Genomic DNA, 56,409 nt, shown 5'->3' with positions numbered 1-56,409 from the left:
CTGACCGGCTCGCCGAGCTTATCTGGGTTTTCGGAATAGAAGGTCCGGATTGTCCCGCCGACTTTACCCAAAAGACGCTCGATCGCGGCCTCATCAAAATCAACGCTGATTCCGCGTTCAGCAAGTTCACTGTTCAACTGAGCGATGAACAGGTTGGAATAGGCCTTTGTCTTGAACAAGGTCTCTTCGACCTCGTCCCTCTGCGGCTCAGTCAGCGTGAAATCCACACTGACGACCGTGCGTTGGAAGGCCGGGATCCCCTGCGACAGGATTGAAGCAAACAAGACAACCAGAAAGAACAGGCCAGTTGCAATTGCAGCGATGCCATATGCGCGAAAACGTTTTTCGGCTCTGGCCCGTTTCTTCGTGTGCGCGTCAGTAGCCGTGAGCGAGATCGTATGTCGACCGGATTGCGGGCTTTGCATGCTGGTGTCGGTCATTCGTACTGCTCCCGGTACTTACGCACGATATACAGGGCAAAAACGTTAAGCCCCAAAGTAAGAATGAATAGTGTCATGCCAAGCGCGAAGGCGACCAGCGCCTCGGGGGAGGCAAAGTCAGCGTCGCCGGTCAACTGACTGACGATCTTGGCTGTCACGGTTGTCATGGCTTCGAACGGGTTCAGGCTGAGGCGGGCCGCGGCCCCTGCCCCGAGAACCACGATCATGGTCTCGCCGATGGCGCGCGATGCAGCCAGAAGGATCGCGCCGACGATACCCGGCAACGCGGCGGGCAGAACGACCTGACGGATGGTTTCCGATTGCGTGGCACCAAGACCGTATGAGCCGTCGCGCATCGCCTGCGGGACCGCATTGATAATGTCGTCAGACAGCGAAGAGACAAACGGGATCAACATGATCCCCATCACCAGACCGGCTGTCATCACGGCGGTGCCGGCTTTCATCCACCCCAGGCCATTGTCACCGAAAACGTCCAGCAGAAGTGGACCGACGGTCAACAGCGCGAAGAGACCGTAAACAATGGTCGGAATACCGGCCAAAACCTCAAGCAATGGTTTGGCAAAAGACCGCAAACGGGACGAGGCGTATTCGCTGAGGTAGATCGCGGCGAACAATCCTATCGGCACCGCAACCAGCAGCGCCACGACAGAGATGTAAAGCGTCCCCCAAAGCAACGGTATTATGCCGAGTTCGGACAACCCTCCGCGGCCCGAAAAGCTGGGTGCCCAGGTCATGCCGAAAAAGAAATCTGATGCGGGGTAGAGCTTGAAGAATTCCCAGGTGTTGAAAACCAGGGACAGGACAATGCCCACTGTTGTCAGAATGGCTACCGACGCGGCGGCCAGAAGAAGGGCTTTAACGCCCTGTTCAACAACGTTGCGCGCACGATAGTCAGCGTTGGTTTGCAACCAGCCCATTACGGCGCCGATCAAAGCAACCGTGAGAACAGCGACGGACATGATTACATAGCCGGTCGAGCTCATGGCCCGATAGCCCTGAGCTGCGCGCAATACCGGCTGGGTGATGTCCGACGTCACCACCTGGCCTGCTTCCTTCAGTTTCCGGGTAATCTCCGTGACATCTGCATGGGCATCGCTGGCGACAGTCTCGGTCAGGTTGCCTTGTGCGACCGCGCTGTCCAGCCCGGCGGCTGTGCGGCGTACTTCCGCCATGACCAGACTGCGGGAAGAGCCTTCCTTGATCACTGTTTCCGGTATCATGCCTGACACCTGCGAGTTAACAAAGAAAGGCTGTGCCAACAGCCAGACAATCATGAGACCGACAGCAGGGACAAGAGTCTTCAGCGCAACGTTCGCGCCATAAAAGGTGGGCAGGGAATGCAGGTTCCGACTGTCACCACCTGCGTTTTGCAACGCGCGTATGCGTCCAAGTATATAGCCGACAGCGGCGATCGCAGACACGATCAGAATAAGCCAAAGTATCGGCATGACACCCCCAGTTACTCTCGATTGCGATGAGAAAAGACAATGAAGGGGCGACTGATCCGTCGCCCCAAGATGCGTTAAACCAGTGTCAGACTTAGCTGCCCGAACCCATGGTGATTTCGTTGGCGATGGCGTCCTGAGTTTTTGCCAGCTCAGGATCAGCAACCAGTCCGTAGTTGGCAAGCGGGCCTGACGGACCGGCAATTTCGTCAGCAGTGAAGAACTGAGCGTATTCCTTCAGGCCCGGGACCACGCCGATATGAGCTTTCTTTACATAGAAGAACAGCGGGCGCGAAACCGGATATTCACCGGTGGAAATGGTCTCGGTCGACGGGGCAACGCCCGACATGGTCGCAACCTTCAGCTTGTCGGCGTTGTTTTCGTAAAACGCCAGACCAAACACGCCGATGCCGTTGGGGTTGGTGTCGATACGCGCCAGAGTTTCGGTGTAATCACCGTCGATATCGACCGATTTGCCATCGGTGCGAACCGCCAGACAAGCATCTTCAGCGTCGTCTTCGCTCATGCCGCCAGCAATCATGGCTTCCATTGCGCCGGTTTCTTCACATCCGATCAGCAGAACTTTTTCTTCAAACACTTCACGTGTGCCGTGCTTGGTGCCCGGGATGAAGCCAGCGATTTCAACATCGGGCAGTTCCGAATTGAACTCAGCCCAGCTGTTGTAAGGGTTATCAGCGATCTCGCCGTCTTTCAGCACTTTTGCGCCCAGGGCATTGAAGATATCCGCAGGTTCGAAAGTAGTGAAGTCAGGCCCGGTTTGCTGGCTTGCAAATACGATGCCGTCATAGCCGATACGGACTTCCATGATGTCTGTCACACCGTTTTCGGCACAGGCTTTGATCTCTTTTTCGCGGATCGCGCGCGATGCGTTCGCAACGTCGATGGTGTTTTCGCCAACGCCTTCGCAGAAACGCTTCAGACCAGCCGACGAACCGCCGGATTCAACGACCGGGGTTGGAAAATCTGTGTTTTCACCGAACAGTTCGGCTACGATCGAGGCATAAGGCAGAACGGTCGACGAGCCGGCAACCTGAACGTTGTCACGCGCCGCAGCAGTGGTTGCCGAGACGGCAGCGATAGCCAGCGCAGATGCCGACAGTTTTACAAAGGACATTTCAGTCTCCCTGAAAAGGTATGCTTGATCACCCCCATGATGATCCTGCGGGCACCCCTATGGGGCGTGCGTAAGTCTTTTGTGACAGGTGTGTAACACTTTCATGACAACCAGGACTTTTTTGCGAGTTAACCGCTAAAACGCTGACGACCAAGAAAGCCGGAACAAGGCCGACTTAGGTCTCTATCTGGGCAAAATGACCGTAAAAACAGAACCTTTTCCCAACTCGCTTTCCGCACGAAGCCTTCCTCGATGACGATTTACGATGTGCTTCACGATCGCAAGGCCCAGTCCCGTTCCGCCCAGTTGGCGCGACCTGTGACTGTCCGCGCGATAGAATCGCTCAGTCAGGCGCGGCAAGTGAACGGCATCTATGCCGGACCCTTTGTCTATGACCTGAACTCTGACAGCCGGGCCGCGCATCGCCGGATCCCTGTCCGCGGGCAAGACACGTACGGTGACGCTGCCGCCACTGGCGCCATACTTGATCCCGTTCTCGATGAGATTGGTGAAAACCTGCCGTAATTGGTCGCCGTCACCAGTGATCGAAAGCGGACCGTTTGTCACGTCCAGCGACAGTACCACGCCAGCGTCTTCCGCAAGGGGCCGCAGCGAATTTATCGTGGATTGCAGAAGGCCGGTAAGCTCCAGCTGTTGCTTGGGTCGAACACGTTCTTCGCTTTCGACCCGGTTCAACGACAAAAGATCTCCGACCAGACGGTTCATCCGGTTGGCTTCATCGGCCATGATCTTGAGAAACCGATCCCGTGCCGCAGGGTCTTCACGTGCCGGACCACGCAAGGTTTCAATAAAACCCATCAAAGCGGTCAGCGGGGTGCGCAACTCATGGCTGACATTGGCTACGAAATCCCGTCGCATCTGGCTGGCATGTTCCAGATGAGTGGTATCCTGAAACGTCACCATGACGGCCCCTTCGGACGCGGCACCTACCCCGTTCAAATATCTGCATTCAACTTCGTACGCTGTGTCCTGCGCGCCATCATTGGACAGATGACGAGTTTTTTTTGCGCTTTTGCTTGTCAGGGCTTGCTCGATGGCATCCAGAACCTGCGGCTGCCTCAAAATGGTCGCGAAATGGCGCCCGACAATTTTCTGTCCCAGAAGAGACGTTGCATCCGTGTTCGCCGCAATGATCCGTTCGGTCTGATCGACCACCAGCGCCGGCAACGGGATCGCAAGGACAATTTCCTGAAGAACGTCTTCGGTCATGCTTCAAAACCCAATCAACCCAATCGCCTTACTGCGCAGGTTTTAAGGTTTCACGAAACTTGCGCATATTTTCTTGGTAGTGCAGCGCACTGAACGTGATCCTTTGTGCCGCAGCCTCGTCCAGCTGGCGCACAACCTTGCCCGGCGATCCCATGACAAGCGAATTGTCGAGGATTTCCTTGCCCTCGGTGATCAGGGCTCCTGCTCCGATCAGGCAGTTCCTACCGATCTTTGCCCCGTTCAGAACGATCGCGCCCATTCCAACCAACGTGTTTTCACCTATGGTGCAGCCATGCAGCATCACCTTGTGCCCGATGGTGCAGTTCCGACCAATCGACAAAGGAAACCCGGCATCTATATGCATCACGCAGTTTTCCTGAACGTTGCTGCCCTCACCGATCCGGATTTCTTCGTGATCCGCGCGAATCGTACAGCCGAACCAGACCGAGGCCCCCTGCTCCAATACAACCTTTCCAATAAGATTGGCATCAGGCGCGACCCATGTGTCCTCATGAATTTGCGGCGCGTGCTCGCCCAAGGCGTAAATGGTCATGACAATCCCTCGAACTCATTCTGCAACTTGCGTACGTGTTGTTGCAACGTGGGTTGCTGAATGCGGCGCATCCGTTCAGCGCTTACGATAGTCTTCAGCTTGTCCTCGGTTGACTCGAGATCGTCGTTGATCAGGACATAGTCGTAATAGCCCCAGTGACTGATCTCGTCCCAACTTTTGAGCATCCGTCGGCCGATAACGTCATCACTGTCCTGCCCACGGGCTTCCAGACGGCGACGCAGCTCGGAGATAGACGGCGGCAGAATGAAGATAGACAGGGCGTGCTTGCCCAGATCCGAATTTCTGATCTGCACTTCACCCTGCCAGTCGACGTCGAACAATACGTCCCTGCCAGCATTGATCGAGTTTCGAACCGGCTCAGCAGGAGAGCCATAGAAATTACCAAATACATGGGCATGTTCCAGCATCTGCCCATCAGCGACCTGCTGTTTGAATTCGTCCTCGGACAAGAAGAAATACTCGCGCCCATGCTCTTCCCCGGGACGCGGAGCACGAGTTGTCGCCGAGATCGAGAATTCCAGATCCGTATCCCAGGCCATCAGCCGTTTGGCCAGGGTCGATTTGCCCGCGCCGGAAGGAGAAGACAGGATGATTAATAGGCCTCGGCGGTCCGCCATGTCAGTTGTTCCCATTCTTATTCTACGTTCTGCACTTGCTCTCGCATCTGATCGATCAACGCTTTCAATTCCAGCCCGACGGACGTCAGATCCGAGCTTTGCGCCTTGGAACAAAGCGTGTTGGCCTCGCGGTTGAACTCCTGCATCAGGAAGTCCAGCTTGCGGCCCACGGCCCCGTCCTGCGCCAACAACTCACGTGCGGCACCTACATGCGCGGTCAGGCGGTCGATTTCCTCGGTGATGTCGGCCTTGACCGCGATCATCGCCAGCTCTTGCGCGATACGATCAGGATCTGCGCCTTGCGTATTCTCCAGCACCCGCGCGAGGTTTTCACGCAGCGCCTCGGCCATTTTGCCCTTGCGTTGCTCTGCAATCGTCGCTGCTTGCGCCGTCAGTTCCGCGACTTGATCCAGTTGCGTGTTCAAGACCGCCGCCAAAGCTTCCCCTTCGGTCTTGCGCATGTCTATGAACGCGGCCAGAAGATCTTTGAATTCGGACGTCAGATGCGCAACAAGCGGAGTCGGATCGTCGGCCTCGGTTTCTGCATCCATCATCCCCTTGAGTGCGAGGAGATCTGACGCACGTGCCGGCGCGAGCGTGATGCCGCGCGCAGCTGCCAGCGCCTCTGTTTGCTCAAGAGCGGTCAGGGCCGCAACCATCGCGGCTTCGTTCAAGGCCAGCTCCAGTGCGGAATCCTCTCGGTTCACGCGCATCGACAGGGTCACGTTTCCACGGCTCAGAGATTTGGACAGGGTCGCCCGCAATGAAACTTCGAGGCCGGTCAACCAGTCGGGCACGCGCAGACGCATGTCCAGTCCCTTACCGTTTACGCTGCGAAGCTCCCACGACCAGCTGTGCGGGCCGTAAGTTCCCTTCCCCGAGGCAAACCCGGTCATGGATCTGATCATGATGGCCCTTTCCTGTTCCCCTGCTGTTTCGAGCATGTGCCGCACCTAATGCTATTGACTGGTGCAGAGCAAGAGTTTGCTGAAGATGCATTTGTTTGGCGCAAGTTAACCATTCGTTAAAGAATTGCTCCAAAATTGAATTAACCCGAGTCAAACTGCCCCTAGCAATGGCTTACGGGCCGCAGGTGCTTCCATTGTGTTGCATTTTATGAAAATAGCGGCCAATTGACGTTAGGGTAATGAAAATGAAAACTTTTTTCGGGACAGGTTCCGGGTCAGAATTTGGAAAGATCGTCGCAATGGATCGCTTTGACAGTGGGCGCAGCCTATCGCCGATCCGCCAGGCCGAGGCGTATTGGACCGCATTGTTGAGCGGCGACAGCGTACCGATGCGGTCTCAAATCGACCCGCGCGGGCTAGAGAATGTTCTTGAGTATACTTTTATCCTTGAACGTATAGCACCCGGGCTGGCCCGATTTCGCCTGGCAGGCAGCCATCTGAACACACTTGCGGGCATGGAAGTCCGGGGGATGCCTTTGACCGCATTCTTTCAACCCGATGCCCGAGCGCAAACCAAGGATATACTGGAACAGGTTTTTGCGTCCCCAGCTGTTGCCGAACTGGGTCTGATCTCGGGTGGCGTGTTGGGGCGTACGCGGATGCAGGCCCGGATGATCCTTCTGCCGCTAAAAAGTGACCTGGGGGATGTCAGTCGTGTTTTGGGGGTCATGATCGCCGATGGCGCAATCGGCAAGACACCGCGCCGGTTTTTACTATCTGATACACGGATCAAACCGGTTTCTGAAATTCAGGTACCCGCGCCCACTCCGCGCCGTCCTGTGGAAGGTTTTGCCGAGGAACAACGCGAATTCAAACGCTCTGCCGGCCACCTTCACCTGGTGGTATCACGCGACGATTGAAACCCGTAAGATTGCGGTGAACAAAAAAACAGCGGACCGATGGCCCGCTGTTGTCAGTGTTAAAGTTGCGCTTAGCTTACCGCGCGTTTGGAGCCGTTGCGGCGTAGGTTGGTCAGTTCTTCCGCCACCAGGAATGCAAGTTCCAGCGACTGCGATGCGTTCAAACGCGGATCGCAGGCGGTGTGGTAGCGATCAGACAGGTCTTCTTCGGTCACAGCGCGTACACCACCGGTGCATTCGGTCACATCAAGACCGGTCATCTCGAAATGCACACCGCCGGGGATGGTGCCCTCGGCCTGATGCACACCAAAGAAGTCACGCACCTCACGCAGAACTGAATCAAACGGGCGGGTTTTGTAACCCGTGGCCGATTTGATCGTGTTGCCGTGCATCGGATCGCAGACCCAGGTGACCTTTGCCCCTTCTTCCTTCACGGCCTTGACCAGACGTGGCAGATGCTCACCAGCTTTGCCCGCTCCGAACCGAGCAATCAGGGTCAGACGCCCCTCTTCGTTGTCGGGGTTCAGCTTGGACATCAGAACCTTGAGGTCCTCGGCCGTGGTGGTCGGGCCGCATTTCAGACCGATCGGGTTCAGAACTCCGCGGCAGAATTCGACATGCGCGCCATCAGGCTGGCGCGTACGGTCGCCGATCCAGATCATGTGACCTGAACCCGCCAACCAGTTGCCCGAGGTCGAATCCAGGCGCGTCAGTGCCTCTTCATACTCCAGCAACAGACCTTCGTGGCTGGTGTAGAATTCAACAGTCGAGAATTCATGCGTTGTTTCCGCAGTAATACCAGCCGCTTCCATGAAATCGATGGTGTCTTGAATACGGTCCGCCACCTCGGAATACTTTTGAACGTCCTGTTCATCCGCAAAACCCAGCGTCCAGGCGTGCACGCGGCTCATATCCGCGAATCCACCGGTTGAGAAAGCGCGCAGCAAGTTCAGCGTCGCCGCCGCTTGCGTGTAGGCCTGCAACATCCTGTTGGGATTCGGAATCCTGGCTTCCGGCGTGAAGGCCAATTCGTTGATGATGTCCCCGCGGTAGCTGGGCAGTTCAACGCCATCCACAACCTCGGTCGGGGCGCTGCGCGGCTTGGCAAATTGTCCGGCCATACGACCAACTTTGACCACTGGCACCTTGGCACCATAGGTCAGAACCATTGCCATCTGCAGCATCACCTTGAAGGTATCGCGAATTGCATCTGCGCTGAATTGTTCAAAGCTTTCAGCGCAATCCCCGCCTTGCAAAAGGAAGGCTTCGCCGCGTCCGGCGGCACCCAGATGTTGCTTGAGACGCCGCGCCTCACCGGCAAAGACCAGCGGGGGATACTGTGAAAGCTGAGCCTCGACCTTGGCCAGCGCGGCCGCGTCGGTATACTCTGGCATCTGAACCCGGGGCTTGCTGCGCCAGTTCGATTTTTGCCATTCGGTCATAGCTTTGATCTCCGCTGAAGTTTTCAGGTGGTCTCTATACAAAATGCAAGGAAGAGTGACCATATCCCATTTGCGCCTCTTGACGACGTAAACAAGCTTTGATCATGGTGGCTGTCAAATCAGCAGCTGGATGATCGTCCGTCCGGCCGCGAAGTAAGGACATCTCGCCATGCAAGAGCAACGCCAAGTTGTCACGGTGGAAGACACTGCGGCTCCACCTCGGAATTTCGTTTTTGTCCTCTTGGACAAATTCTCTCTTCTGTCCTTTGCTTCGGCGCTTGACAGTCTGCGCATCGCCAACCGCATGGCGAACAGGCAGCTATATACCTGGAGGTTGCTGGGAGAAGGCGGTGAAACGGTAACCTGCTCGGCCGGGACCGAGTTCAGTCTGGACAGTGATCTGGTAGAGCTGCAGCGCGACGACGTTGTTCTGATCTGCGGTGGCGTAGACGTTCAGGCGGCCACCAGCAGACGCGTGCTGAACTGGCTGCGGCGCGAAGCCCGAAGGGGCTTGCGGATCGGTGGCCTCTGCACTGCGGCCTATACTCTGGCAAAGGCCGGGCTGCTGGATAGCAAGAAGGCGACGATCCATTGGGAGAATTCTGACAGTTTCATAGAGGAATTTGATGAAGTAGAACTGACCAAAGCCGTCTTTCAGATCGATGGCAATCGTATGACGACTGCGGGCGGCACCTCTTCGATTGACCTTATGCTCAAGCTGATTGCGGATGACTATGGCGAGGATCTGGCCAACGCGGTGGCGGATCAGATGATCTATTCCTCGATCCGAACCGATCAGGACACGCAGCGCCTGTCAACTCCGACCCGAATCGGTGTCCGGCATCCGAAGTTGAGCCAGGTTATCCTGATGATGGAAAAGAACATCGAAGAGCCGATCTCGCCCTCGATTCTGGCCAAGGACGTAGGTATGTCGACCCGCCAGCTAGAGCGTCTGTTCCGCCGGTATCTCAGCCGTTCCCCCAAGCGCTATTACATGGAATTGCGGCTGCACAAGGCGCGAAACCTGCTGATGCAGACCGACATGAGTGTCATCAACGTGGCGCTGGCCTGTGGGTTCGCCTCACCTAGCCATTTTTCGAAATGCTACCGGGCGCATTACAACACGACGCCCTATCGCGAGCGTGGTGCGCAAAGTGGAAGATTGTCAGTCTAAAGTTCAGCGTCAAAGCTCTTTGACGAAATAGTGCAAGTACGGTCGGAGCATGGGCTGATCTTTGTAGGTTGTTGTCTTGATCGGAGAGTCCAGTTCAACAAACCCGAGCTTGGGATACAAAGACCGCATTTCCACATTTGGGGTGAGTGTATCTGCGATTAACCGCTTCAGCCCCATAGCTCTGGCGGCTTGTTCTCGTGCTTGAATCAATGCGCGCCCCACTCCAGTGCCCCGAGCATCTTCGGTTACAAATACACGTTTCAACTCGCCGGTATACTGATCAAACCGTTTCATCATTCCACACCCCACGATTTTGCCACCGCGGTTTCTTGCGACGATCAGGCATCCGTTCGGAGGCATATAGTCATCCGTGTTCGCCCAGAATTCCTCAAGTGCGCTTTGCGGTGCGGAAGGATCCAATTCGAACCCCATACCCTGCATTCTTTGAGCAATAAGAGCATAATATTGCTCCAAAATCATATTCAGCTCGGTTCTTGGCGGGATACTTGTGCACAATTCAATGTCGAAATCACTCATTGATATCCTCTTAACCGTGTAACCTGTTGGACAGACTGACTGCGGCGATGGAAACGCGCAAACGGAATTGTAAAGTCTGCTGGCATGCTTCGTATGTCACTGTTTGACAGACATCCTGTAAACCGCGCCCTGCCCGACTGAGATGAACCAGATCGCCCCATCCGGGGCCTGCACGATGTCGCGGACCCGTTCAGTCTCGGGGCCCTTGATCTGCTCGACCTCGCGCAGCGGGTCTCCGGACAGCCGAGCGATATAGTCGAATTTCAGCGAACCCACGAAAATGTCGCCCCGCCATTCAGGAAACATTTCGCCCGAATAGACCATCAAGCCCGACGGCGCGATCGACGGGTCCCAGTACAGGCGCGGCTGTTCCATACCGGGCTTGCTGGTGCCCTCGCCGATCTTTTTTCCGGAATAATGTGTGCCGTACGAGATGACCGGCCAGCCGTAATTGGCGCCGGGTTTGACAAGGTTCACCTCGTCGCCGCCGCGCGCACCGTGTTCCGACACCCACAACCTACCGCGCGCGTCCAGATCGGCCCCCTGTGGGTTGCGATGCCCATAGGTCCAGATTTCAGGTCGGATATCTGCCTGTCCGACGAAAGGATTGTCTGATGGCACCGAGCCGTCACGGTTGATACGAATCACGGACCCGATGGGGTTCGAACGATCCTGCGCCTGTGGCCCATCCCCTCGATCTCCAATGGTTACAAAAAGCGTGCCGTCCTTCGCTTCTACTACGCGTGAGCCGAAATGCCGCCCGCCTGATCCGCCGGGGGAAGCCTCGAAAATGACACGTAGATTTGTCAGGCGCGTGCCGTTCTCGGACAGGCGCGCAACGGCGACAGCTGTGCCCGCGCCACCATTTTGCGGTTTTGAAAAGGTCAGAAAAATCTCGCGGCTTTGATTGAAATCGCGCGGGATCGTGACGTCCAGCAATCCGCCCTGCCCCGAAGCTGCGACCTTGGGAGCGCCAGATACGGCATTCGCCTCTCCGTCCTGAACATAAAGCAGGTTTCCGTCCCGTTCGGTGACAAGAAAACTACCGTCAGGCAGGATACCGACGGCCCAGGGTGTATCCAGCCCGCCTGCCATTTCGGTGAGTTCAAGATTCCCGGCCGAGGTCGACAATGCCTGTGCCAAGGCACTTTCGGTGCAAAAAGTGACGAACAGAATCGCAGCGGCTCTGAGCATGTTGAACCTTCCCCGGACAATCTAAGGCAAACCCTAACAAAACAGATAGATTTCCAATCGATAAAAACACGATTGCGTTAGGACTTTTCTTTTCCCGGTAGCTTGCCTAGGTTCGTGGCCAGAACGAACACGTTCACAATAGGGAGTAACCATATGAAAAAGCTGCTTACAGCAACTGCAGCATCCGCCTTGCTGGCCGGACCTGCGCTGGCCGAAGACATCACGCTGGGCGTTTTGTTCGGGTTCACCGGCCCAATTGAATCGCTGGCACCTGCAATGGGTTCTGGCGCCGAGTTGGCAATTTCGGAAGTCACCGAATCCGGAAAACTTCTGGATGGATCCAAAGTGTCCGCATCGCGCGCTGACACCGGCTGCATTGATAACGGTCTGGCCACTTCGAACGGCGAACGCATGATTGCGGACGGTGTTGCCGGCATCATCGGCGGCGATTGCTCGGGCGTGACCGGTGCGATCCTTCAGAATGTCGCGATTCCGAATGGCATGGTCATGATCTCGCCCTCGGCGACCTCGCCGGGCCTGTCGACCATGGAAGACAACGGCCTGTTCTTCCGCACCGCGCCGTCAGATGCGCGCGAAGGCCAGGTGATGGCGGATATCCTGAAAGATCGCGGCATCAACTCGATCGCTCTGACCTACACGAACAACGACTACGGCAAGGGTCTGGCGGACGCGATCCAGTCCTCTTACGAGGCGGCGGGCGGTGAAGTTACCATCGTTGCAGCGCACGAGGACGGCAAAGCCGACTACTCGGCCGAAGTCGGTGCTCTGGCCTCGGCCGGTGGCGACATTCTCGTTGTTGCGGGCTATCTGGATCAGGGCGGCCTGGGCATCATCCAGTCGGCGCTGGACAGCGGTGCATTTGACACCTTCGGTCTGCCCGGCGGCATGATCGGTGACTCGCTGCCGGCCAATGTCGGCCCCGACCTGAATGGTTCGTTCGGCCAGATCGCCGGTTCGGGCGGTGAAGGGGCCGAGAAGTATTTCGCCATGGCCGAAGCGGCAGGGTTTGACGGTTCGTCGCCCTATTCACCCGAGTCCTATGACGCTGCGGCTCTGTTCATGCTGGCCATGCAGGCTGCTGGATCGACCAATCCGGCCGACTATGGTGGCAAGATCATGGACGTCGCCAACGCCCCGGGCGAAAAGATCTATCCCGGCGAACTGGCCAAGGGTCTGGAATTGCTGGCAAACGGTCAGGACATCGACTATGTCGGTGCGTCCGGCGTTGAACTGATCGGCCCCGGCGAAAGCGCTGGTTCCTATCGTGAGATCGAAGTGACCGACGGTGAAAACAAGACCGTCAACTTCCGTTGATTGATCGTCAAAGGCTATGAATGAAAGCAGCCCGGGCCTTGTGTCCGGGCTGTTTCAATGAAAAAAGACCGCACCCGATAAACGGGGTCGAAACAACAGCGCCGAACAGGCGGCAAGGGGAAAAGATGATCGTCGTCGAGGACGTGCACAAGCATTTCGGCGGATTTCATGCGGTGGACGGGGCATCGCTGGAAATCCAGAAAGGGTCGATCACCGGACTGATCGGGCCAAACGGGGCAGGAAAAACCACTCTGTTCAATGTGATCGCAGGTGTTCTGCCGCCGACCAGCGGCAAGGTGGTGATGGACGGCGAGGATATCACTGGCCTGCCCCCTCATGAACTGTTCCATAAGGGTCTGTTGCGCACGTTTCAGATTGCACATGAATTCCCGTCGATGTCCTGCCGTGAAAACCTGATGATGGTGCCTGGCGCGCAATCAGGCGAGTCGCTCTGGAACACGTGGTTCGGCCGCAAACGCATCGCTGACGAAGAACGCGCGCTGAAGGCCAAGGCCGATGAGGTGCTGGAGTTTCTGACGATCGAACATCTGGCCGATCACAAGGCAGGTCAGGTTTCCGGCGGTCAGAAGAAACTGCTTGAACTGGGCCGCACCATGATGGTGGACGCCAAGATCGTGTTTTTGGACGAGGTCGGCGCGGGTGTGAACCGCACCCTGTTGATGACCATTGCCGATACCATTCTGCGCTTGAACAAAGAGCGGGGCTATACCTTCGTCGTCATCGAGCACGACATGGATTTCATCGGCAAGATCTGCGATCCGGTCATCTGTATGGCCGAAGGCAAGGTTCTGGCCGAAGGTACTTTGGATGAGATCAAGGCCAATGAGCACGTGATCGAGGCCTATCTGGGCACCGGCCTGAAGAACAAAGACAAGCTGGAGGCCGGGGCATGAGCGACAACCCCTATCAGGATGACAAGGGCAACAAGGACGCCTCGATTACCAATCCGCACGGTGTCGGCACCATGACCCCGGCCCATCGCAAAAGTGGTGCGACGCATAAGGTCGAGGGCGGCCCTTTTCTGATCGGCGACACCATGACGGGTGGCTACGGCAAAGGGCCGGACATCCTGCATGATTGCACTATCGCCGTGGACAAGGGTGAAATTGCAGTCATCGTCGGCCCCAACGGTGCCGGCAAGTCGACGGCGATGAAAGCTGTGTTCGGGATGCTGGATGTCCGTTCAGGGTCTGTGCGTCTGGACGGAGAGGACATCACCAACCTCTCCCCGCAGGACCGTGTAATCCGTGGCATGGGATTTGTGCCGCAAACACAGAACATATTCACTTCGATGACGGTGGAAGAGAACCTTGAAATGGGTGCCTTCATCCGCCGCGACGACATCAGCCAGACGATGGAGCAGGTCTATGACCTCTTCCCGATCCTCCGCGACAAGCGCAATCAGGCCGCCGGAGAGCTGTCAGGCGGACAACGCCAACAGGTCGCAGTGGGCCGCGCGCTGATGACCCAGCCCAAGGTGCTGATGCTGGACGAGCCGACTGCGGGCGTTTCGCCGATCGTGATGGATGAACTGTTCGACCGGATCATCGAGGTGTCCCGCACCGGCCTGCCGATCCTGATGGTCGAACAGAACGCCCGCCAGGCTTTGGAGATTGCCGACAAGGGATACGTTCTGGTTCAGGGGCGCAATGCCTATACCGGCACGGGCAAGGAACTGCTGGCCGATCCGGAGGTTCGGAAGAGTTTCTTGGGGGGGTGAGGATGGTTAAACTCGCCGCAGCTTCAATTTTTCTCGCAATCGCATCAACCACCGCTCTGGCATATTCGGGACCGCAAAGTCTCTACTTGGAGTTGGAATGCACGATCTTTGAAAAATGCGACCACCAATTTCTGTGCAAAAAGACCAATGAATCAACCAGTATAACCTACACTTTTCTGGTTTATGATTTAGAAGACATCGACCCAATCGATAGACAGGCGCTATCTTTTCTTGATTGGCAAGAAGAAACGGTTTGGGTGGACTTCATTAATCCGAAAGCGGGCAAACTTCCTCTCCCCGTTTGGTACGCCGCAGATTTGGAGTACGCGCCCGAAGTTACCTTTCGTTTGCAAGATTGGTTGGCTGGAGCGCAGTCCTCCCCATACGGCATAAGTTGGTTTGCCTTTGTTGTTACAAGCGACTTGTACGAGGTTGGTAATAGCAGAGCCAATTCAGACAGGAGGGATGATCTGCCGTTTGAAGTTTCCGTCTACAGGAAACTCAACGGAAAATACGCCATCCAAAACCTAAACTGTGACTCCGGTTGGTATTAGATATGGACTTCCTCAACGCCATTGTGGCGCTTTCCAACATCATCCTTGTTCCCGGAGTTTTCTGAAGTCGATTAAATACTTTATCCGAAGTTACCCGAAATTTCCCTACCATCCCAAGATTTCCACGCGTCGGCTGCAATCCGGTCACATTGTGCGTTTAGCGCCGGTCGCTGTGAAGGAAACGGTTTCCCGGTCAAACAAATCAAGTTCCGTGAAATCAAGCGAACCTTCTGAATAAAAACTCTGTTCAGGACCCAAAAATGAAAAAATGGATGTGTGTGGCCATTGCCACCTTGTGCGCGACCGCCGCAACTGCGGAAGAACGTCACTTTGTCTGCGTGTCGGACCGCGACGGCAGTGAAGTGCGCCTAAATCGGGCACCGGAAGGAGACAAAGGCAACATCGAAACTGCAAGTGTTTCTGGCGACGCGATGGTGTTCAAAGGCGTTGGCAACATGACGTTTGTCCATATTGAAGGCGAAGATGTCATGACCTTTGTCGTGCATTATGACGACATGTCCTTTGACCTCTCGGTCAAGGGTCCCCACGCGGGAACCGATCACGGCACCTGCACCGAGACGGACGCCTGACCCCCCCTTCGGACCATCTCGACCACGCACCGGAATTGGCCGGTGCGTGACTGAGCCAGACTACAACTGAAAAGTCTGGCCTGCTTCCGTGTTTCCCGTGGATATTTTTCGCAACCAGCAGAAAAATATGACGCAAAACCGCGCGGGAAACATTGTGCCTGCGCGGACCGTCATGCCATAAGACCGCACCCGGACAGTGAGAAGAAATAATGGATCTACTCAACGCGCTTGTTGCGCTTGCGAATTTTGTGTTGGTGCCTGCGGTCGCTTATGGCAGCCAACTGGCGTTGGGCGCGCTTGGCGTGACCCTGATCTACGGAATCCTGCGGTTTTCGAACTTTGCCCATGGCGACACCATGGCCTTTGGCGCGATGATCGCCGTGCTTGTCACATGGGCGTTGCAGGCCGCCGGGATCAGCTTTGGACCGTTGCCGACCGCCCTGCTCGCCCTGCCCTTTGCCATCCTGGGCTGTATCGTGCTGGTGCTGATCACCGACAGGCTGGTCTACAAATTCTACCGTGAACAGAAGGCGAAGCCCGTTATTCTGGTGATCGTTTCAATGGGTGTGATGTTCATCATGAACGGCCTTGTCCGGTTTATCATCGGGCCAGACGACCAAAGGTTTTCGGACGGTGCTCGGTTCATTGTGTCGGCGCGCGATTTCAAGGCGATGACCGGTCTGCGCGAGGGGCTGGCCATCAAGACGTCGCAAGGTATCACGGTGATCGTCGCCGTTGTTGCCGTGGCGCTGCTGTTCTGGTTTCTCAACAAAACGCGCACCGGCAAGTCAATGCGGGCCTATTCGGACAACGAGGATCTGGCGCTGCTGTCAGGCATCAACCCGGAACGTGTGGTGATGATCACATGGATTATCGTGGCCGCGCTGGCGACGACTGCTGGTGTTCTCTATGGGCTGGACAAGAGCTTCAAACCCTTCGTGTATTTCCAACTTCTGCTTCCGATTTTTGCCTCGGCCATCGTGGGTGGTTTGGGGAACCCACTGGGCGCCATTGCAGGCGGGTTTATCATCGCGTTTTCAGAAGTGACAATCACGTACGCCTGGAAGAAAGTCCTGACCTATCTTGCGCCTGAAAACCTTGAACCGTCAGGTTTGGTGCAACTTCTCTCGACCGATTACAAATTCGCCGTCAGCTTTGTCATCCTGCTGATAGTGCTTCTGTTCAAGCCCACGGGCCTTTTCAAGGGGAAAGCAGTATGACCGACGCTGTCAATAATACGCTGCTCTTCGCAATTGTCGGCGGCTTGATCCTGTTGACCGGCTTTACGCAAAGCTGGAACACCGCGATCCTGATCCTGAATATGGGGCTGATTTCCGCAATCATGGCGATCGGTGTAAACCTGCAATGGGGATTTGCTGGTCTGTTCAACGTGGGCGTCATGGGCTTTGTCGCGCTGGGCGGACTGGCCGTTGTTCTGGTCTCGACACCACCCACCCCCGGTGCGTGGACTGCGGGCGGCTATGGAATCGTCCTGGCTTTGCTGCTGGGTGCCGCAACAGTGGTGGCGGCTGTTCTAGTGGCAACGAGAATACCGAAAGGTCGAGTGCAAACCCTCACCATCATCGCAGTTTTGGTCGTCGGCTTTTTCGTCTATCGCGCGGTTTTCGACCCCAGCATTTCAGCGGTCGAGGCAATCGACCCGGCGATTTCCGGCAATATCGGCGGTCTTAACCTACCTGTTCTGCTGGCCTGGCCCGCGGGCGGTTTGCTGGCGGCGGGCGCTGCGTGGCTGATCGGTAAAACGGCGCTGGGCCTTCGTTCGGATTATCTGGCGATTGCCACTTTGGGTATCGCGGAAATCATAATTGCAGTCATGAAAAACGAAGACTGGCTGGCCCGGGGCGTCAAGAATGTCTATGGCATCCCACGCCCGTCCCCGGTAGTGGGCTACGAAGTGGACTTGCAGAATGACCCGGCCTTTCTTGCCCGGGCCGAATGGCTCGGGTTGGATCCCGTTACCGCGTCAACGCTAACGGTCAAACTCGGTTATTCTCTGCTGTTCATGATTGTACTTCTGGTGCTGCTCTGGATGGCTCAGATGGCGCTGAAAAGCCCGTGGGGCCGCATGATGCGCGCAATCCGTGACAATGAAGTGGCGGCCGAGGCCATGGGCAAGGATGTTACCCGTCGTCATCTGCAAATCTTCGTGCTGGGGTCAGCGGTTTGCGGTGTTGCGGGTGCAATGATGACCACGCTGGACGGCCAGTTGACGCCAAGCGCTTACCAACCGCTGCGCTTTACCTTTCTGGTCTGGGTGATGGTGATCGTTGGTGGATCCGGCAACAATTTCGGGGCTGTTCTAGGCGCATTCCTGATCTGGTTCCTGTGGGTTCAGGTGGAACCGATCGGGTTGTGGCTGATGAATGTCATTACCGCAGGCATGCCGGATGGAAGCGCATTGAAAACCCACCTTTTGGACAGCGCCGCACATATGCGTCTGTTTACGATGGGCCTGATCCTGTTGATTGTTCTCAGATTCAGTCCAAGAGGGCTGATCCCCGAGAAATAGGCCACTTCCACCTTCAATAGGCGAAACCGTGCCTTTCATCCGGCACGGTTTCTTGATTCTTAACAATTTTCTGAATAAACGGACCCACCGCAGTGTTTTCTTTTTCGCGGTATGTTGCCGGCGCTCACACCCGTCTACGCCGATCTGTAACGATCATTCACACTTGTTGAAAAGAGTTAGAAATGAAAGCACCACGCCTCAAGACACTTGTTCTGTTTCCGGTTATTGCCGTTGCAACAGCCGCCTGTATTCCCACTCCAGAAGAACTGGAGACGACACCTGTCAAGGTCCAGACACCCAAAGGTGTCGTAACCTGTCAGTTGTACCGCCAAGATCGGGTGACCTGGGATCGTGCAATTGATTACCCGGCCACAAAAATGTCTGTTCCCGAAGCGGATGCCTATTGCCGTCAGGAAGGTCAGCGCCGCTTGAAATAAACATTGCGGCGCCCGCGATGGGCGCCGTTCCGTCATTTATTTCGGAACAAACCGCCAAGAATACCGCGCACGATCCGACGTCCGGTCGTTCCCTTCAGTTCCTTGATCACCGCGTCGGTCATCGCCGATGCAAAGGTATCTTTGCGGCGTTGCACCCGGGAAGAGGACCTGCCAACCCGGCTTCCCGAGTATCTGCGTGCCGAAGCATACTCCCGCTCCATCGGTGACTGCGTTTCCAGAACCTCTTCGGCCTCTGCCTGTTCAGCTGCCCTGGCGGCTGCCTCTGCCCGGGCTTGCAGGATTTCAAAAGCCGACTTTCGGTCTATTCCCTTGTCATATTTTGTCGCCATCGAGGAGGCACCGAGAATGGCCCGACGCTCGGCATCAGAGATCGGCCCCAACTGAGACCCCGGTGGGCGAATCAGTGTGCGTTCGACGATTCCGGGAACCCCTTTTTTCTGAAGCATTGACGTTACCGCCTCACCGACGCCTACCTCCCGGATTGCGACTTCGGTGTCGAAGGCCGGATTCTCACGATATGTTTCGGCCGCCAGGCGCAGGTTCTTTCGGTCACGCGCCGTGAACGCTCGCAAAGCGTGCTGAACGCGATTGCCTAACTGCCCCAGAATATCCTCGGGTATATCGGCGGGGTTCTGAGTTATGAAATAAACCCCCACCCCTTTGGAACGGATCAGCCGGGCAACCTGCTCGACCTTGTCCACCAACACTTTTGGAGCGCCATCAAACAGCAGATGTGCCTCATCAAAAAAGAACACCAGCTTGGGTTTTTCAGGATCACCGACTTCGGGTAGTTCCTCAAACAATTCACTCAGCAGCCACAGCAGGAACGTTGCATACAACCTTGGCGAGGCCATCAGCTTGTCCGAGGCAAGGATGTTCACCATCCCCTGCCCGCTTTCATCGGTGCGCATCAAATCGGACAGATCAAGCGCGGGTTCGCCAAACAGCTTTGTTCCGCCCTGATTTTCCAATACCAGCAAACGCCGCTGGATGGCACCGATCGAAGATGTCGAAACATTGCCGTATCGTAATGAAAGCTGGGTCCTGTTCTCTCCGATCCAGACCAACAATGCCTGAAGATCCTTGAGATCCAGAAGCGGCATTCCCTCTTCATCAGCCACCCGGAACGCGATATTCAAAATGCCTTCCTGTGCTTCGCTCAATTCCATCAACCGGGACAGCAGCAAGGGCCCCATTTCGGTTACCGTCGTCCGCACCGGATGGCCCTGTTCACCAAAGAGATCCCAGAACGTAACCGGGCAGGCAGAATAGGAAAAATCGTCAAATCCAATGCGGCCGGCACGGTCCAAAAACGCCTGATGCAATTTCTGCGTATCGCTTCCGGGCAAAGCCAGACCCGACAAATCACCTTTGACATCGGACAAAAATACCGGAACCCCGGCTTGGGAAAACCCTTCCGCCAGGATTTGCAACGTTACAGTCTTACCGGTCCCGGTCGCACCGGCAATCAGCCCGTGGCGGTTCGCATATTTCAGCGCCAGTTCCTGCGGCAGGCCATAGCCTTCGCCACCGCCGCCCAAAAAAATATTATTGCCCATTAACACTGCCTTATATTTCACCGATCCGTCACCAGCATACAAAGTTAACCTTTGACTGCGATAGTCAATTTGCCCTGCGTTTGTTTCCTTCACGTGGGGCAGATTTCCTCCCTGTCGACTGGCCGTGCCTTCGGGCACGGCTTTTTTGTCAGTCCAGGAAAGGTTTTAAAGTTCTGACGGACAGATTAAAATTTGAGGATAGCTGTTGACCCGTCAACGCCCCTTTCGTAGGGTTTGCGCATAAATAAGTCGGCCAGTCCGACGGGGAGAACCTTTTGGGAAAGAGAGCTGGCAAATACAGCTCTCTTTTTCTGGTTCAGGACAGTTCGGTTTCGATGATCTGGCAACAATCCGTTCACGTTCGGACAAGCTTTTCTGTTAGTGCCTGACACCAGTTCAGAAGAGTGTTAAACGAGGCAAAAAGCTCAATCATCAAATCGAGGCATTCATGACTAAGAAAATCCTCTCGCTTAGTACAGTAGCGGCAGTTCTGCTATGTGGTGCGGTATATGCGCAGGAAACAACGACTTCTGAACCGGATGCCGGGCTCGATCTGGGTCAGGAAGGACCGCGCCCCGGAGAACAGTTCGTCAAGGAAGAGTTCGGAGATTGGGACGTGTCCTGCATCAAGGCGCAGGAAGGTGAAGACCCGTGCGCCATCGTTCAGATACTGAAGGGCAATCAAGGCGATCCGATTGCAGAAGTGTCGATCGGGAAACTGCCCGAAGGCGGCGCGGCAGTTGCATGGGCCAACGTGATTGTTCCTTTGGAAACACTGCTGCAAGCACAGCTCGCCCTGTCCATCGATGGTGCGCCCCGCAAGCTGTATAACTATCACCATTGCTTGCCTGTTGGCTGCGTCGCTCAACTGGGCCTGAGCCAGGGCGACATCGAAGCAATGAAATCTGGCACCAAGGCAGTCTTCTCGTTGGTACCGGCCCGATTCCCGGACCAGGTTCTGGAAATGGAAATGTCGTTGTCCGGCTTTACGTCCGGCTTTGATTCCCTGACCGTCAACGGGAACTAAGAGCGCGTTTCGAATATGCCGCCGCATCCTATGCGGCGGCGCTGCGCGGACTAAATCCGCTTCAGCGCTAAAACCGCATTCAGTCCGCCAAAGGCAAACGCATTGCTGAGTGCGACGTCAACTTTGGCTTCCCGAGCTTCGTTCGGCACAACATCAAGCGCGCATTCCGGATCGGGTTCCTCGTATCCGATGGTGGGTGCGATCACACCATCCCGTAGCGCCATGATACAGGCCAACAGCTCCACCGCACCGGTTCCTCCGATCAGATGGCCATGCATGGATTTGGTCGACGATATCATCAGATCGTCGGCATGGGGTCCAAATACATCTGCCACTGCGGCACACTCAGTTTTGTCATTCGCTGCCGTTCCGGTGCCATGCGCGTTGATGTAGCAGACATCGCAGGCATTCAAGCTGGCATCGGCCAAGGCACCTGACATGGCCCGCGAAGCCCCTTGTTTGCTGGGCATCACGATATCGGCCGCGTCTGACGACATAGCGAAACCGACGACTTCGCACATTATCTCGGCGCCCCGGGCACGGGCGTGTTCGTATTCCTCGAAAACAAAGATACCGGCCCCTTCCCCTTGTACCATCCCGTTGCGGTTGGCACTGAACGGTCGGCACGCATCCTTCGACATCACGCGCAGCCCTTCCCAGGCTTTGACGCCACCGAAACACAACATGGATTCGGACCCGCCTGTGACCATGACCGGTGCAATACCGCTGCGGACCATCTGAAAGGCCTGAGCCATGGCATGGTTCGAAGATGCACAGGCGGTCGACACGGTGAAGCTGGGACCCTTGAGGTTGTGTTCCATGGAAACATGGCTGGCCGCCGCGTTGTTCATGAGTTTGGGAACAACAAAAGGGTGTACCCTGTTCTTGCCATCCTCATAGACCGATCGGTAATTGTCGTCCCAGGTCGACACACCACCACCGGCAGTCCCCAGGACAACACCTGACTTTGCAGCAAGCTCTCCGTGAAACTCGATGCCAGACTGATCTATAGCCTCTTTGGCAGCGGTCAGTGTGAACTGAGTGAACCGGTCATACAGCGACATCTGTTGACGGTTGAACCGCCCTTCGGCCTCAAAGTCACGAACCTGCCCGCCGATCTTGATGGCCAACCGGTCAACGTCCCGGAATTCCAGTTCCGAGATCCCACAGCGACCTTCCCGCATGGCTTCCAGCGTGTCAGGAACCGAATGGCCCAGTGAATTGATCGTACCTGCGCCGGTAATGACAACACGTTTCATGAGCGTTTGTCAGACCTTTTCCGACACGAGCTTTTCGATCCCGGCAATGATCGCAGCAACATTCGAGATATCAAAATCGTTGGCTTCGGGTTCGTTGGCATTGAAAGGAATAGAGATGTCGAACTCTTCCTCGATCGCGAAGATGCTTTCGACCAGACCAAGGCTGTCGATACCCAGATCCTCCAGCGTGCTTTCGGGCGTCACGTCCGATGGCTCCAGCACGGCCTGCTCTGCAATGATTGCGATGACGCGGTCGCTGATGCTCATGTCGATCCCCTGATTTTCAGTTTGACGATGATTTAATCGCTTGGGGTCTGTTTGAAAACAGCCTTTTTCAATGCCTCAACGTCGCGTGCCATGCGGGGCAGTCGTCGCTGCGCCTTGTAGACATCTGTATGAGTCTCCATTTTGATGCCTGGATACCCCATGATTACGCGACCGGCCGGAACATTTGACAGAATCTTTGTGCCCCCGCCTGAGATGACGCCATCCCCTATGAAAATATTGTCAACCACTCCGGTCTGTCCGCCCAGAACGACGTTGTTGCCAATCTCAACCGAACCGGACACGCCCGTCTGACCGCACAACAGACAATCCTGCCCGACGCGGGTGTTGTGCCCGACATGGACCAGATTATCCAGCTTTGAGCCGTTGCCGATACGCGTGTTGCGGATGGTTCCATTGTCGACGGTGCAATTGGAGCCAACTTCCACATCGTCCCCGATCTCGACCGCGCCCAAAGAGTGGATGCGAAGCCAGTTTTGGGCCTTTGCATCACCCTGATCGCCTAACGTTTTGCGGGCGTTCTCAGCGCCGGAGACCTCGGGTGTCACAAAACTGAATCCGTCACCGCCAATCCTTGCTCCAGGTTGCGCAATAAACCGATCCCCGATTTGAGCGCGCGCGCCAATGCTGACCATTTCACGCAAAAAAGCCCGTTCGCCCAGTACGGCGTCGATACCCACCACACAGTGCGCCCCGATTATCGAGCCCGAGCCTATTCGCGCCCGCGCGCCAACAACAGTCAGCGGTCCAATCGCCACATCTGATCCAATTTCAGCCGTTGGATCGATCACTGCGGAAGGGTGAATGCCCGGTTCAACCCCTTGCCCGCGATCCAGCATCGCGGTGATCCCGGCCATTGCCATGCGCGGACGTTTCACGAAAACGGCCGCTCGCAAACCCATGGCCCGCCAGTCCGCACCTTCCCAGAGAACGGCGGCGCGTGCTTCCCCGTTCGAAAGCGCCTCGGCATATTTCGGGGACATGGCCATCGCCAGATCGGTTGGTCCGGCATCGCCCGGTTCGGCCGCCCGCACGATCGTCAGGCCACCATCACCTTGGCACTCGGCACCCAAAGCGTCGGCGATTTGCTGAATGGTAAACTGCATCACGGGCTTCCTTTTGGCAGGATTTGCCCTGTGCTTAACCCTGAATGTCCGGCAGGGCCACCCCTGCCTTTTGCAGGGCCTCCCAAGTCTTGCTGTCCCTGCCATAGACATCACGGCGATACTGCACGTCGCCTTTTGGTCCGACATAGGCTGTTCGATAAATCAAGTGCACCGGAACTTTTTGTTCCAAATCGACCTTGGTTTCCTTCCCAGTGTTCAGAACGCGATGGAAGAAGGCCTTGGGATCCTCTTCCTGTTTGGCCAGCAATGCATAGGCAAATTCGAAGGGCTGAGCCAGCCGGATGCAGCCGTGCGAGAACGCACGCACCTCACGCGAAAACAGACTTTTCTGAGGCGTATCATGCAGATAAATGTTGTGCTTATTGGGGAACATGAACTTGACCAGCCCCAAAGCATTGCTTTTGCTGGGTGGCTGACGCATCGCAAAAGGAAAGCTCCGAGCAGTGAACTGATTGAAATCAACAGCCCCGCGATTGACCTGCCGCCCCCTGCTGTCAGTAATCTGAATATGACCGACCGCATTGGGATTCGCTTTCAGCTTGGGCAGATATTCCTTGGTGATGATCGAGCGTGGAACATACCAGCTGGGGTTTATCACCATATGCTCCATCACATCCGAGAACTCCGGGCTGCGGCGATCATGTGTGTTTTTGCCGATCACCGCACGGGTTTCAAAGGTGACTTGCCCGTCGTCTACGATCTTTGCCGAAAAATCGGTCTGGTTGACAAGAATATGACGTACGCCGCGATCCCGAGGCAACCAGCGTTCCCGCTCCAGAGCAACGTATACAGCCTTGAGCCGATCCGAAGCAGGTCGGTTCACCTCGGTAATCGTACCATTGCCTGCAACGCCATCGGGTTCTAACCCATGCGCGGTTTGAAAAGCTCTAACGCCTTCCAGAAGCGCCGCGTCGAAAGACGGGCTGGCCGAGGGCTTCATATAGCCCATTGACACCAACCGATTGCGAAGCTTCACGACATTGGGTCCTGTGTCGCCGTATTCCAACTTGCTTACGGGTACAGTCGCCCCCCAACCGCCCTGATCTATCAAGGTTTGCAGCGTGAGCTTTTGCTTCATCAGGGCCCGGTATTGACGCGTCTGAGGTGCCAGCTGCGCAATATACGCGGTGCCATGGGTGTTTAGTCCGTTCAGATGTTCGGCTGCGCTGAGTCGATCCACCGACCGAACAAGCCCGTCGTCGACACTGCCGGGCCGAACAGCACCTGAGTACAATGCGTCGGCGAATTCCACGAAAACCCGACTCAGTTCCGCTTCAACTTCCCCAAGGTCGCGCGTCGAGCGTGCACCTTCCATTTTCTGCAGCAAGGATGATACTGTTGCGTCGGCCTGCGGCAGACCGTGCAGGTGAGCATTTGACAGTGCCTGGATCAATGCAGCCCGGCGTTGCATATGCTCATTGGTTTCCCCCACCCATATTGGCGAAAACCCGTTTGTCCGATAGAACTCAGCGATCTGTGATGCCTGCGGTGTGTGTTCTGCTATCGCCATTTGAAACGCCATGCTTGGCGCGGGTTCAGAAGTGGTGTTTGCCACACTGGCTGTGGCCGCAAAACAAGCGGCAAGCAGGATACTGGTACTGGTTCGGAAAACAGAAAACATTGGATGGCCTTGGAATCAATGGCTTGGGTAGGTGATACGTGCGTCGAGCAACTATGGATTTTACTGCGAAGGCTTGTCTATTCACAAATTCCTTACCAAATCGCTTCTGCTTTCGCCTGATGCGCGTTTGCATCGGCCCGGTGGCACAGGGTCCACAGCTGCAAAATTTCTGTGCCTAGCTGTGACATTTGCGCAAAAAGCTGCCGAAAATTCCCCCTTGAAAAGGTAACTGTGAAACACTTCTTGGCCGCCGAATCCGATTGTGTCATAAATTCCGCATCCGGGATGGGAAAAAATTAAGACAGTGCACGTAACATCGTGTGCAGGCAGGAACAGTACGGGACGACCAAAATGACCAAGAGCAGTTCCTCGGGCTTGACCCGACGTGCCCTATTGGGTGCGTTTGCAGCAACCGCAGTTGCAGCAGCACCCACATACTCCAATGCAGCAGGCTTTTTGCGCGGTGGCGGCGATATTCGTCGCATACGTATGTATTCCGGTCGCACGGGCGAACGGTTGGACATGATTTATTGGGTCGATGGTAAGTATATCAAGGACGCTGTCAAAGAAGTGCATCACTTCATGCGTGATTGGCGTACAGATCAGGTAAAATCCATCGATTTACGCGCGATTGATATCATGGCGGCATCACACAACCTGCTGGATGTCAGTGAACCTTACATGTTGCTGTCGGGCTATCGTTCTCCACAGACCAACGCCATGCTCCGTTCCAGATCTCGCGGTGTTGCCCGGAAATCGCTTCATATGCAGGGACAAGCAGCAGACTTGCGTCTGGCGTCCCGTTCTGTTTCGCAGATGGCAAAGGCCGCTATGTCATGCAGGGCTGGCGGAGTTGGTCAATACTACGGATCCAATTTCGTGCATATGGACTGCGGTGTCGTGCGCACCTGGCGTGGTTAAGACGCAAGCCTTACGGTTTCAGTGCACCCGACAACATATGTAACTGGTTGACCGTCATACCAGTTACATACCTGCGTCGCCTCCTCCGCCAACGTCGCCGCCTCCGGATCCGCTGCTGGATGCTGTTTCCGCAGTCGAACTGCTGCTCTCGTGCGTCTTCTCGTCATCGACATGAGAGTTGGCTTTGGAGTCTGATATTTTTTCGCTTTCTGAGTCATCATCACTATCCCAATCCTCGTCAGTAAGTCTGCCGAGGATCAGTGCAATTATTACTCCAAGTACAAGCCAACTTATGACGCTTAAGATTGAAAAACCCGAAATAAAGTAACAGCCCAAAATCGCTAGAACCAGCACTTTGATTATGAACGTCTTATTTGAAAAGATCACTTGCACGTTCTTTCCTCCATTCAAAGCGGACGCGATCCAGCCTCGTCCGGAAAGTGTACATCAAAAACCACGGGTAGAGAGGTCTATGCCGAGGAATAAGCGTCAATGATTGTTCCGCGCATGGTGCAAGACAGGACATGCAAGATAATTGGAGTTGCTCAAGCGACCAAGGAGATCTCGCACCTGAGCGGAGAAAGAACGATCGCCCTGATCGTGACGCTTGCGGACTGGGATCGCAATCTCACGCCACATGACCTTGTTGGTGGAAGGTGCCTCGACGAAGTGTCCGAACAACAATATCAACAACTTAAGTCGCTCAAACACCTTGAGCTTTGCTGAGAGGTGCGAAAGGGATTGTGACCTTGCCCCCCGAAATCCCCAGAGCACTATCCTCCACTCACAGCCATACGGCTTTAATGGCGCAGCCCGAGACCAAAAGGAAATACCTAATGACCCAGTGTTCTTTGCTTCCAGAGCGCAACGCGCCGTTCATCACGTTCTTCATACTCAGCAATGGCCTGGGCAATATCCCTATCCGTGATTTTCTCTTGCTCTGACCCAAGGTCCGTCATGCGCATAGTGAACCACGCGGTCATCCCACCTGGCGGCAAGGTGGCAAAGCGAGGAAAGGCGGGAGCGTTCTTTCCCGCCCGCCACGTGGTTGGCAGGGATGGATCAATGACAAAACCCCTGGCCAAACCCACTGCATCCACGTCCCCGGAAAGGACCGCGGATTCAGCTTCTTCGCGGCGCTTGAACCCTCCCGTAGCCATAAGCGGGACCGATGTCAGTTGACGTGCGGCGCGGGTAAATTCGACAAAGTAAGGACCCTGACTCATGCGCTCCGAACTCGGCGGAGCACCGGGGAAATAGGTGCCTCCGCTGATATCCAAAAGGTCAGCCCCCTTCCCTTCAAGAGCGGCCACGACTACGAGCGCATCTTGTTCTGTCAGACCACCGGCAAGCTGATCCGTCGCGTTCAGCTTTACCGCAACCACAAAATCAGGCGGGACCGCCGCACGAACAGCCTCGACCGTTTCGATGAGCAATCTCATCCGTGCATGTATCGAACCACCATAGGCATCTGTTCGTTGATTGAAGAGCGGGGACAGGAACTGGCTCAGAAGAAACCCGTGTGCGGCATGAATTTGCACACCGCCAAATCCTAAATCCGCTGCACGGCGCGCCGTATTGGCAAAACACGCGGGAACGGTCGCGATTTCGGCACGTGACATGGCTTCACTGCGGAAGTCAGGGAATTCCATCGCACTTGGCCCCTTGGGGGTACTGATTGGCAGATGGGCCAGTGCCCCGGCATGCCCAAGCTGTAACCAAAGCTGCGCGTTGTTTGCCGATCCTCGTCGGGCTAGCTCACGAAATGCCGCCATATTGGCGTTGTCATCCAGAACCAGATTTCCGGGCTTTTCTGGGTATCGCGGATCACCCTGGACCTCTCCTACAATCGACGCTGCCAGCCCGCCTTCTGCCCAACGTTCATAAAGTCGAATTTGCGTGGGCGTCGGGTTGCCCTGGCCATCCCCCAGCGAATCCGACATCGCAGATTTGATGATCCGGTTCTTCAGCACTTGGCCGTTCGGCAGGGCCAACGGTGTGAAGAGAGTTGGGGGCGAAGTGGCGTGCAAGGCAGGTCTCCTCAGGCTTTTCTGTCCTTATCTGAGATAGTTTGGATGACTTGTATTGATAATCGGGTAATCTGGATCAAATCTTGATCGTTTTTGGAATAGATGTCACAAAAGACCGAGCTGGAAATCCTGTTGGCTGTTGTTGATCATGGCAGCTTTTCTGCCGCAGCCAGAGCGTTGGGATACACACCTTCTGCCGTTGGCAAGAGGGTCCACCAACTGGAGCAGCGGTTGAATGTGCCGCTTCTGGTCCGCACGACCCGACGGATGACTCTGACTGAAGCAGGTCGGAGATATGCAGAGGAAGCACGTGACCTGATTGCCCGCCTGACAGCACTGGAAGAGGATATCTCAGATGATGCTTCCACGTTGCGCGGTACGGTACGCCTGACAAGTTCAGCCGCGCTTGGGCGACGGTTTGTAGTGCCCCTTGTGATCGAATTCATGGAACACCACCCGGAGGTCGAGGTTGAGCTGCTGTTGACGGACAAGATCATCGACCTGATCGGCGAAGGCTTTGATCTCTCAATCCGAACAGGGATATTGCCGGACTCGTCGCTCGTCTCACGAAAACTTATGAACAACCCACGCATTCTGTGTGCGGCGCCTTCCTATATTGAACAACACGGCAGTCCCGGAAAGCCCGAGGATCTCACGATCCACAGATGTCTGCGTCTGGGGCAGGAAAGGCAGCTTTCAGATTGGGGATTTGCTCAGCCACAGGGCGGAAACGCGCGGCTTGGATCGGGCTTTTCATGCAACAACCTGGAAGCGCTCCATGCGGCGTGTATATCGGGGCGCGGCATTGCATGGCTGCCTGAGTTCCTCACCGCGAGCGATATCAACAAGGGACGCCTTCTTCCATTGCTGAAGGAATACGCATGTCCGGATGCTGGTGGTGGTGTGTTCCTTCTGCGCCCTGAAACGACATTTCTACCGCAACGCATTCGCACCTTGATTGACTTCTTTGCAGACCGGTTCAACAAGATGAGACGCGATTGAACAGGGAAAGACTTGAGCACTGAGTTGGGTGCACGACCATTCTCAAACATGGGAAGAAGGCACAACACTGAAACCTAAAGGTTCGTCGACGTTGAAACCTCCCTTTTGACAGCAACTCAAAGGAGGAGAAACGTCGTGGAACTCCACAAGGCCCCGAAATCACACCCGATTGTTCCTGAAAACCGTCCGAACTCAAGTGGTTGCGGGCGAACTGATGGTACCAAAGTTGAACGGAACCAAAATGAAGTCAAAGGAATCTGAGCTGAAATGAGTTTCTCGCCCTCACAGCTATTCTGCCGAGATCATTTAAAAATGTGATTGATTTTTGGCGCACCTGAGATGGCTCTCGTGCAAATCAAACCATCTCTAAACCTCTAATTTTGTTAAATAAGCCAGCCGCAAAGTGTGACGCAAGTGGTACTCATGTGGTACAGAATGTGTCAAGAAGATAAATTGGGGCGATGGCAAATACCGTCACTGGAACATCATCTGAATAGCCCCTTTCTATTGGGGCTCTTCACTCGATTTGGTGGTTTTTCCCTTTCGACCACGCAAGCGATCAACCAACGCCGTAAGTTGGTACCGCGCCTTTAGAATTTCTTTCGCAAGTTCAATCGAAATCTCGGCTTCATTTTTGCCTATATCAGTATAGCTTTTTGCTGTTATGTGAGCCGCATCGTTACCAAGCGCCTTTAACTCCGTCATCGCTTCAAATAGCTCGTCCGGTAAAATCACTTTTGTCTTCAGCGCTTCAAGACGATCATGTAGGTTCCGCCCTTTAGCATTACTATCTTCACAAATCTCCTCAAGCAGGCGGCGAACCATCATTGCGGATGCACGATATGCGCCTACTGAGTGGCATGAGATTGCTTCTTCTAGTGTCTCTAAGAGGTTATTTTTTAAATTTTGTCCGTCGAAATCTAAAAGCTCAGGAGGAAATATTCGGCTCCCACCATGAATAACTGACACGGAAAAGACTATACGTCTGCACTTAATGTTTGGGCAAATTCTGATAGCGCCATTAAGAGTTTGGGTCACCCCATTTCGCTGACGTTTACCGTCCGAATTTGTGGATATCCAGTAACCCTTTTTTTGCCAAGAAATTCCGCGCGTCACTGTTTGGAATGTACCGACGTGCTTGCAATGAGGGCATCTAACCGAAATTGGCGGACATTTATTGCTATCAATCTCTGTAAACGAATGATCTGCTTCAAAAATATTTGGATTATCGTAAACTACTTCAGTCATATCTTACATCCTTGTGCGCCGGTCATACAAAACACGTAACTCAGTAGATGCAAGCACTCTGTCAATCAGATGCACCTTGAGATTTCGTATTTTAGTTGCACTGCCAAGGACTTAACGGCGGCAATTGATGCGGAACTGATTGCTGTCAAGGCTGAGTTGGAGCACGGGCAGTTCAAGCTGTGGGTCGAACAAAATTGCACATTTGCCTACTGAGGGCCTCTGAATACATGCGGTTAGCTCGGACGAAAAGTGCGGAGCGCCGCACATTTGATGCCTGCTCATCCATCCGTGAAATCCTCGTAATCGGTAAGACCAAGAAGGCATCTGTGACTGCCATCCGTGATGTACCTAACGATGCCGATGAAGGATGATGCCGAAGCTGAAGGAAGTGGTCGAACACCCAACAACGGATGAGGGTACACGCCTTAACGCCTCTATTAATCGGATGCAAATAAGCCTTGAACCCAGCTTACTCCTTGTTTTGGTTGCAGAATGCGACGTACTTCTTGATTAATATAACACCTTCATCGACGTCGGCCGGATGTCCGATGTAGATGTTTGTGTATCTATCTCTAGTTTCGCTCCAGTTTTGCCCATTGTGGAAACGGTTGAGGAAAGTATGTCCACGTTTGGAGGTCAACTGAACTTTCTGCCTATCTACTTCAATCTGTTCCAAATCGACAATTGACAAGTCAATCTCGTTTAGGTTGGTCGTGCCTAGTGCATTGGAATAAAGGTGCCATTCAACGACGCAATTGCTGGGGACCATTTGCAAGTGCATTGGATTGTTGCCAGTTGACCCATCATCGAAGAATATGGAGGTAATGGCCATATAGTCGTTACCGTCAGGGCGCACTGGCTCGGTCGAGATTGTCTTTGATACTTTGTCGAAACACTCAAGCCGATCTGTACTGTCTTCAATGGTTGAGCATTCTTGTGCCTGAACTTGAACAGGGGCAGCACCAAGCAAACCAATCAAAGCACAAACGTGAAATCTAGGTTTCATGAACAATTCCTTAGTGGGTGTGAGTAAACTAACTGGGTACAACGAGAGTAAACTGCCACCTGTGCATGAAACTGATCAAGAAAATTGTGACAAACCGTATGGCAATATACTTCGGCTTCCTGAGATACTAACCCCAACTCCATCATTCATTACAAGCTATGGGCACCCACTACCGTCATCACCAGCATTTTTCTCAGTGGATCCTGACACTACCTTACTAGCTCCGTCCGGTACAGCGTCACAGTGCCCTCAGGGACGCCTCAAGTCTCTCGGGGCTGATACCCTTTCGTGATCTACACCGCTTCTTGTGAGCCGCTAGGTGGAGCTCAGAGCTACGCCAAGCAGCGAGGCTAGGGGTCACTACATTTGGTGGCTATAACGGAAGGATGAACATGGTTGCTCCCCACTGCGAGACCCCTTATTGCAGCGATCTGACATCAAATATAACCACTTAGTTTCAACAGCTTACAATTCACCCCAACTATAGCCCTAGGCTCCCCTTAATACTTATATAGGGTGTACCTCAAGGTGTGGTCTGAGTAAGCATGAAGATGCAGACCATCATATTCAGTCATCACCTATCTATGCCTTAGGGTACCCCTTAGGATGATAGTTATCATGAAGACCATCGCCATCATGTTCCTCCACTAAAGATGATGCCTTAGGGTTCTGTGTTTCTCTCCACCATCTTGAACAACCACTCCATTGGTCTTCACCGACAGAGGGCGTCGGGTATTCTGGCAAAAAAATCTGAGTGCCAGAGATAGAATAATCTGCCAAGCGATACCCCCGTTGGGGGTCACTTCAGAACAGCCTTTTTCTACCTGCGGGAAGCTATCTTTTATATATATTTTACAATTGGTTGAAGTTCATTTGGCGCCGCACCATGTTACGGATGCACCGCATCGGTGCTCGGTGCGCATCATTTAGTAAATTGTAATGACCAATGAAAATCATCGATATTCGCTTTGGTCAATTTGACTTGCTCGTCGAACGTAAAACTCGTTCGGGCAACCTTTCGGTGACCCGTGAGGGACCCGTCGAGAAATTCGTTGATGTTGGACGATACGCTATGACCTTTACGAACAACCGAAAGGTTGCCTGAACATCTGCGTCTCATTTGACCGGAGTGTAACAAGACAAGTGCCAACCCCTCAGATACTGTCTCATTTAAGTGTGATTGACATTAAAAATACACTTACTTACTTAACCCTACAAGGTAAATGATACACTCTCGGAGACAGACACATGCTCATCGGCTACGCACGGACGTCCACAGCAGACCAGATCGCAGGCTTTGAGGCCCAGCAGCGCGAGTTGAAAGACCATGGATGTGAAAAGATGTTCGCTGAGCAGGTGAGCAGCGTTAAGCAGCGAGACCAGCTTGAGGCTGCCATAGACTTTGCCCGTGAAGGGGACACTCTGGTGGTCACCAAGCTGGACCGTCTGGCGCGTTCGGTCCCTGACCTCATCGACATCCGCAGGAGGCTTTCGGACAAGGGCGTTGGTCTGCATATCATGAATATGCCCATGATGAACGACAGTGCCACCGCGCAGATGCTTGAGACCATCCTTGGGGCTGTTGCTCAGTTTGAGCGTGAGGTGATGCTTGAGAGACAGCGTGAAGGGATTGCTAAGGCCAAGGCTGATGGGAAGTTCAAAGGACGCCCTGCCATGGATAAGGACAAAGCAGCAGCTATTCGTGAAGCGTTCCAGAGAGGCGATAAGCCGACCCAGATAGCGAAGGACTTTGAGGTCAGCAGAGCGACCGTCTACAGGCTGGCGAAAGAGGTGGCCTAAAAGGCGGATATGTAACCCGCAGGTCCCTTGTTTAGTTGGCTTGGGGGGACCTGAAGCGGTGACTTAAGTGACGCCAGAGGCCGAACTACCCCCACTATTGCACAATACAAGTTTTCGAGATCGACGGGGATTGGTTCTCCCTGTCGTGGAAGTGATGGAGATCAGCATGGTGGCTCACGCCATCGTCTAGGAATTCCATCTGGATGGCGGGTGTCCCATGTGTGCGGGATGCCTGCCACCACAACAAACTAGGACCGTGTGTTTCTTCTTTTTGTTGTTGTGATCTGGCGGGGCTTGGTCCCGTCAAATCATTTTATCGCGTCCCTGCATTGGGGCGTGATCAATTGAAAACACACTTTGCACACAGCCTTACAAGCTAACGAGACCAAGGGGTCCGAGCAGAATGCAGGAGTTCAAGCATGAACCAGAATAACAGCCCGCCGACTGTGAAAATACAGGCAGACCAGATCAAGCAGGATGACAGGTTCAATGTCCGTTTCGTCCTACTAAACCACGACAATGTGGATGAACTCGCCCGCGCGTGGACAGCGTGGAAGAGAGACCCCAAGACCCACAGCCCACCTCCCCCGATCAAAGTCTGGCATGATGGCATGGACTACATCGTGGTGGACGGACACCACCGTCTGGCCGCCTTCAGGAGAACCTTCAAGCCGAGCCGTAAGGGGTCCAGATGCACCGCTGAGATAGAATGCGAAGTGATCACTGGGGGACTGACTGAGGCCCTGATCGCGACCGTCAGGGATAACAAGCAAAAACAAGCCGGACTGTCCAAGACAGAGCGTACCAATGCGGCTTGGAAGTTGGTGAGATTGACCGACCTATCCAAGAACCAGATTGCCACCGAGACAGGTGTCGGGACGACCACAGTAGCGCGGATGCGTAAGGTCTTCCTAAGACACACTTCAGGGGAACTCACGGAGACACCTAAATCGACATGGAAGCTGCAAATGGAGTTCATCCAGCAAGTCGACATGACGCTTGAAGAGATCAACGCTGAGCTTGATGGCCCACCTGCTAGAGGAACCGGAAGGGTCCTTGAAGGTGAGGCCAGAAGTAAGTTCATTGCGAGGGCCTCTAGCCAACTTCGCAGCAACCTAAGGCGTGAATGCTGGTATGATGATGAGCTTCTAGCGGAGGTCATTCAGGCCACTGTAGGTGAGAACCGAATGCACAAGGTCATGGATTGGCTTGGGGCAACCGATGACGAACAACCTAGCGCCTTGATAGGCGATGGTGATGAAGATTTCTGAACCCCAAGAATAGCCCCAATAGAAGCCGCCTGAGGTGTACCTTCAGGGGTGCCAAGGGGGATTTTAGCTGTCCCCAAATGGTACAGGTAAAGGGCCTTTCAGAAAACCTGATCTCAATAAAAACAACCACTTGGCGAAGGTGAAGGGGCCGTAGGGTGTACCATTGGTATATGGTCCGAAAGTCTCGCCCTTTTCACTCGTCGACACAGAGAAGAACGACAAAAGGAATGAACAAGATGACACTTGAGAAGCAGATGCAGGTGCAGGCGGCATGGCTGCTCGTGCTGAGTAAGAAGCCGAACTCACGCCACCAAATAGCGCGGACGGCAGGCGTATCACCGAGCGCAGTGCGAAGGATGGTTAAGGCCAAGATGTCGATGATTGCTGAGGGTGTAATGCCTTCCGGTGATTGGATGATTGATCGGGACACAGCCCAAGAAATTTTGGAGAAAGACCATGGAACACTCATCCTGTAATCGCGTGGCTGATAAACGACTGCGTCGCATTGGCTATGAGAAACGGAGAGCGTTTACGAAACGCCTCAGATCGACCGCTCGTATCCGCCTAGGACACGAAAGGATTGACCGACAACTCGCCCCTTGGGCTGACCGACCGGACCACTGGGCAAGCATGAGAGTGCGCCCTGAAGTGGTGGCTACGGTCAACACCGTGCGGGAACGCATGACGAAACAGATGGAACGTGAAGTCTCCCAAAGTGAAGCGCTTTCCTTCTTGGTCGAGCTTGGCCTGATCGCCATGACCGACCGCAAATGAACACACACACACAACGAACTTAAAGGACAACCAAATCATGACTTGGTACACAGCAAATGGCGAAACACAGGCAGACACCTCGTCGAACCTGAGTGAAGGCAACAATGCATTGGATATCTCAGCCGGACCGGGTGCGCTGGACGGAGAACACAACGCATTCAACAACGTAGAACGGACTTCTGGCGGACTGGGTTCCGTGCTGGACGCTGGCGGTGGCGCTATCCACTCTCGCCCATTGCAAGGGACCGACACTATCGCTGACCCTAATGGCTCGGGTATGCGGACGGACCTGAACACTGCGGTGGGCCTCGGATGGGTCCACCGTAAGACCGATGGGTCTTTTACTGATGCGGCGGGTTTCGCAGTTTCAACGAACCCACAAGCAGCACCCCAAGGACAACCTTCAGAGGCCCTGAAAGGTACTCAGGAAGGCGTAATTGAGGGTACGGCCTCAGGTGCGTCTGCGGGTGGTTTCGTCACTGATGAGGCGACTGAGCAAGCCTTTGACGCTATCTCTGCAGCGGCACCGGGGACGCAAGCTCAGATCGTGGATGGACTGATCAACTTGGGTGAAGTGCCTGACTATATCACCGAGAGGGCAGCGTCCGAAATGGGCGTCGAGCCAAGTGCCGTGCAGGAGCATATCGAGACCATGGCCTATGGTATGCAGGAGGTGGCACTGGACCACATCGGGGACCGCGTAGGCAGTATTGACGCTGACGCCCTAGAGGCATTCATCGGCACTGCTGAGGGTTCTGAACTGGCGCAACAAGCAGCCCGTGAATTGATGACATCAAACGACACCACAGCGCTGAATGAACTGGCAGATCGCTTTGCTGAACGGATGGACGTCTTTGCGCAGGAAGATGTGCTGGATGCGTGTAGTGCAGCGGGCATTGAGACCACACCTGACGGTAGAGGGGGCCTCCTGTTGAACCTGCCTGAGATTGGCAAGGTCCCCTTTCAGGTTGCAGTAAGGCAGGACCTGATCTCTCTGAGCGGGGTCGACTTTGACTAAACGACGCAGGCACCCATACGCGAACCGCAGGGTGGTTGATGTGGGCGGTGGCAGTGTCACCGTCCAGACTACCTACACCTTCCCTGAGGATGACCTGAGGCGCGTTCAGCGCGTCTACGGCAGCCCAGACCAAGCAGATGACAAGGGACAACATGGAAGAACTGGCAGAGACACTGAGGGGCACACCTGATGCGGGCCGTAAGGTGCCCTTCGAGTGGGTTACTATCAGCACCTTCGGGGGCACCCCTGTGGGCAGAGCGCAGAGGTTTCACAAACAACCGATCAAGAATGAGCTAAGGAACTGGTCCCGATGGTGGAAAGTCTGGGACCAGATCGACAAGACAGACCCCGTGGTCTACGACCCTATGGTCCGGTGGGGTTCGTTCACACTATCAAAGGCTTCTGAGACCAACTTAAGCCTAGCTTCAGGCCCACCGTAAGTCTCACCTACACCTGCCACAGCATGACCCAGTGCGAACTTTTGAACGACTGGGTCAACACCCGCAAGCCTGAGCCTGTCCTTCATGGCGTGGCGTGTAGAGTGAACAGTCAGCCTGCTATCGGGGGTGATGGTCCTTAGGTGTTTGATCAATATCTGAGACGCACTGTCAGCCCCTCTTGGACGCCCATAAGCAGGGAATAGAGGGTCATCACTAGCAGCACCCTTGCGGCCCTCTACGGCCTTCTGCATGGCCCTCAGAGCGCGGCCTTTTAGAGGCACCCCACGGATTGATACTTTGGTCTTAATGGACCGGATGGAGTTGGGCCTGATGGCGATGTGAGGGATGACCTCATCAAGATGGACATCGTCCATAGTGAGACCAGTTATCTCAGCAAGCCTGCAACCAGTGTCGATGAGTATGTCCCAGATCAGATGTAGATCAGGTGACCGAGCGTGGTCCCTAAGCCTGACACTCATTGCCTCCATCTGGTCCATGCTCAGAGGCAACCTTTTATCCGCCTCAAGGGTTTCACCTTGGTGAACCTCAAGACCTTGGAAAGGGTTGCTTGCTTGGTTGGTCAGATCGAACTCACGAATACCGACGTTGACCATGGCAGATACAATCCGCAATTCCCTCTTCACCGATGAGGGGGACAGTAGCTTACCTGATGTGGTGGTCATCTTGAGCATCTCGTCGCGAAGGTGGCGGGCCTGTTCCCTCTTCAACGCGACCAGCTTCATTTGATCAAGCGGACCCAGTACATCCTCAATACGTCTACAGGTTCGATCTAGCTGTTGCTGGGCAGACCTCTTCCCCCTCACCTTCTCGGTCTCATAGAGAGCCTTAGCGTCGGCTAGTGTTAGCGCTGGTGGTTTAGCCTCAGGGTCACGGATGGCTTTGAGCAGCATGGGGTCAGACCCTAGCTTGTGCATCTCATCTGCTAGGACGTCCCTGAGGTCTTCATCAGGCAGTTCATCGACAAGCCTCTCAGCTTCTGTGAGGGCACGATACCATCTCTCTCTAGGTGGCACTTCTTCCGACCCTGTGGCCTGCCTTCTGGCGGCCCTGACGGTATCCTCAAATTCCTTCAGTAAGGCGGCATGTTCACGGAGCAGAGCAGGCCCCTCTTCCTTCACTGCGAACCGAGCCTGAAAAAACTCTCTTCCGGTGACCTGCGCAACGTCCTTGGGGAACCTGCGCTTGAACCTGAAGCCTTCCTTGAGTTTGTCGAGATATTTGATCTTCATCACGATAGCCATGTGGTACTTTCACTCCTGCAAAAGTGGTACAGAAGCGGCTGTTTTTCCCAATAAACCTTAGAAATATAGCGATGGTGGCGCACCTGAGAGGATTCGAACCTCTGGCCTCTGCCTTCGGAGGGCAGCGCTCTATCCAGCTGAGCTACAGGTGCCTTGGCCGTTAGCTAACCTTGTTCCAATCCGGGTGCAACTGAAAATCGTGATTGTTGCACCCTCTTTGAAACCAAAATCAGGCGAAGAGATCATGCGCCAATTCAAGCGCTTCGATCAGCGTATCGACCTCATCCGTCGTGTTATACAGACCGAAGCTGGCACGACAGGTCGCCGTGACGCCCAGATGATCCATAAGCGGGCCTGCGCAGTGATGACCGGCGCGGACGGCAACACCTTTTTTGTCCAGAATGGTGGATACATCATGCGCATGGCCGGCCCCATCCAGCGTAAAGCTGAAGATGGCTGCCTTGTCTGGCCGCGTGCCCTGAACCTGAAGCCAGTTAAGACCGTTCAGGCGCTGCATGGCATAGTCCCGCAGGCCGGATTCATGGGCAGCAATGTTGTCCATTCCCAAAACCATCATGTACTCCAGCGCAACACCCAGGCCGATGGTTTGGACAATGCCGGGTGTTCCGGCCTCGAACTTCATAGGCGGATCGTTGTAGATCACCTGATCCTTGCTGACCTCTTTAATCATGTCACCGCCACCGACAAAGGGGCGCATCTCGGCCATGCGTTCGGACTTGATGTAGATCGCACCCGACCCCGACGGGCCATACAGCTTGTGGCCGGTAATGGCGTAAAAGTCGCAACCGATGTCCTGAACGTTCACCGGCATATGCACCGCGCCCTGACTGCCATCAACCAGAACCGGAACGCCCTTGGCATGCGCACCTTCGGTGATGGCTTTGACATCCACGACAGTTCCCAGCACATTGGAACATTGCGTCACGGCCACAAGTTTGGTTTTCGGGCCGATTGCATCGATCACCGCCTGGGGATCCAGTCCTCCGTCGGCGTCGACATCCACCCACTTCAGAACGACGCCCTGCCGCTCGCGCAGAAAATGCCAGGGCACGATGTTGGCGTGATGCTCCATGACGCTCAGAACGATCTCATCCCCGGCTTCCAGGCGCGGCATGGCCCAGCCATATGCAACAAGATTGATCCCTTCGGTCGTTCCTGAATTCAAAACAATCTCATCCTCGTTCGATACCCCAAGGAACCGGGCGATGATGCCGCGGACGGATTCGTACTTCTCGGTTGCCAGATTCGACAGGAAATGCAGTCCGCGGTGAACGTTCGAGTATTCCTCGGCATAGGCCCGTGTCACCGCATCGATGACAATTTGAGGCTTTTGCGCCGAGGCCCCATTGTCCAGATAGGTCAGCGGCTTGCCGTTCACTTCACGCGCCAGGATTGGAAAGTCTGCACGGATTTTTTCTACGTCATACATGGTTTTCTTTTCCCTATAATACCGGGGCGTTGGGCATCAATGCGAGTACAAAGGGCACGGCAACCACGCCGGCCAACAAGATGACTCCAAATGCTTTCCAGAGCGATCCGAATTTATGGGCTTCATTCAGGAAATGGAGCGTGACGTAAAGGCTCAGAACAAACGTTGCGAGAGAAAACATCAGCATCAAGAACGGAAGGACCATCGCCAAAACAAGAGTGATGAGCATCGCAACGATCTGAAGGTATTGCAGCCAGACAATCAGTGTCATGATGCCATTAAACGTCGCGACGCCGCCAAGTAAGCGCCCTGCAAACAAAAACGCCAGAATGCTGACAAGCAACAAGGCAGCCGAACGTATCAGGTAAAGACCGACTGACTCTGATACTGGCGCCAGTTCCCCCTCCTGGAGCGGCAGAAACTGAAGCCTCCCAACCTGCACTAGGCAACTCAGAACAACCGCCAGGAAAAACGCCAACCAAAGAACCTCGCGCCCGAGGCGGATATCCAACAACTGCCGGGCGACCACGGCCGGATTGATCACAGTTTGAACGGCAAGGTTAACAACGTTCATTCTGCTTGCCTTTGCGCTTGTCTGAAACCTGCCAGCCAGAACCAGAAAAACACCCCGAGCCAGATCAAACCGACCAGAGTCAATGCCGGCCCCGGTCCGATGAACCCGGCGACCAGACCATTCAACAGAACCAGAGGGGTTGATGACAGCAGTGCCCAGAACAACGCAAGACGGGCTCCGTAAGCTGTTCCGCGCCCTCCGACCAAACGGGCGGCTCCAAAAGATGCAAAAGCCAGCGCGTAGAAGAACAGCGGCAGGATGATGACAGTGCCCAGCAAGGCCCCGCCCATCAGCATATTTAGCTCAAGCCCTTCCAAGTGCGCTTTTCGGGCAAGGCTGGGCAATTGCGCGACAAAGGCCACCACGCAAAAGGCCATGACAAACACCAGCGCCCTGTCTTCCCGCTGACCCATTTCAAGAAGCCGACGCACCACGCGCCCCGGCCCCCGGTATGTGGCCAGTATGTCTGACGAAACGGCCATCAACTACGACGCGCCAGCCACCCTTCCAGACGGCTTACGATCTCTTCCGCCAGAGCGCTGTCTTCGATCTCATCCACCGCTTCGGCCAGGAAAGCCAATGTCAGCATGTTGGTCGCGTCTTTGGTCGGAACACCACGGGACCGCAGATAGAACAGCGCGGTTTCGTCGATCGCACCCGAGGTCGAACCGTGCGAACACGCCACATCATCGGCGTAGATCTCAAGTTCAGGCTTGGCGAGGAACTGGCTGTCACCGTCCAGAAGCAGCGATTGGCTGATCTGATAACCGTCAGTCTTCTGGGCACCTTCCTTCACAAGGATCTTGCCCTGAAACACACCGGTCGCCCCGTTGCGCAGCACTTTCTTGAAAACCTGGCGGCTTTCGCAATTCACCGCGTCATGGGTGATGAAAACCGTGTCATCATGGTGGAAGTCGCCATCACCAACGCATGCCCCAGCGACATGCGCAATGGCGTCATCGCCGGTCAGCTCGACAATCTGCTCATTGCGGGTCAGCACGCCATTCACAGTCAGTGTGAAGGACTTGTAGACCGACTCCGTGCCCAGTCGGGTAAATAAATGGGTCGCAGCGCGACGCTCATGATCCCTGCCCTGCGCGCGCACATGGTGCAGCGTGCCCTTGTCAGCAATGTCGATCTCCATGCATTTGTTGAAGCGTGACGCCGCCGGGCCGGTTTCCAGAATGGTCGCCTCGGCGTCGCTTTCCACGCGAACGATATGGTGCAGGATCGCATCAGAGGTCGGCGACGCATGACGATAGATCAGGTTGATCGGTTTGGACGGTTTGCCAGTAACGTGAATCGCCACGCCATCTGATGCAAAGGCCGTATTCAGTGCCGCCAAGGGGCGCTGGACCGGGGACTGACCGCGCGTTTCAAGTACGCCATACAGGTCTTTCGCCCAATGAATGTCCTTGCAGCAGATGTCCTCAAGTCGATCAATGGTCACGCCTTCCAGCGATAGGTCGTCCGACTCTTCGGCGCTGAATTCACCGTCCACAAAGACGATGTTCAGCCGGTCGAGTTCGCTGAACATCAACGGCTCGTCATCAGCAAACACCGCAGCCGGGGTTGCGTCTGGTGAGACCAGCGTATCCGGTTGAGTGTACTTCCAGTATTCGTCACGCCGCCCAGGCAGACCGGTTTCCAGAACACGGGCCAGCGCGTCTTCGCGCGCGGCGCGGGTACATCCCGCGTCAGGCATGGTCAGAGCAGACAGCCGTGCCTCGGTTGCGGATTGTTTGACTTCGGGCAAGGCCATCAGTTCACCTCGGCAAGAATGTCGGCATAACCGTTGTTTTCAACCTCAAGCGCCAGATCAGGGCCACCGGTTTTGACAATGCGGCCATCGGCCATGATGTGAACAACGTCAGGTTTGATGTGATCCAGCAGGCGCTGATAATGCGTAATGACCAGGAACCCACGACTTTCATCGCGCAACGCATTCACGCCTTCAGCGACGAGTTTCATCGCGTCCACATCCAGACCCGAGTCGGTTTCGTCCATGATGCACATCTTGGGTTCCAGCATTGCCATCTGCAGGATTTCATTGCGCTTTTTCTCACCACCCGAGAAACCAACATTGACCGGACGCTTGAGCATATCCGCGTCGATCTTCAGCGTCTTGGCTTTGGCACGCACTTCCTTGAGGAAATCCGCAGCGGACAGTTCGTCCTCACCGCGCGCCTTGCGTTGCGCATTCACAGCGGTGCGCAGGAACGTCATGTTTCCCACGCCCGGAATTTCGACCGGGTACTGGAACGCAAGGAAAACGCCGGCCGCAGCACGTTCTTCCGGTTCCATCTCCAGTAGGTCATTACCGACCAGCGTGGCAGAACCCTCGGTCACTTCGTACCCGTCGCGACCCGACAACACGTAGCTGAGTGTTGACTTGCCTGACCCGTTCGGCCCCATGATTGCGTGTACCTTGCCGGCCTCAACCGTCAGGTCCACACCCTTTAAGATCTGCTTGTCTTCTTCTTCAAGCTTTACGTGCAGATTCTTGATTTCCAGCATTTTTTATCCTTTTGCGTATCGCAAGGGGCACTCTGGCCCCGAAACCTTCTTATCCCAGAAACTTGCGGATCAACCTCGCGGCGATCCAGCCCAGGATCGCCCCTCCGCCAACCGCCCAAACCGGGTTGATGAATTCCATGTGGTTGATGTTGACGTAAGCCATGCCAAGCAGACCGCCAAGAACCGGCAATGCGTACCCCAGCCAGGTCAGCACGTCTTCTTTCCGGATGCCGTTTCGTGACGCCCGCGTCATCAGCCGACCGACCCTTCCAGCGAGATTGCCACAAGTTGCTGCGCTTCCATGGCGAACTCCATCGGCAGTGCTTGCAAAACGTCTTTGCAGAAGCCGTTGACCACCAAGGCCACGGCCTCTTCTTCGTCCATGCCGCGCTGACGACAGTAGAACAGCTGATCGTCATCCACCTTGGATGTCGTCGCCTCATGCTCAACCCGCGATGAGTTATTCTTGACCTCGATATACGGAACCGTATGTGCCCCGCATTTGTCGCCAATTAGCAAGCTGTCGCATTGGGTATAGTTCCGGCTGTCCTTGGCTTTCGGATGCATCGAAACCAGACCGCGATACGTGTTCTGTGCCTTGCCCGCGCTGATGCCCTTGGACACGATGCGCGACTTGGTGTTCTTGCCCAGATGAACCATCTTGGTGCCGGTATCTGCCTGCTGGTAATTGTTGGCAATTGCGATCGAGTAAAACTCTCCTTGGCTTTCTTCGCCCCGCAGAATGCACGACGGGTATTTCCATGTCACGGCCGAACCCGTTTCGACCTGCGTCCACATCACCTTGGATCGATCGCCACGGCAGTCGGCACGTTTGGTCACGAAGTTGTAGATGCCGCCCTTGCCGTTCTCATCCCCGGGGAACCAGTTCTGAACGGTCGAGTATTTTACCTCGGCGTCTTCTTCCAGAATGATTTCAACCACGGCTGCATGCAACTGAGCGGTGTCGCGCTGAGGTGCGGTACAGCCTTCCAGATAAGAGACGTAAGAGCCTTTGTCAGCGATGATCAGCGTGCGTTCGAACTGGCCTGTGTTTTCCGCGTTGATACGGAAATATGTGCTCAGCTCCATCGGACAACGAACACCTGGCGGGATGTATACGAATGACCCATCCGAAAACACGGCCGAGTTCAGTGTCGCATAAAAATTGTCCGACACCGGAACTACAGTGCCCAGATACTTCTTGACCAGTTCAGGATGTTCCTTGATCGCTTCTGAAATCGAACAGAAGATCACGCCGGCCTTTTTCAGTTCGGCCTGAAAGGTCGTGCCAACCGAAACGGAATCAAACACCGCGTCGACAGCAACCTTGCGGCCCTCAGCCGGGGCGTCTTCAGCACCTTCGACACCGGCCAAAATCATCTGTTCTTTCAGCGGGATACCCAGCTTTTCGTATGTGGCCAACAGCTTGGGGTCGACCTCATCCAAGGATTTTGGCTTCTCTTCCATCGATTTCGGACGGGCATAGTAATACTGGTTCTGAAAATCGATTTTGGGATAGGTGACCATGGCCCAGTTTGGTTCTTCCATCTTGGTCCAGCGTTCAAACGCGGCCAGACGCCATTCGGTCATCCATTCCGGTTCTTCATTCTTTTCCGAGATCAGACGGACGATGTCCGGGTTCACACCTTTCGGCGCGTACTCCATCTCAATGTCAGTGTCCCAGCCGTATTTGTAGGTTCCGGCCTCGCGCACCGCATCAACGGTTTCCTGATCGACACCTTCTTTAACCTGGGTCTGGTCCAAAGCGGCCATGACTTACCCTCCGTCAGATCACGCAGCTCGCGCGCGATGCTTTTTCTCTTTCTCAAGCCACGTCTCGGCGAAACGCAGCACATCTTCTTCCGTTGTCCGAGGTCCCAGCGACACGCGGATTGCGCTGCTGGCTGTCTCCTCGTCAAAACCCATTGCGGTAAGCACCGCGCTGGCACGAACCTTGCCACTGGAACAGGCAGAGCCCGCACTGACGGCAAAACCCGACAGGTCCATCTGCATGACCTGGGTTTCACCCTTCCAACCGGGCGCAGCAAAACACAGGGTGTTCGGCAGGCGTCGCCGCCCTTTCCCGACAAAAATAGGTGATTTTACAGCGGCCTCAAGAGCGTTTTCTAGAATATTTCTAAATTCTTCGACCTGCTCCCAAACGCCATCGGCCAGATCCCGTGCTGCAGCTTCAGCTGCCGCGCCGAACCCCACAATACCAATGACATTTTCGGTCCCAGACCTGCGGCCCATTTCCTGGCCGCCCCCCTTGATCTGCGCCGCCAGATCTGTTCCTCGCTTCATCACAACGGCACCGACACCTTTTGGGCCGCCCAGCTTATGGGCGGAAACCAAGGCCATCTGCGCACTCATCCAGTTGAACGCGAGGGGCAGCTTGCCAAAAGCCTGTGTGGCGTCTGTCACGGCCAGACCGGACGGCAGTGTTTGAACAATCCCTGTCTCTGAGTTTGCCAGTTGCAATGTCGACATTTCAGGTGCGGCCACCTGCACGTCTCCGAACTCAGAAACCGAAAGATCCTCTTTGATCCAAGCTCTTACCGCGTCATGCTCAATCGCTGCACCGTGCAATTGGCGCCTCGACAATGTCAGCGCCGCACCTTCGGTTGAACCAGATGTAAAAACAATATCCGCTCCATCCGCCCCAAAGGCCGATGCAACCTGAGCCCGAGCACGTTCGATCAGAGCTTTGGCGGCACGACCTTCCGCATGAACCGACGAGGGGTTGCCACAGACATCCATGGCCGCAATCATCGCGTCCCTCGCTTCTGGACGCAGCGGCGTTGTTGCGTTGTGATCCAGATAAACACGTTTCATAGATACATCTTTTTGCCGGCAGACTTCATTTCTTACCTCGCCTGTTCAGTTCATTCATCTACAACAGAAAACAGGTTCGGAACGGCCGGGCACGGGGCGAGGTCGTTCTTGATCACATCCGACAAGCGGGTTTGATGCAGGAACACATAGACATGTGCGCTGAGACTTTCCCAAAGCCGATTGGTCAACGATTGCGCGCGACTGCCGGATGAAGCTCCGGACGCTCCTGCCCCTTTTTGCAGGGCATCAACGGTTTCGTCTACGGCCGCCAGTATCTCGACAACGCGAATTTCAGACGCAGGGCGAGCCAGTCGGTACCCGCCACCGGGTCCGCGAACGGAAGACACCAAGTCCGCCCGACGCAGTTTGACAAAGAGCTGCTCGAGATACGGTAACGAGATGTCCTGCCTCTCGGAGATTTCCCCAAGCGTCACCAAGCTTTCTGTCGGATGAAGCGCTATATCCGCCAGAGCGACCATTGCGTAACGCCCCTTGGTCGACAGCTTCATTCCATGTCTCCTCTCAGCAGGATTTGCGCGAAATCATTGACGCCGACGCTGCCAGTGCGTATCTCCGACTGGCAGCGTAAAAAAGCGCCATGCAATGTAATTAGAACCGTTCTAAGGTGCCCGACGATTATCGTCAAGTATGTCCGGGCATCTGTACGAAAAAGACAGGACCAAAGCACACATGCCCGAGGTGATTTTTCCCGGACCCGAAGGCCGCCTGGAAGGCCGCTACCACCCGCAAAAGGAAAAAGACGCACCGATCGCCATCGTGCTTCACCCGCATCCTCAATTCGGCGGGACCATGAACAACAAGGTGGTCTATAATCTGCACTACGCCTTTTACAACATGGGCTTCACCGTGTTGCGCTTTAACTTTCGCGGTGTCGGTCGCAGTCAGGGCGAATATGATCAGGGCGTGGGTGAGCTGAGCGATGCAGCCTCGGCGCTGGATTACCTGCAATCGATGAACAACAATTCGAAGCACTGCTGGGTTGCAGGTTTCTCGTTCGGTGCGTGGATCGGTATGCAACTGCTGATGCGCCGCCCTGAAATCACGGGATTCATCAGTGTATCGCCCCCTGCAAACATGTACGATTTTTCATTCCTTGCCCCCTGCCCGTCTTCCGGCCTGATCATCAATGGCACGGCTGACAGGGTGGCGCCTCCGGCTGACACAACCTCGCTGGTGAACAAGCTGCACGAGCAAAAGGGAATCACCATCACCCACACCGAGGTAGAGGGGGCCGATCACTTTTTTCAGGATCGACACATGGACACGATGATCACCGAGGTCAGTGACTATGTGAAACGGCGCCTGACCGAGAACACCCGCTAATGTCCGACACCATCACATCTCTTGCGGCCAAACTGGCCGAAGACACGATGAAGGTTATGGATGAGACAGGCGAAGACAGATTTTTTGTCGAAGTTGGTGAAGTGCTCGGGGCAGCATCTCAGTCTCTGGAAGAAGCGTTTCTGACGGAAATTCGTGTTCGATTGGCTGAACGGAAGGCTAGGCAGTTTGTGATCAAACGCCTGTCTGCGCATCGCGCCAAACTGAAGGCCATCGAAAAACAATGACCGACCGTTTGTCGGTGCAAATCGCATTTCTGAAACGGGCTGACGAACTGAAAATGGTCGAGCGGGCAAATGTCCTGCTTGACCAGTCGAGACCCGAGAATTCTGCGGAGCACAGCTGGCATCTGGCCTTGTGGGCCCTGGTCATGGCCCCGTTGGCAGGGTCGGATGTCTCAATTGATCGGGTCATCCGTATGCTTTTGCTACATGATCTGGTTGAGATCGTTGTTGGCGACCACCCAATTCATCTTGAAACCGATTGGGCTTCGGTTGCCAAGGCTGAGCAAGCCGCAGCTTTGGAGTTGTTTGGGCTTTTGCCAAAGGATCAGGCTGATGCGCTCCACGCTTTCTGGCGTGAATTTGAGGAGGATCAGTCCCCCGACGCCCAGTTTGCCAAGATACTGGACCGGTGTCAGCCACTGTTTCAGGTTCTGTGTGCCCCTAACCCCAATCCGGACCACGTGGACATAGCGCGTTCAAATCTCGAAGGCGGCCGTGCAGCCTATCTGGCACAGGTTTTTCCGTTGGCCTACGAGCATGCCATCAACCTGCTGGCCGGCACAGATACGCGCGCCAATGCGTTTACGACCCGGTTGCCTTTTCTGACTGAAGCCGATCAGCTAAAATCCGTTCTCCGCGCCTCGCGGCTGATGGCGGGTGATCGTTTTGAAAACTCGGCGGAACACTCGTGGCACATCATGCTCTACGCCTGGGTCCTGTCTGAAAGCGCGCCTCAGAAGATCAGTGTTGATCGGGTGATTCAGATGCTGTTGCTGCACGATATCGTCGAAATCGACGCCGGCGATAACCCGATCCACGGGCAGGTCGATCACGCGGCGCAAGCTGCCAAGGAACAAGCGGCGGCCAAGCGGTTGTTTGGTCTGTTGCCTGACACTCAATGCAAGGGCTTCACCACGCTGTGGCAAGAGTTTGAAGCTGCAGACAGCCCAGACGCCAAGTTCGCCAAAGCCGTCGACCGTTTTCAGACACCTATCGCCAATCTGGAAACCGGTGGCGGGTCATGGGTCGATTACAAGGTAACATATGCTCAGCTTGAGGCGCGAGTTCAGCCTGCAATTGCAGCGGGGTCTCCTCGGCTTTGGGATTGGCTGCAACCGCAACTGGCTGCGTATTTCCAAAGCGGCGAGGCTCTTCATCACTAGACAACAAAGGAAAAAAGGAGCCGGAAGGCTCCTTTTTCCCTGCTTAGTTCTGCGCGGCGCTAAAAAACACTACTACCATCAAACTGTTGAACCATGTTGGCTGCTTCAACTTCGACGGACCCCCCGTCAGCAAGCCACCCAATCACCACAATCAGACCCGAAGCAAATATGACGGATTTCGAAAATGTCGTCATCACTCAATACTCATTAACAAAAGATAAAATATGTTGAGAACATTACACTAATTCGATTTTCAGAACAGTAAGGTATACCTGACCTCGGCTGGCGTTCTACCTGGTTGAGATGGAAATTTACCTTGCTCAGACCTTCAATTTCATGCTCAACGCGATGTGTCTTCCCCATTTGAGGATTCAAATGCCCCAAGCGTATCTGTATCTGATGCTAGCCGTTATTGCGGAAACCATTGGCACCACCGCGTTGCAGGCCAGTCAACAATTCACGCGGTTTTGGCCGTCCGTCCTTGTGGTCGTGGGGTACGGAGTCGCTTTCTACTTCATGGCGTTGACGCTGAAATTCATGCCTGTTGGCATTGTCTACGCGATCTGGTCAGGTCTGGGAATTTTTCTGATCGCCGTGATCGGTTTCATCGTTTTCGGTCAAAAACTGGATTGGCCGGCGGTACTTGGCCTTACCATGATATTGGCGGGAATCCTGATCATTCACCTCTTTTCCAAGACTGCTGGTCACTGATCCACGGTTAGGGCTGGTATATTTTGTCGCGCCGCGCTATGCGCGCGGCAACTTCCCGTTCAAAGGCTGACCTCTCATGGACCTGCGCAATATCGCAATCATCGCTCACGTTGACCACGGCAAGACGACCCTGGTGGATGAGCTGCTCAAACAATCCGGCGCGTTCCGGGAAAACCAGTCCGTGGCGGAACGCGCCATGGACAGCAACGATCTGGAACGCGAACGTGGTATCACCATTCTGGCCAAGGCAACGTCGGTCGAGTGGAAAGACACCCGCATCAACATTGTCGACACACCCGGCCACGCCGATTTCGGCGGTGAAGTGGAACGCATTCTCAGCATGGTCGACGGAGTTGTCCTACTGGTTGACGCCGCAGAAGGCCCGATGCCGCAGACCAAGTTCGTGACCTCCAAGGCCCTGGCGCTGGGTCTGCGCCCAATCGTGGTTCTGAACAAGGTCGACAAACCGGACGCGGAACCTGACCGCGCACTGGACGAATGCTTTGACCTGTTCGCAAACCTCGGTGCCGATGACGACCAGTTGGACTTTCCGGCGATGTACGCCTCGGGCCGTTCGGGCTGGGCAGACATGGAGCTGGACGGCCCCCGCAAGGACCTGAGCGCCCTGTTTGACCTGATCGTCGATCACGTCCCTGCCCCCAAGCAGGTCGAGCACAAGGACGAGCCGTTCCGGATGCTGGCCACAACTTTGGGCAGCGATCCGTTCATCGGCCGCATTCTAACAGGTCGTGTGGAAAGCGGCACTCTTAAGGCAGGCGACAACCTCAAGGCGCTCAGCCGCGATGGAACGGTGATCGAAAACTTCCGCGCTTCGAAAATACTTGCATTCCGCGGACTGGCACAGCAGCCCATCGACGTGGCAGAAGCCGGTGACATCGTCACCATCGCAGGCATGAGCAAAGCCACAGTGGCAGATTCCCTTGTTGCTCCGCAGGTCGAAGAAGCCCTGCCTGCACAACCCATCGACCCGCCGACGATTACCGTTACTTTTGGGATCAACGATTCTCCGTTGGCCGGTCGGGATGGCAAGAAGGTTCAGTCACGCGTTATCCGTGATCGCCTGATGAAAGAAGCCGAATCGAATGTCGCGATCCGCATCACCGACACGCCCGGCGGCGAGGCATTCGAGGTCGCAGGCCGAGGCGAATTGCAGATGGGTGTTCTGATCGAGAACATGCGCCGTGAGGGTTTCGAACTCAGCATCTCGCGTCCGCAGGTTTTGTTCCGCGAAGAAAACGGGCAACGTCTGGAACCCATTGAGGAAGTCACCATCGACGTGGATGATGAATACTCCGGCTCGGTGATCGAAAAGATCACCGGCGCACGCAAAGGTGAGTTAGTCGAAATGCGCCCCGCAGGTGCTGGCAAGACCCGCATCATTGCCCACGTACCGTCCCGCGGCCTGATCGGCTATCACGGCGAGTTCCTGACCGACACGCGCGGTACGGGCGTATTGAACCGCGTGTTCCACGACTGGGCTCCGCACAAAGGTCAGATCCCGGGGCGTCGGGCGGGCGTTCTGATCTCGATGGAAAAAGGTCAGGCCGTCGCTTATGCCCTCTGGAACCTCGAGGAGCGTGGTCGGATGTTTGTCGGCCCCCAAACGGATGTCTATCAAGGCATGGTGATAGGTGAGCATTCTCGCGACAATGATCTGGAAGTGAACCCGCTGAAAGGCAAGAAACTGACCAACGTGCGCGCCAGCGGCTCGGACGATGCGGTTCGCCTGACGCCTCATATCCAGTTCTCACTGGAAGAGGCGATTGCGTATATTGACGACGATGAACTGGTCGAGGTCACACCCAACGCTGTACGCCTGCGTAAGCGCTTTCTCGATCCTCACGAACGGAAGCGGATGGCCAAGTCGGCCTGATCATTCGGGCAACCCGCCGTCGTAATCAGAAACAATTGCCTCAGTGTGGCATTTTTGCGTCCAAACGGACAAAAGATGAAAAATGGGCAACCGGGCAATACGCCCGGTTTTCTTTTGAAAAGAATACTATTTCTGCTTTAAGTTGCATTAAGGTTTTGCCACTCACCCATTCCACATATTGTGATTGAGACCCATTTAAGGTGAAAATATGCCAGTTGTGTGACGTGGTTCATAAACACCGGCGCATCGGTGGTTCATATGAACACGTAGTTGAATATCGAGTTTCGAGGAGTTTCAAATGGGAGTCCAATCAAGCAGTATCCCGCTTTTTTTTGTAGCCACTACTTTTTTATTTTCGCCCACTGGCGAAGCATTCGCAGCCGGGACGTGTACGATTCAAACGGCCAGACAATCCGCTGCGTCCGCGCAGGTTCTATGTGAGTGCGACGCTGTAACATCGGGTATGATCCGATACATTCAGCGCCGGCACGATTTCGATCAAATTCTTGCGCGTGTCGGAGCTGAATGTACGCCACTTGCAGACTTGCTTTCTGATTTTCCGACAGCATCGATCGGCGCAAGTGATCAGCGGTCCGGTGATGGTCCGTCTGATGAGACTGCCGACAGCAGCCCGGCTTTCGGTGGTGGCGGCGGTTCAGGCGGTGGAGCTGGCACCACTGGCGCTGGAGGCGGTGGCACTGGCGGTGAAGGTGGCGGCACTGGTGGTGAAAACGAAGGCGGTGGCGAAGGCGGCGGCGGCGAAGGCGAAGGCGGCGGCGAAGGCGAAGGCGGCGGCGAAGGTGAAGGCGGCGGCGAAGGTGAAGGCGGCGGCGAAGGCGAAGGCGGCGGCGAAGGTGAAGGCGGCGGCGAAGGTGAAGGCGGCGGCGAAACGTTCTAGTGTGGAAGCAAAAATACCGGTGCAAGATTCGATTGCACCGGTATTCACTTTCTCAAAAAAGGTTTTCAGTTTTCCTCAGCTATGCCCGTAAACACCAACCCAACTTCCGGGCCGGTTCGGGTCTTGCATACGAAGAAACAGGTACCGCGTCGCTGTCCAGGGTTTGATACGGTTTGTGAGGTTGTCCAAAACCAAATCACCGTTTGAAGAGCGGTACACCAGCACCGCATGAGGCACCCGGCGCGTGTCCAGAACAGTAGCGATCAAGAGTTTGCTTGGATCGACCCCCGCATGGATCAAGTCTCTTTTCTTCAACAGCGCGAAGTCCTCACAATCACCGCCCCTGGCGGTGGGCAGCGCCCATCGCTCGGTCGTTTTGTACTGAGATTGATCGGTGACTTCGCGGGTCGACCTGTTCACACGCCGGTTAATTTGTTCGACAACCTGCAGTTCTTGCTGACTGGACAAGGATACGGATCGCTTTCCTGCGCAGGCCCAATTGTATTGAGCGCACAAGTTGGCGGCTCCGGACGGAGGTGGTGAAGACGCGACACTTGGGATAAACCCGTTCCCGGACGCATGCGCGACCGAGGTCATGGCAAAGGTGCAGATGCCTAAAACACAGATGCTGACGACCCGCACCGAAACCGGCAAAAGTCTGGAACCAATCCGTTTGGCCAGATTTGTAAAGTGTTTCATGCCTGTACCCCAATCCGGTGTTTTTCGCACGATCGCACGTCAAACAGGGTCGCATTCCGATTCATGAAACTATCTGCGAACAACCCTGCCCAAGCAATCACCTAAAAAGTTGAAGGGGAAAAAGGGCGAAATTTCGTCCGCTAATCTGACCTTTTCGCGCAAGAAATTGGATGGCGCGGCCACAATTCGGGCGCGAAGCTCTAAAATCTGCGGCACCAAAATCACGTAAGTGCCTGCAATAATGTAAAATTAATCTCAGCCCATGTTTGCGGGCTGAGTTTCCTTGATCGATTGTGACATAAGCAGATGATTGCCTATTCGTTGCCAGACTCTACGGCAAACGATGTTTCAAGTCGTGAAACCTGGCGATCACTCTGTGATTTCAACCACAACCAATTCACGTTCACTTGCCTCGCGTGCGTGACTCAGTGCCTGCTGATAATCATCCGAATTGTAACACTCGACCGCTGCTTCAAGCGATGGGAACCGGGCGACGACATTACGTGGTCGCTCCTTGCCTTCCAACTGAACATAACGCGCGGCACGGGCGATGAAGGCTCCCCCGTGCTTGGCAATGGCTGGTCCTGCCAATTCAGCGTATTTTCCGTACGCCTCGGCATCAGTCACCGTTACATGCGCAATCCAAAGTGCCGCCATCTTATCCTCCCAAAACCTGTTCTGCGGCCTTGATCGCCGCATCCGCATTCGACGCGTCCTTGCCGCCGCCCTGAGCCATATCCGGACGACCGCCACCGCCTTTGCCGCCCAATTCCACCACGGCGGCCTTGACCAGGTCGACCGCCGAAATGGTCCCTGTCAGGTCTTCGGTAACGCCGGCCGCAACCGCAGCCTTGCCGCCTGTATCCGCGATAAGCAGCACCGCACCTGACCCAAGTCGAGCCTTGTGTTCGTCGATCAATGCCGGAAGATCTTTCCCGGATACACCGCTGAGGGCCTGTGCCATGAACTTCACTCCGTTCACATCACGTGCCTCGGCGCCACCACCCTTCCCGGCCCCGCCGGACATCGCAAGATCACGACGCAACTGAGCCACTTCATTCTGCAGTGACTTGCGTTCCTCCAACAGGCTCTTCACGCGTGCCACAACATCGTCCGGCTGCGCCTTCAGTTCCAACGCCACCTTTGCAAGACGTTGATCCTGCGCCGAAAGGTACCGAAAAGCTTCATCCCCGGTTAGCGCTTCGATGCGACGCACGCCGGCACTGCTTGCACTGTCCCCCATCACGACAAACGTGCCAATGTCACCCGTCTGGCGCACATGGGTACCGCCACACAGTTCAATCGACCATGTCTCGCCATCATGGCCCTTGCCCGTAGACGCCTTGCCCATCGAAACAACACGAACCTCGTCACCGTATTTTTCACCGAACAATGCCTGCGCGCCCAGTTTGCGCGCATCATCTGGTGTCATGACCCGTGTCTCGACAGCCGAGTTCTGGCGGATGAAGTCGTTCACCTCACGTTCGACTTTCTGGATTTCCTCAAGACTCAGCGCTTTGGAATGGCTGAAGTCGAACCGCAAACGATCGGCCGCATTCAGCGAGCCGCGCTGCGCCACGTGGTCGCCCAGCGTTTCCCGTAGTGCTTCATGCAGCAGGTGCGTGGCCGAGTGGTTGGCCCGGATTGCAGTGCGGCGCGCATGATCGACTTCCAGCTCGACAGCATCACCTTTTGACACAGCACCGCTGATGACCGTCACCTTGTGCGCATAGACCTTCCCATCGGCGAATTTCCTGGTGTCCTCCACCCGGCTGAGGTGATCGCGATCTTCAAGGCGCCGCAACTCGCCAGTGTCACCGACCTGGCCACCTGCCTCGCCGTAGAATGGGGTCTGGTTCACCACGACCCAGCCGCTGTCACCCGCATCGATCTTTTCAACCAAAGCGCCGTCAACAACCAAAGCAGCAACCTGAGCTTCAGCCTTCTCGGTGTCATAGCCAAGGAAGTCGGTCGCCCCGGCGGTATCCAGAACATCGAACCAGACTGCCTGATCAGCAGCTTCACCCGACCCCGCCCAGGCAGCTCGTGCCTTGGCCTTCTGTTTCGCCATCGCCGCGTCAAAACCGTCTGTATCAACCGTCCGGCCCTTCTCACGCAGCGCATCCTGCGTCAGGTCCAGCGGGAAGCCATAAGTGTCGTACAGCTTAAAGGCCGCTTCACCGGATAATGGCGCACTCTCGGAAAGGCCAGATACTTCGTCGTCAAGCAGCTTCAGCCCCCGATCCAGCGTCTGCTTGAAGCGGGTTTCTTCAAGCAACAAAGTCTCTTCAATCAATGGCTGTGCCTGGGTCAACTCTGAATAGTGCCCACCCATTTGTTGTACGAGTGACGGTACGAGTCGGTGCATGACCGGATCCTTGGCACCCAACAGGTGAGCATGGCGCATGGCACGACGCATGATGCGACGCAGAACATAACCGCGGCCGTCATTGCTCGGCATCACGCCATCCGCAATCAGGAACGAGGTCGAACGCAAGTGGTCCGCAATCACACGGTGGTGCACGTTCTGATCCCCGTAAGGATCCACGCCAGTCTCATCGGCCGACGCTTCAATCAGTGCCTTGAACAGATCGGTGTCATAATTGTCATGGCTGCCCTGCAACAACGCACCGATGCGCTCGAGCCCCATGCCCGTATCGATCGATTGCATGTCGAGTTCGACCATCGAGCCGTCTTCAAACTGCTCGTTCTGCATGAAAACGACGTTCCAGATTTCAATGAAACGATCGCCATCCTCTTCGGCCGATCCCGGAGGGCCACCCCAGATGTGGTCGCCATGATCGTAGAAGATTTCGGTACACGGGCCGCAGGGGCCGGTCGGACCCATCTGCCAGAAATTGTCACTGGTGGCGATGCGGATGATCCGGTCTTCGGGAACACCGACCTTTTTCCAAATTTCAAACGCCTCGTCATCAGTATGATAAACCGTAGCAAGCAGGCGGTTCTTGTCGATTCCGAATTCCTTGGTGATCAGTTCCCACGCGAACGGGATCGCTTCGTGTTTGAAGTAATCACCGAACGAAAAGTTCCCCAACATCTCGAAGAATGTATGGTGGCGCGCAGTGTAGCCCACATTGTCGAGGTCGTTATGCTTGCCGCCAGCACGCACACATTTCTGCGCCGTGGTGGCGCGCTTGTAGTCACGTGTTTCCAGGCCGGTGAACAGGTTCTTGAACTGCACCATGCCCGAATTGACGAACATAAGCGTAGGGTCGTTGCGCGGCACCAGCGGGCTGGACGCCACGACCTCATGCCCCTGTTTTTCAAAGTAGTTCAGAAAGGTCGATCGGATGTCGTTCAGGGTTGGCATAGGGCTCTCTCGGCGCACGTAAATCTTGGTCTCCGCAGGTTTATCCCCCCGTCAGAGGAGTGTCCACAGCAGAGGTGTGCCCGAACGAAACATGGCGGCCCGACGGCAAACCACTATAGGTAAATATTGACGAGCTTTCGACCAGCAGCTAGGCCGCTGGTCGTTTTCGTTAGAAATATGAGCTTGTGACGTGCTGGAACCCAAGAAGGCTTCGCAAAAATCTGCGAACAAAATGAGAACTCGGCTTCCTCGCCTA

The 56,409-nt window shown here is 55.2% G+C and carries 57 protein-coding genes and 1 tRNA gene (1 of these 58 only partly in view); 25 read left to right on the top strand and 33 right to left on the bottom strand.

Features of this window, described 5'->3' with window-relative positions:
* From pstA to AC2FJB_RS03675, 7 genes are all read right to left on the bottom strand, one after another.
* A protein-coding gene (gene pstA, locus AC2FJB_RS03705; RefSeq protein ID WP_117868958.1) for a phosphate ABC transporter permease PstA crosses the window boundary here: on the bottom strand, positions 1–440 show its 5' portion. It extends 892 nt beyond the left edge of the window; only the first 440 of its 1,332 coding nucleotides appear in the window; its start codon is at positions 438–440; its stop codon lies beyond the left edge, outside the window.
* Positions 437–1,909 carry a phosphate ABC transporter permease subunit PstC gene (pstC, locus tag AC2FJB_RS03700; protein WP_117868957.1) on the bottom strand — a complete coding sequence of 491 codons (1,473 nt, stop codon included), beginning with the start codon at positions 1,907–1,909 and terminating at the stop codon, positions 437–439. Before pstC ends, pstA begins: the two co-directional genes overlap by 4 nt.
* Positions 1,910–2,000: 91 nt before the next feature.
* Positions 2,001–3,041 (bottom strand): substrate-binding domain-containing protein, encoded by a 1,041-nt coding sequence (locus AC2FJB_RS03695; RefSeq protein ID WP_496717552.1) that lies wholly within the window; start codon positions 3,039–3,041, stop codon positions 2,001–2,003.
* Between the two features lie 183 nt (positions 3,042–3,224).
* On the bottom strand, positions 3,225–4,271 hold the full coding sequence (locus AC2FJB_RS03690; protein ID WP_496717553.1) for a PAS domain-containing sensor histidine kinase: 1,047 nt from the start codon (positions 4,269–4,271) through the stop codon (positions 3,225–3,227).
* 28 nt (positions 4,272–4,299) lie between these two features.
* Entirely contained in the window at positions 4,300–4,824 is a 525-nt protein-coding gene (locus AC2FJB_RS03685) for a gamma carbonic anhydrase family protein (protein ID WP_496717554.1), read from the bottom strand.
* On the bottom strand, positions 4,821–5,462 hold the full coding sequence (gene gmk / locus AC2FJB_RS03680; RefSeq protein ID WP_496717556.1) for a guanylate kinase: 642 nt from the start codon (positions 5,460–5,462) through the stop codon (positions 4,821–4,823). Before gmk ends, AC2FJB_RS03685 begins: the two co-directional genes overlap by 4 nt.
* A 17-nt stretch (positions 5,463–5,479) precedes the next feature.
* A complete protein-coding gene (locus tag AC2FJB_RS03675) occupies positions 5,480–6,370 on the bottom strand; it encodes a YicC/YloC family endoribonuclease (protein WP_496717557.1) in 891 nt (296 codons plus the stop codon).
* 245 nt (positions 6,371–6,615) lie between these two features.
* On the opposite strand from AC2FJB_RS03675, the gene AC2FJB_RS03670 reads away from it, so the two are divergent.
* The gene (locus AC2FJB_RS03670) at positions 6,616–7,290 is read left to right on the top strand and encodes a PAS domain-containing protein (RefSeq protein ID WP_496717558.1); all 675 of its coding nucleotides are present in this window, start codon (positions 6,616–6,618) and stop codon (positions 7,288–7,290) included.
* A 71-nt stretch (positions 7,291–7,361) separates the two neighbouring features.
* Here AC2FJB_RS03670 and AC2FJB_RS03665 read toward each other — a convergent pair whose 3' ends face one another.
* Entirely contained in the window at positions 7,362–8,732 is a 1,371-nt protein-coding gene (locus AC2FJB_RS03665) for a class II 3-deoxy-7-phosphoheptulonate synthase (protein ID WP_299897138.1), read from the bottom strand.
* Positions 8,733–8,901: 169 nt separating this feature from the next.
* Here AC2FJB_RS03665 and AC2FJB_RS03660 point away from each other — a divergent pair, with 169 nt between their 5' ends.
* A complete protein-coding gene (locus AC2FJB_RS03660) occupies positions 8,902–9,906 on the top strand; it encodes a GlxA family transcriptional regulator (RefSeq protein ID WP_117868952.1) in 1,005 nt (334 codons plus the stop codon).
* 9 nt (positions 9,907–9,915) lie between these two features.
* Here AC2FJB_RS03660 and AC2FJB_RS03655 read toward each other — a convergent pair whose 3' ends face one another.
* Both AC2FJB_RS03655 and AC2FJB_RS03650 read right to left on the bottom strand, forming a co-directional pair.
* Positions 9,916–10,443: a GNAT family N-acetyltransferase gene (locus AC2FJB_RS03655; RefSeq protein ID WP_496717559.1), complete on the bottom strand. Its 528-nt coding sequence runs from the start codon at positions 10,441–10,443 to the stop codon at positions 9,916–9,918.
* Between the two features lie 96 nt (positions 10,444–10,539).
* Complete coding sequence (locus tag AC2FJB_RS03650) at positions 10,540–11,637, bottom strand: PQQ-dependent sugar dehydrogenase (protein WP_496717560.1); 1,098 nt, start codon at positions 11,635–11,637, stop codon at positions 10,540–10,542.
* A 153-nt stretch (positions 11,638–11,790) separates the two neighbouring features.
* Here AC2FJB_RS03650 and AC2FJB_RS03645 point away from each other — a divergent pair, with 153 nt between their 5' ends.
* The 8 genes from AC2FJB_RS03645 to AC2FJB_RS03610 all read left to right on the top strand — a co-directional run bounded on the left by AC2FJB_RS03645 (position 11,791) and on the right by AC2FJB_RS03610 (position 18,824).
* Positions 11,791–12,972 (top strand): ABC transporter substrate-binding protein, encoded by a 1,182-nt coding sequence (locus AC2FJB_RS03645; RefSeq protein ID WP_299897148.1) that lies wholly within the window; start codon positions 11,791–11,793, stop codon positions 12,970–12,972.
* Between the two features lie 125 nt (positions 12,973–13,097).
* Positions 13,098–13,886 (top strand): ABC transporter ATP-binding protein, encoded by a 789-nt coding sequence (locus AC2FJB_RS03640; protein ID WP_117872753.1) that lies wholly within the window; start codon positions 13,098–13,100, stop codon positions 13,884–13,886.
* Positions 13,883–14,713, top strand: coding sequence for an ABC transporter ATP-binding protein (locus tag AC2FJB_RS03635; protein ID WP_117868948.1), 831 nt, complete (start codon positions 13,883–13,885; stop codon positions 14,711–14,713). The genes AC2FJB_RS03640 and AC2FJB_RS03635 overlap by 4 nt, the downstream gene beginning before the upstream one ends.
* Before the next feature lie 2 nt (positions 14,714–14,715).
* Positions 14,716–15,267, top strand: coding sequence for a hypothetical protein (locus tag AC2FJB_RS03630; RefSeq protein ID WP_496717561.1), 552 nt, complete (start codon positions 14,716–14,718; stop codon positions 15,265–15,267).
* 260 nt (positions 15,268–15,527) lie between these two features.
* Entirely contained in the window at positions 15,528–15,857 is a 330-nt protein-coding gene (locus AC2FJB_RS03625) for a hypothetical protein (protein WP_299636797.1), read from the top strand.
* A gap of 209 nt (positions 15,858–16,066) precedes the next feature.
* Positions 16,067–17,077 (top strand): branched-chain amino acid ABC transporter permease, encoded by a 1,011-nt coding sequence (locus AC2FJB_RS03620; protein WP_117868945.1) that lies wholly within the window; start codon positions 16,067–16,069, stop codon positions 17,075–17,077.
* A complete protein-coding gene (locus AC2FJB_RS03615) occupies positions 17,074–18,387 on the top strand; it encodes a branched-chain amino acid ABC transporter permease (RefSeq protein WP_496717562.1) in 1,314 nt (437 codons plus the stop codon). Before AC2FJB_RS03620 ends, AC2FJB_RS03615 begins: the two co-directional genes overlap by 4 nt.
* A 182-nt stretch (positions 18,388–18,569) precedes the next feature.
* Complete coding sequence (locus AC2FJB_RS03610; RefSeq protein WP_117868943.1) at positions 18,570–18,824, top strand: hypothetical protein; 255 nt, start codon at positions 18,570–18,572, stop codon at positions 18,822–18,824.
* A 32-nt stretch (positions 18,825–18,856) separates the two neighbouring features.
* Here the strand turns inward: AC2FJB_RS03610 and AC2FJB_RS03605 are convergent, their stop codons facing one another.
* A complete protein-coding gene (locus tag AC2FJB_RS03605; protein ID WP_496717563.1) occupies positions 18,857–20,404 on the bottom strand; it encodes a helicase HerA-like domain-containing protein in 1,548 nt (515 codons plus the stop codon).
* 448 nt (positions 20,405–20,852) lie between these two features.
* On the opposite strand from AC2FJB_RS03605, the gene AC2FJB_RS03600 reads away from it, so the two are divergent.
* The gene (locus AC2FJB_RS03600) at positions 20,853–21,431 is read left to right on the top strand and encodes an invasion associated locus B family protein (protein WP_496717564.1); all 579 of its coding nucleotides are present in this window, start codon (positions 20,853–20,855) and stop codon (positions 21,429–21,431) included.
* A gap of 50 nt (positions 21,432–21,481) precedes the next feature.
* Here the strand turns inward: AC2FJB_RS03600 and AC2FJB_RS03595 are convergent, their stop codons facing one another.
* The 4 genes from AC2FJB_RS03595 to AC2FJB_RS03580 are packed head-to-tail and all read right to left on the bottom strand — an operon-like array spanning position 21,482 to position 25,723.
* Positions 21,482–22,690: a beta-ketoacyl-[acyl-carrier-protein] synthase family protein gene (locus tag AC2FJB_RS03595; protein WP_117868940.1), complete on the bottom strand. Its 1,209-nt coding sequence runs from the start codon at positions 22,688–22,690 to the stop codon at positions 21,482–21,484.
* A gap of 9 nt (positions 22,691–22,699) precedes the next feature.
* A complete protein-coding gene (locus tag AC2FJB_RS03590; RefSeq protein ID WP_152458003.1) occupies positions 22,700–22,957 on the bottom strand; it encodes an acyl carrier protein in 258 nt (85 codons plus the stop codon).
* 32 nt (positions 22,958–22,989) lie between these two features.
* Complete coding sequence (lpxD, locus tag AC2FJB_RS03585) at positions 22,990–24,081, bottom strand: UDP-3-O-(3-hydroxymyristoyl)glucosamine N-acyltransferase (protein ID WP_496717566.1); 1,092 nt, start codon at positions 24,079–24,081, stop codon at positions 22,990–22,992.
* A 34-nt stretch (positions 24,082–24,115) separates the two neighbouring features.
* Positions 24,116–25,723: a L,D-transpeptidase family protein gene (locus AC2FJB_RS03580; RefSeq protein ID WP_496717568.1), complete on the bottom strand. Its 1,608-nt coding sequence runs from the start codon at positions 25,721–25,723 to the stop codon at positions 24,116–24,118.
* Between the two features lie 351 nt (positions 25,724–26,074).
* On the opposite strand from AC2FJB_RS03580, the gene mepK reads away from it, so the two are divergent.
* Positions 26,075–26,644 carry a peptidoglycan L,D-endopeptidase MepK gene (mepK, locus tag AC2FJB_RS03575; protein WP_117868936.1) on the top strand — a complete coding sequence of 190 codons (570 nt, stop codon included), beginning with the start codon at positions 26,075–26,077 and terminating at the stop codon, positions 26,642–26,644.
* 63 nt (positions 26,645–26,707) lie between these two features.
* Here mepK and AC2FJB_RS03570 read toward each other — a convergent pair whose 3' ends face one another.
* Positions 26,708–27,037, bottom strand: a complete 330-nt coding sequence (locus tag AC2FJB_RS03570) for a hypothetical protein (RefSeq protein ID WP_496717569.1) — start codon at positions 27,035–27,037, stop codon at positions 26,708–26,710.
* Between the two features lie 99 nt (positions 27,038–27,136).
* Here AC2FJB_RS03570 and AC2FJB_RS03565 point away from each other — a divergent pair, with 99 nt between their 5' ends.
* Positions 27,137–27,370 carry a hypothetical protein gene (locus tag AC2FJB_RS03565; RefSeq protein WP_496717570.1) on the top strand — a complete coding sequence of 78 codons (234 nt, stop codon included), beginning with the start codon at positions 27,137–27,139 and terminating at the stop codon, positions 27,368–27,370.
* Positions 27,371–27,477: 107 nt separating this feature from the next.
* Here the strand turns inward: AC2FJB_RS03565 and AC2FJB_RS03560 are convergent, their stop codons facing one another.
* Positions 27,478–28,674, bottom strand: a complete 1,197-nt coding sequence (locus AC2FJB_RS03560; RefSeq protein WP_496717572.1) for an NADH:flavin oxidoreductase/NADH oxidase family protein — start codon at positions 28,672–28,674, stop codon at positions 27,478–27,480.
* Positions 28,675–28,776: 102 nt separating this feature from the next.
* On the opposite strand from AC2FJB_RS03560, the gene AC2FJB_RS03555 reads away from it, so the two are divergent.
* Positions 28,777–29,676: a LysR family transcriptional regulator gene (locus AC2FJB_RS03555; protein ID WP_496717574.1), complete on the top strand. Its 900-nt coding sequence runs from the start codon at positions 28,777–28,779 to the stop codon at positions 29,674–29,676.
* Between the two features lie 504 nt (positions 29,677–30,180).
* Here the strand turns inward: AC2FJB_RS03555 and AC2FJB_RS03550 are convergent.
* Complete coding sequence (locus tag AC2FJB_RS03550; RefSeq protein WP_496717575.1) at positions 30,181–30,924, bottom strand: DUF4145 domain-containing protein; 744 nt, start codon at positions 30,922–30,924, stop codon at positions 30,181–30,183.
* Between the two features lie 469 nt (positions 30,925–31,393).
* A complete protein-coding gene (locus AC2FJB_RS03545; RefSeq protein WP_496717576.1) occupies positions 31,394–31,930 on the bottom strand; it encodes a hypothetical protein in 537 nt (178 codons plus the stop codon).
* A gap of 1,248 nt (positions 31,931–33,178) precedes the next feature.
* Here AC2FJB_RS03545 and AC2FJB_RS03540 point away from each other — a divergent pair.
* The 5 genes from AC2FJB_RS03540 to AC2FJB_RS03520 all read left to right on the top strand — a co-directional run bounded on the left by AC2FJB_RS03540 (position 33,179) and on the right by AC2FJB_RS03520 (position 36,793).
* Positions 33,179–33,730 (top strand): recombinase family protein, encoded by a 552-nt coding sequence (locus AC2FJB_RS03540; protein ID WP_496717578.1) that lies wholly within the window; start codon positions 33,179–33,181, stop codon positions 33,728–33,730.
* Positions 33,731–34,149: 419 nt separating this feature from the next.
* Positions 34,150–35,001: a hypothetical protein gene (locus AC2FJB_RS03535; RefSeq protein ID WP_496717579.1), complete on the top strand. Its 852-nt coding sequence runs from the start codon at positions 34,150–34,152 to the stop codon at positions 34,999–35,001.
* 227 nt (positions 35,002–35,228) lie between these two features.
* The gene (locus AC2FJB_RS03530) at positions 35,229–35,477 is read left to right on the top strand and encodes a hypothetical protein (protein WP_496717580.1); all 249 of its coding nucleotides are present in this window, start codon (positions 35,229–35,231) and stop codon (positions 35,475–35,477) included.
* A 154-nt stretch (positions 35,478–35,631) separates the two neighbouring features.
* Positions 35,632–35,775, top strand: a complete 144-nt coding sequence (locus AC2FJB_RS03525) for a hypothetical protein (protein WP_171328371.1) — start codon at positions 35,632–35,634, stop codon at positions 35,773–35,775.
* Positions 35,776–35,812: 37 nt separating this feature from the next.
* Positions 35,813–36,793, top strand: a complete 981-nt coding sequence (locus tag AC2FJB_RS03520; RefSeq protein WP_496717581.1) for a hypothetical protein — start codon at positions 35,813–35,815, stop codon at positions 36,791–36,793.
* 355 nt (positions 36,794–37,148) lie between these two features.
* Here AC2FJB_RS03520 and AC2FJB_RS03515 read toward each other — a convergent pair whose 3' ends face one another.
* The 11 genes from AC2FJB_RS03515 to iscR form a co-directional block, all read right to left on the bottom strand.
* Complete coding sequence (locus tag AC2FJB_RS03515; protein ID WP_496717582.1) at positions 37,149–38,495, bottom strand: site-specific integrase; 1,347 nt, start codon at positions 38,493–38,495, stop codon at positions 37,149–37,151.
* Positions 38,496–38,570: 75 nt separating this feature from the next.
* Positions 38,571–38,647 (bottom strand) — tRNA-Arg (locus AC2FJB_RS03510).
* Positions 38,648–38,724: 77 nt separating this feature from the next.
* Positions 38,725–39,945 carry a cysteine desulfurase gene (locus AC2FJB_RS03505; protein WP_496717583.1) on the bottom strand — a complete coding sequence of 407 codons (1,221 nt, stop codon included), beginning with the start codon at positions 39,943–39,945 and terminating at the stop codon, positions 38,725–38,727.
* 13 nt (positions 39,946–39,958) lie between these two features.
* A complete protein-coding gene (locus AC2FJB_RS03500; RefSeq protein WP_496717584.1) occupies positions 39,959–40,489 on the bottom strand; it encodes a Yip1 family protein in 531 nt (176 codons plus the stop codon).
* A gap of 26 nt (positions 40,490–40,515) precedes the next feature.
* Entirely contained in the window at positions 40,516–41,001 is a 486-nt protein-coding gene (locus AC2FJB_RS03495; protein WP_496717585.1) for a YIP1 family protein, read from the bottom strand.
* Positions 41,001–42,281 (bottom strand): SufB/SufD family protein, encoded by a 1,281-nt coding sequence (locus tag AC2FJB_RS03490; RefSeq protein WP_117868928.1) that lies wholly within the window; start codon positions 42,279–42,281, stop codon positions 41,001–41,003. Before AC2FJB_RS03490 ends, AC2FJB_RS03495 begins: the two co-directional genes overlap by 1 nt.
* Positions 42,281–43,036 (bottom strand): Fe-S cluster assembly ATPase SufC, encoded by a 756-nt coding sequence (gene sufC / locus AC2FJB_RS03485; protein WP_496717586.1) that lies wholly within the window; start codon positions 43,034–43,036, stop codon positions 42,281–42,283. The genes AC2FJB_RS03490 and sufC overlap by 1 nt, the downstream gene beginning before the upstream one ends.
* Positions 43,037–43,085: 49 nt before the next feature.
* Positions 43,086–43,289 (bottom strand): hypothetical protein, encoded by a 204-nt coding sequence (locus AC2FJB_RS03480; protein WP_117868926.1) that lies wholly within the window; start codon positions 43,287–43,289, stop codon positions 43,086–43,088.
* Positions 43,289–44,809, bottom strand: a complete 1,521-nt coding sequence (gene sufB, locus AC2FJB_RS03475; RefSeq protein ID WP_117868925.1) for a Fe-S cluster assembly protein SufB — start codon at positions 44,807–44,809, stop codon at positions 43,289–43,291. The genes AC2FJB_RS03480 and sufB overlap by 1 nt, the downstream gene beginning before the upstream one ends.
* A gap of 18 nt (positions 44,810–44,827) precedes the next feature.
* Positions 44,828–45,871 (bottom strand): cysteine desulfurase family protein, encoded by a 1,044-nt coding sequence (locus AC2FJB_RS03470; protein WP_496717588.1) that lies wholly within the window; start codon positions 45,869–45,871, stop codon positions 44,828–44,830.
* A 50-nt stretch (positions 45,872–45,921) separates the two neighbouring features.
* Positions 45,922–46,380, bottom strand: coding sequence for a Fe-S cluster assembly transcriptional regulator IscR (gene iscR / locus AC2FJB_RS03465; protein ID WP_496717589.1), 459 nt, complete (start codon positions 46,378–46,380; stop codon positions 45,922–45,924).
* Between the two features lie 181 nt (positions 46,381–46,561).
* Here iscR and AC2FJB_RS03460 point away from each other — a divergent pair, with 181 nt between their 5' ends.
* The 6 genes from AC2FJB_RS03460 (at position 46,562) to AC2FJB_RS03435 (ending at position 52,123) form a co-directional block, all read left to right on the top strand.
* On the top strand, positions 46,562–47,215 hold the full coding sequence (locus AC2FJB_RS03460; protein WP_117872752.1) for an alpha/beta hydrolase: 654 nt from the start codon (positions 46,562–46,564) through the stop codon (positions 47,213–47,215).
* Positions 47,215–47,460: a hypothetical protein gene (locus AC2FJB_RS03455; RefSeq protein ID WP_117868922.1), complete on the top strand. Its 246-nt coding sequence runs from the start codon at positions 47,215–47,217 to the stop codon at positions 47,458–47,460. The genes AC2FJB_RS03460 and AC2FJB_RS03455 overlap by 1 nt, the downstream gene beginning before the upstream one ends.
* A complete protein-coding gene (locus tag AC2FJB_RS03450) occupies positions 47,457–48,620 on the top strand; it encodes an HD domain-containing protein (RefSeq protein ID WP_496717590.1) in 1,164 nt (387 codons plus the stop codon). Before AC2FJB_RS03455 ends, AC2FJB_RS03450 begins: the two co-directional genes overlap by 4 nt.
* 375 nt (positions 48,621–48,995) lie before the next feature.
* Positions 48,996–49,331, top strand: a complete 336-nt coding sequence (locus AC2FJB_RS03445) for a DMT family transporter (RefSeq protein ID WP_117868920.1) — start codon at positions 48,996–48,998, stop codon at positions 49,329–49,331.
* Positions 49,332–49,407: 76 nt separating this feature from the next.
* A complete protein-coding gene (gene typA / locus AC2FJB_RS03440) occupies positions 49,408–51,225 on the top strand; it encodes a translational GTPase TypA (RefSeq protein WP_117868919.1) in 1,818 nt (605 codons plus the stop codon).
* Positions 51,226–51,688: 463 nt separating this feature from the next.
* On the top strand, positions 51,689–52,123 hold the full coding sequence (locus AC2FJB_RS03435; protein ID WP_496717591.1) for a hypothetical protein: 435 nt from the start codon (positions 51,689–51,691) through the stop codon (positions 52,121–52,123).
* A gap of 75 nt (positions 52,124–52,198) precedes the next feature.
* Here the strand turns inward: AC2FJB_RS03435 and AC2FJB_RS03430 are convergent, their stop codons facing one another.
* The 3 genes from AC2FJB_RS03430 to alaS all read right to left on the bottom strand — a co-directional run bounded on the left by AC2FJB_RS03430 (position 52,199) and on the right by alaS (position 56,153).
* Positions 52,199–52,822 carry a transglutaminase-like cysteine peptidase gene (locus AC2FJB_RS03430; protein ID WP_496717592.1) on the bottom strand — a complete coding sequence of 208 codons (624 nt, stop codon included), beginning with the start codon at positions 52,820–52,822 and terminating at the stop codon, positions 52,199–52,201.
* Between the two features lie 369 nt (positions 52,823–53,191).
* Positions 53,192–53,479, bottom strand: coding sequence for a DUF1330 domain-containing protein (locus AC2FJB_RS03425; RefSeq protein ID WP_117868918.1), 288 nt, complete (start codon positions 53,477–53,479; stop codon positions 53,192–53,194).
* Between the two features lies 1 nt (position 53,480).
* Positions 53,481–56,153 carry an alanine--tRNA ligase gene (gene alaS / locus AC2FJB_RS03420; RefSeq protein ID WP_496717594.1) on the bottom strand — a complete coding sequence of 891 codons (2,673 nt, stop codon included), beginning with the start codon at positions 56,151–56,153 and terminating at the stop codon, positions 53,481–53,483.
* Positions 56,154–56,409: the final 256 nt, after the last annotated feature.

Source organism: Ruegeria sp. CDSC085 (genome assembly GCF_059610465.1).
The sequence above is the reverse complement of the archived record's forward strand: the minus strand, read 5'-3'. Positions and strand labels throughout refer to the sequence as shown.

Bases quoted from the DNA above. Each gene is read 5' to 3' on its own strand.
- AC2FJB_RS03450 (WP_496717590.1), top strand. From the start codon at position 47,457: ATGACCGACCGTTTGTCGGTGCAAATCGCATTTCTGAAACGGGCTGAC.
- AC2FJB_RS03545 (WP_496717576.1), bottom strand. From the start codon at position 31,930: ATGAAACCTAGATTTCACGTTTGTGCTTTGATTGGTTTGCTTGGTGCT.
- AC2FJB_RS03580 (WP_496717568.1), bottom strand. From the start codon at position 25,723: ATGTTTTCTGTTTTCCGAACCAGTACCAGTATCCTGCTTGCCGCTTGT.
- sufB (WP_117868925.1), bottom strand. From the start codon at position 44,809: ATGGCCGCTTTGGACCAGACCCAGGTTAAAGAAGGTGTCGATCAGGAA.
- AC2FJB_RS03565 (WP_496717570.1), top strand. From the start codon at position 27,137: ATGATTGTTCCGCGCATGGTGCAAGACAGGACATGCAAGATAATTGGA.
- mepK (WP_117868936.1), top strand. From the start codon at position 26,075: ATGACCAAGAGCAGTTCCTCGGGCTTGACCCGACGTGCCCTATTGGGT.
- AC2FJB_RS03480 (WP_117868926.1), bottom strand. From the start codon at position 43,289: ATGACGCGGGCGTCACGAAACGGCATCCGGAAAGAAGACGTGCTGACC.
- iscR (WP_496717589.1), bottom strand. From the start codon at position 46,380: ATGAAGCTGTCGACCAAGGGGCGTTACGCAATGGTCGCTCTGGCGGAT.
- gmk (WP_496717556.1), bottom strand. From the start codon at position 5,462: ATGGCGGACCGCCGAGGCCTATTAATCATCCTGTCTTCTCCTTCCGGC.
- AC2FJB_RS03435 (WP_496717591.1), top strand. From the start codon at position 51,689: ATGATCCGATACATTCAGCGCCGGCACGATTTCGATCAAATTCTTGCG.
- AC2FJB_RS03615 (WP_496717562.1), top strand. From the start codon at position 17,074: ATGACCGACGCTGTCAATAATACGCTGCTCTTCGCAATTGTCGGCGGC.
- AC2FJB_RS03620 (WP_117868945.1), top strand. From the start codon at position 16,067: ATGGATCTACTCAACGCGCTTGTTGCGCTTGCGAATTTTGTGTTGGTG.
- AC2FJB_RS03675 (WP_496717557.1), bottom strand. From the start codon at position 6,370: ATGATCAGATCCATGACCGGGTTTGCCTCGGGGAAGGGAACTTACGGC.
- AC2FJB_RS03605 (WP_496717563.1), bottom strand. From the start codon at position 20,404: ATGGGCAATAATATTTTTTTGGGCGGCGGTGGCGAAGGCTATGGCCTG.
- AC2FJB_RS03590 (WP_152458003.1), bottom strand. From the start codon at position 22,957: ATGAGCATCAGCGACCGCGTCATCGCAATCATTGCAGAGCAGGCCGTG.
- AC2FJB_RS03660 (WP_117868952.1), top strand. From the start codon at position 8,902: ATGCAAGAGCAACGCCAAGTTGTCACGGTGGAAGACACTGCGGCTCCA.
- AC2FJB_RS03685 (WP_496717554.1), bottom strand. From the start codon at position 4,824: ATGACCATTTACGCCTTGGGCGAGCACGCGCCGCAAATTCATGAGGAC.
- AC2FJB_RS03650 (WP_496717560.1), bottom strand. From the start codon at position 11,637: ATGCTCAGAGCCGCTGCGATTCTGTTCGTCACTTTTTGCACCGAAAGT.
- AC2FJB_RS03460 (WP_117872752.1), top strand. From the start codon at position 46,562: ATGCCCGAGGTGATTTTTCCCGGACCCGAAGGCCGCCTGGAAGGCCGC.
- AC2FJB_RS03550 (WP_496717575.1), bottom strand. From the start codon at position 30,924: ATGACTGAAGTAGTTTACGATAATCCAAATATTTTTGAAGCAGATCAT.
- AC2FJB_RS03555 (WP_496717574.1), top strand. From the start codon at position 28,777: ATGTCACAAAAGACCGAGCTGGAAATCCTGTTGGCTGTTGTTGATCAT.
- AC2FJB_RS03610 (WP_117868943.1), top strand. From the start codon at position 18,570: ATGAAAGCACCACGCCTCAAGACACTTGTTCTGTTTCCGGTTATTGCC.
- AC2FJB_RS03505 (WP_496717583.1), bottom strand. From the start codon at position 39,945: ATGTATGACGTAGAAAAAATCCGTGCAGACTTTCCAATCCTGGCGCGT.
- alaS (WP_496717594.1), bottom strand. From the start codon at position 56,153: ATGCCAACCCTGAACGACATCCGATCGACCTTTCTGAACTACTTTGAA.
- AC2FJB_RS03655 (WP_496717559.1), bottom strand. From the start codon at position 10,443: ATGAGTGATTTCGACATTGAATTGTGCACAAGTATCCCGCCAAGAACC.
- AC2FJB_RS03625 (WP_299636797.1), top strand. From the start codon at position 15,528: ATGAAAAAATGGATGTGTGTGGCCATTGCCACCTTGTGCGCGACCGCC.
- AC2FJB_RS03595 (WP_117868940.1), bottom strand. From the start codon at position 22,690: ATGAAACGTGTTGTCATTACCGGCGCAGGTACGATCAATTCACTGGGC.
- AC2FJB_RS03430 (WP_496717592.1), bottom strand. From the start codon at position 52,822: ATGAAACACTTTACAAATCTGGCCAAACGGATTGGTTCCAGACTTTTG.
- AC2FJB_RS03540 (WP_496717578.1), top strand. From the start codon at position 33,179: ATGCTCATCGGCTACGCACGGACGTCCACAGCAGACCAGATCGCAGGC.
- sufC (WP_496717586.1), bottom strand. From the start codon at position 43,036: ATGCTGGAAATCAAGAATCTGCACGTAAAGCTTGAAGAAGAAGACAAG.
- pstC (WP_117868957.1), bottom strand. From the start codon at position 1,909: ATGCCGATACTTTGGCTTATTCTGATCGTGTCTGCGATCGCCGCTGTC.
- AC2FJB_RS03695 (WP_496717552.1), bottom strand. From the start codon at position 3,041: ATGTCCTTTGTAAAACTGTCGGCATCTGCGCTGGCTATCGCTGCCGTC.
- AC2FJB_RS03645 (WP_299897148.1), top strand. From the start codon at position 11,791: ATGAAAAAGCTGCTTACAGCAACTGCAGCATCCGCCTTGCTGGCCGGA.
- AC2FJB_RS03665 (WP_299897138.1), bottom strand. From the start codon at position 8,732: ATGACCGAATGGCAAAAATCGAACTGGCGCAGCAAGCCCCGGGTTCAG.
- AC2FJB_RS03445 (WP_117868920.1), top strand. From the start codon at position 48,996: ATGCCCCAAGCGTATCTGTATCTGATGCTAGCCGTTATTGCGGAAACC.
- typA (WP_117868919.1), top strand. From the start codon at position 49,408: ATGGACCTGCGCAATATCGCAATCATCGCTCACGTTGACCACGGCAAG.
- AC2FJB_RS03425 (WP_117868918.1), bottom strand. From the start codon at position 53,479: ATGGCGGCACTTTGGATTGCGCATGTAACGGTGACTGATGCCGAGGCG.
- AC2FJB_RS03515 (WP_496717582.1), bottom strand. From the start codon at position 38,495: ATGGCTATCGTGATGAAGATCAAATATCTCGACAAACTCAAGGAAGGC.
- AC2FJB_RS03535 (WP_496717579.1), top strand. From the start codon at position 34,150: ATGAACCAGAATAACAGCCCGCCGACTGTGAAAATACAGGCAGACCAG.
- AC2FJB_RS03690 (WP_496717553.1), bottom strand. From the start codon at position 4,271: ATGACCGAAGACGTTCTTCAGGAAATTGTCCTTGCGATCCCGTTGCCG.
- AC2FJB_RS03525 (WP_171328371.1), top strand. From the start codon at position 35,632: ATGAGAGTGCGCCCTGAAGTGGTGGCTACGGTCAACACCGTGCGGGAA.
- AC2FJB_RS03670 (WP_496717558.1), top strand. From the start codon at position 6,616: ATGAAAACTTTTTTCGGGACAGGTTCCGGGTCAGAATTTGGAAAGATC.
- AC2FJB_RS03490 (WP_117868928.1), bottom strand. From the start codon at position 42,281: ATGGCCTTGCCCGAAGTCAAACAATCCGCAACCGAGGCACGGCTGTCT.
- AC2FJB_RS03495 (WP_496717585.1), bottom strand. From the start codon at position 41,001: ATGGCCGTTTCGTCAGACATACTGGCCACATACCGGGGGCCGGGGCGC.
- AC2FJB_RS03635 (WP_117868948.1), top strand. From the start codon at position 13,883: ATGAGCGACAACCCCTATCAGGATGACAAGGGCAACAAGGACGCCTCG.
- AC2FJB_RS03470 (WP_496717588.1), bottom strand. From the start codon at position 45,871: ATGAAACGTGTTTATCTGGATCACAACGCAACAACGCCGCTGCGTCCA.
- AC2FJB_RS03530 (WP_496717580.1), top strand. From the start codon at position 35,229: ATGAACAAGATGACACTTGAGAAGCAGATGCAGGTGCAGGCGGCATGG.
- AC2FJB_RS03455 (WP_117868922.1), top strand. From the start codon at position 47,215: ATGTCCGACACCATCACATCTCTTGCGGCCAAACTGGCCGAAGACACG.
- lpxD (WP_496717566.1), bottom strand. From the start codon at position 24,081: ATGCAGTTTACCATTCAGCAAATCGCCGACGCTTTGGGTGCCGAGTGC.
- AC2FJB_RS03600 (WP_496717564.1), top strand. From the start codon at position 20,853: ATGACTAAGAAAATCCTCTCGCTTAGTACAGTAGCGGCAGTTCTGCTA.
- AC2FJB_RS03520 (WP_496717581.1), top strand. From the start codon at position 35,813: ATGACTTGGTACACAGCAAATGGCGAAACACAGGCAGACACCTCGTCG.
- AC2FJB_RS03640 (WP_117872753.1), top strand. From the start codon at position 13,098: ATGATCGTCGTCGAGGACGTGCACAAGCATTTCGGCGGATTTCATGCG.
- AC2FJB_RS03630 (WP_496717561.1), top strand. From the start codon at position 14,716: ATGGTTAAACTCGCCGCAGCTTCAATTTTTCTCGCAATCGCATCAACC.